Below are 57,062 nucleotides of genomic sequence, written 5' to 3'. Positions count from 1 at the left end.
TATCTATGGCGGTTGATGGGTAACAGTCGGAGGGAGCCTGCTCCCTCCTTTTTCATGCAGCAAGGAGAGACCCCATGTTGACCCTGATCGAGGGCGCGCAGATCCATAGTCCGGCCCCGCTCGGCCAGCAGGATTTGCTGGTGTCGGATGGCCGAATCGCCTGGATGGGCAAGGGACTGACGGTTCCGGCTGACTGGCCACTGAGGCGGGTGGACGCTGGCGGCCGCTATCTGGTGCCCGGACTGGTGGACCCGCTCGCCCATATCACGGGAGGGGGCGGCGAGGGAGGCTTCGGCTTTCGCACGCCGGAGCTCTCGGCAAGGGAAGCTTTGGCGGCGGGGGTTACCACGCTCGTGGCGGCGCTCGGCACCGACAGCCTGACCCGCAGCCCGGCCCAGGTGCTCGGCAAGGTACGCGAGTTTCGCGCCGCCGGGGTGAGCGCCTTCATGTACACCGGCTCCTACCACCTGCCGGTCAAGACCCTCACCGGCACGGTGGAGTCGGACATCATGCTGATCCCCGAGGTGCTGGGGGTGGGGGAGGTGGCCATCAGCGATCACAGGTCCAGCGCCCCCACCCACGACGAGCTGGCGCGGCTGGCGAGCGAGGCGCGGGTGGCCGGGCTGTTGTCCGGCAAAAGTGGCGTCAGCTTCTTTCACCTGGGGGATGGCCGCGGGGCGCTGGCGCCCCTGCGGGCCCTGCGGGACGGCACCGACATCCCGCAACGCCAGCTCTACCCCACCCACTGCAACCGCAATCCCTGGCTCTTTGCCGAGGCCATCGAGTGGGGTCGGGCAGGCGGCTGGGTCGACCTCACCACGTCGAGCTTCCCGGATCTGCTGGATGACGGGGAGCGGCTCGCGGCCGACGCCCTGGTGGCGTTGCTGGCGGCGGGCGTGCCCGTGGATCGCATCAGCTTCAGCTCGGATGCCAACGCCAGTCTGCCGCGCTTTGACAGCGAGGGGCGGCTCATCGAGCTGCGCTGCGGCCAGATAGGGAGCCTGTGGCAGGAGGTGGTGGCGGCCTGCGGCAAGGGGGTGGCGCTGGAGACGGCACTGGCGGTAGTGACGGCCAATCCGGCCAGGGCGCTGGGGCTTGCGAGCAAGGGTACCCTGGGGGTAGGGCAGGATGCGGATCTGCTGCTGATCGATCCTGATACGTTCGCCATCGAGCGGGTGATGAGTGGGGGGCGGTGGCGCACCTGAATACCGGCGCCTGTCATCCAGCCCGCTCAGTTCATCAACAAAAAGCCCGGCAGCAGTGCCGGGCTTTGTCGTGCCATGGGGTTCAGATGGCGAGAAACCCCAGTATCAGAATGGGGCCGAGCAGGCTCAGGATAAAGCCGGAGACGATGGCCACCGGCACCACCTGGATGCCGCCGGATTTCTGGATGACAGGCAGGGTGAAGTCCAGCGCCGTGGCGCCGCCGTAGCCGATGGCGGCGCTGGGGTGGCGGCGCATCAGCACCGGGATGATGAGGATGGCGATAAGCTCGCGCCCCAGATCGTTGATGAAGGCGGCGGAGCCCAGCACCGGGCCCAGCTTGTCCGCTACCAGAATGCCGGAGAGCGAATACCAGCCAAAACTGGAGCTCATCGCGAGGCCATGGGCAGAGGGCATGCCGAGCAGCTGGGCGGCCAGCAGGCTGCCGAGCCAGCTGCTGAGGATGACGGTGAGCGCGATCTTCATGCCCCAGGGATTGAGCAGGATCTGGCGCAGGCGCATGCCGGAGTTGCGCATCTGGATGCCGATGAGCAAGAGCAGCAGCATCAGGGCCCACTCGCTCAACTTGTCGATGGGCAGGGCACGCAGGTCCACCACCAGCCCCAGCAAGACGCCCCCCAGCACCACGAAACAGAGCTGGAGGGATTCCCATAACAGGTGCAGCTTGCTCGGCATCTTGCCGTCGCTGGCCTCGTGGGTGGGGGGGCTGCGTTTGTCCAGCCACCACAGGGCCAGCAGGTTGCAGAGGGTAATGGCTGCGAGCATCACCCCTGCCACCTTGAAGATCACTGCCAGGTTGCTGCCCAGGTTCTCCACATAGGCCAGCCCCAGCCCCATCAGGAACAGGATGAGGTAGACCATCTTGCCCAGGGACTGGTTGACCAGCTTGATCAGACGGGCGGAAGAGAGGGGAACCAGATAGCCGATCACGAGCGGCAGCAGGATCAGCAACACATTGAGCAACATCGGGGCCTCGATCACAAAACGTGGAAAAACGGCACCTTATCACGACTTGTTGCACCTGTGTCACGGATCTGTGCATCAGCATGGCCCATACGGGACTTTTTTATCATATTGTTGTGTTTTTTGATGACAGCCAGCTGTGCACGCAAACAGAGAAAGAGGGGCACATCACCTGAAAAATCAATTTCATCCCCATGAAATGACGAGAGAAGGGGAATCTGCCTGGGTGAATAAAGTCCTTTTAGATGACATCTGGCGGATATGGTGAAATATGCTTGCTACCAGTGCGCTGCGGGTATAAAAGAGCGGTAGGGAAGGTGCGACAAAAAATGGATTTTATGCAGACAAAGTGCTGAAAAATACTCAATAGGCCAATAAAAATACAGATAAAACACCAAATACCTCGGTTCTGTATTGTTTTTTCACTACCTCAATGATATTTTCGCTGAAGGTTGCCATCGGTTAACGTTTTGTTAAATGGACGATGGTGGAGTCACGCCGAAGCGGCGTCTAGGGACAGACAAGGTTGTAATGGATGAGCGACGTTGCCGCACTGGAAGTTCGTGATCTGCACAAGTATTTTGGCACCCACGAAGTGCTCAAGGGCATCGATATGACGGCCCACAAGGGGGATGTGATCTCCCTCATCGGCTCCTCGGGTTCGGGGAAGTCGACCTTTCTACGCTGTATCAATTTGCTTGAAACCCCCTCATCGGGCAGCGTTTCCCTCCATGGGGAGCTGATCCGGATGAAAACCAGCCGTTCCGGCGAACGCCTGCCGGAAGACATGCGCCAGGTGGAGCGTATCCGCAGCCGGTTGGCCATGGTGTTTCAAAGCTTCAATCTCTGGTCCCACATGACCATCATGCAGAACATCATCGAAGTGCCCATCCAGGTACTCAAGGTGCCCCGTGCCGAGGCCATCGCCAAGGCGGAGCACCTGCTCAACCGGGTGGGGCTGTGGGAGCGTCGCGACTATTATCCCGGTCACCTCTCCGGCGGTCAGCAGCAGCGGGCCGCCATCGCCCGGGCGCTGGCGGTGGAGCCCGAGGTGATGCTGTTTGACGAGCCTACTTCGGCCCTCGACCCTGAACTGGTGGGGGAGGTCCTTGGCCTGATGCGCGAGCTGGCGGAAGAGGGGCGTACCATGATGGTGGTGACCCACGAGATGTCCTTCGCCCGCGACGTGTCGAACAAGGTGATGTTCCTGCACCAGGGGCGCGTGGAGGAGGAGGGCAATCCCAAGGAGATCTTCGCCCATCCCAAGTCGGAGCGATTCAAGCAATTCATCTCGTCCATCTATTGATGGACGGGATTCAATTTCAACCATCCGTACTTTCAACGATCGACGTGTTTATCAAGGAGAGATACATGAACAAGCTGATGCTGGCGACTGCCGTGATGACGGCCCTGTGTTCCGGTAGCCTGATGGCCAAGGAGTGGAAAGAGGTCCGGATCGGGGTGGAAGGGGCCTATCCCCCCTTCTCCTGGACCGAGCCGAGCGGCGAGGTGAAAGGCTTCGACATCGACATCGCCAACGCCCTGTGCGAAGAGATGAAGGTGAAGTGCACCCTGATCAAGCAGGACTGGGACGGCATCATTCCGGCGCTGCTGTCGCGCAAGTATGACGCCATCATCGCCACCATGGACATCACCGAAGAGCGCAAGAAGAAGGTGGACTTCACCCAGAAGTACCAGCACATCCCGGCGCGCTTCGCCGCCAAGAAAGGGACCGAGATCCAGCTCGACAAGGCCTTCATGGACGGCAAGACCATCGCCGTGCAGCGTGCCACCTCCATGGACACCTACATCACCGACAACTTCCCCAACGCCACCATCAAGCGCTACGGCACTGCGGATGAAGCCTACCTCGATCTGAAATCCGGCCGTGTCGACTACGTGATGGCCGACTCCGCCGCCATCAGCGACGGCCTGCTGAAGAAGGAAGGGGGCGATGCCTTCGAGTTCATCGGCCCGAAACTGACCGATCCCAAGTGGTTTGGCGAGGGTGCCGGCATCGCGGTGCGCAAGGCCGACAAGGATCTGAAAGAGAAATTCAATGCCGCCATCCTGGCCCTGCGTGCCAATGGCAAGTACAAGGAAATCAACGACAAGTACTTCGACTTCGACGTGTACGGCGAGTAAGCCGACGTCAGGCGAACAACGACAGGTTGATCCCGTCAGTAGTCATCGGGCCCGTTGCCTTCCGCTGGGAGTGACGGGCCCGATTGCGATGGAGCTGCATTGCATATGTTTGATTTGAAAGGATACGAAACCTCTCTGCTGGAGGGGGCCTGGATCACCCTGGAGGTGGCGCTCGCCTCCCTGCTGCTGGCCCTGGTGCTCGGCATGCTGGGGGCCCTGGCCAAGCTCTCTCCCTACAAGTGGGCACGCGGCATCGCGGCGGCCTACACCACCGTCATTCGCGGCATCCCGGATCTGGTGCTGATGATGCTGCTCTTCTTCGGCGGCCAGGTGCTCATCAACGGGATCTGTACCTGGGTCAACGAGGCCTACAACAACCACCTGCTGGCGAGCAACCCGAACCAGGAGTGGGTCTCCCTGCTGCCCGATTACATCGACATCAGCCCGTTTGCGGCCGGGGTCGCCACCATCGGCTTCATCTTCGGTGCCTACATGACCGAGACCTTCCGCGGCGCCATCCTGGCGGTGGACAAGGGGGAGCTCGAGGCGGCCCGTGCCTTCGGCATGCGGGCAAGCCAGGTCTTTGTGCGGATCCTCTTTCCCCAGATGATGCGCCACGCCCTGCCCGGGTTTGGCAACAACTGGCTGGTGCTGCTGAAAACCACGGCCCTGGTCTCCATCATCGGGCTCGATGACATGGTGCGAAAGGCGTCGCTCGCGGCGGGCTCGACCCAGCAGCCTTTCACCTTCTACATGGCGGTGGCGCTGATCTTCCTGGTCTTCACCGCAGTCTCTACCTCGGCGCTCAAGTGGGCCGAGCGTCACTACGCCATCAAGACGAGGTAAGCCATGGATTTCTCGATCATTCTCAAGGAGTGGCCCACCTACTGGGAGGGTCTCTATACCACCATCTGGCTGGTGGCCGCCTCGCTCATGCTGGGGCTCATGCTGGCGGTGCCCATGGGCATACTGCGCAACAGCCGCAACTGGTTGATCAAGGGGCCAATCTGGGCCTATATCTACTTCTTTCGCGGCACCCCGCTCCTGGTGCAGCTCTTCATCATCTACTACGGTGCCGCCCAGTGGGAGTGGCTCAAGAACAGTGCGGCCTGGACCCTCTTCTCGGAAGCCTGGTTCTGTGCCCTGCTGGCGTTCACTCTGAACACCGGCGCCTACACCGCCGAGATAGTGCGCGGCGCCGTGATGAACATGCCCAAGGGGCAGATAGAAGCGGCAAGCGCCTTTGGCATGACCCGCTGGCAGACCCTCACCCGCATCATCCTGCCCAACTCGTTTCGCCGTGCGCTGCCGGCCTACAGCAACGAGGTGATCTTCATGCTGCAGGGGTCGGCGGTGGCGGGCATCATCACCATCGTCGATCTGACGGGGGCCGCGCGGATCATCAACTCCCGCTACTACAGCCCGTTCGAGGCGTTCCTGACCGCAGGTCTGCTCTACATGCTGCTCACCTTCGTCATCGTCTGGTTGTTCAAGAAGTGGGAAGCCCGCTGGCATGCCCACCTGCGCCCGCGCAGCGTCTGACTGCCAGCAGAGAAAAAGCCCGCAACTGCGGGCTTTTTTTATGGACTACGGGCAGGTTCAGCGACCCAGGTACTCCCTGTCGAAGAAGGTGTTGACCCAGTGGGGGCGATAGACGGCGAGCAGGGTCATGGTCATGCCGTTGAGGAGCGCCTCGGGGAAGAGCAGCAGCGGCCAGATGGAGAGGTAGTCGGCGCTGATGGTGTGCCAGGAGTAGGTGCCGCTCACCCCCATCAGCAGGGCGCTGGCGATCACCTTGGCCGAGATGCTCAGCGCCCCCCCGAGAAATGCCGCCACGAACAGGTAGACGAAGAGGTGGCGAGGCAGCCAGGCCCAGCTCCCCAGAAACAGCAGCCAGCTGGTGGCCACCGGCAGGGCAACGCCGATGAGGGCCTGCCAGCCGATGTCGGCCAGGGGGATGACCCCGAAGTAAGCGAGGAGCAGCAGGGTGAGGCAGGGGGCGAGCAGGGCGAGGCGCCAGCCCAGCAACAGGGTCAGGCTGGTGAGGCCGAGAAAGTGGATCTCGAGCCCCTCGTGCAACCCGGCCCGCAAGGTCCACAGCGGTACCAGCACGATGGCGCCGCCGAGGCAAAGATGCTGATAGAGCGGGTGGGCGCCAAGGGTGCGCAGCAGGGAGGCGTTCAGACTGAAGGCGAGCAGCACCAGCCAGAGCAGGAGGGCGGCGACTTGTCCTTCACTCATGAGCGGTTCCCCCGGATGCGGCTGTCGTTGATGGCGCCGTGGCGAATGCCGGCGCAATGAAAAGAGGCCGCCCTCTGCCGGGCGGCCTCCTGTCTCAATACTTCACGTTGGGGTGATACTTGCCAAGGATGCCCTGGACCCTGTCCATGGTCTCCTTGCTGGGGGGCTTGATGCCGACCAGATCGTAGGTATCTCCCAGCACGTCCCACTTGTGCTTGCCAAGTTCGTGGTAGGGCAGCAGCTCCACCTTCTCGACGCACTCCCCCAGCTCGGCGATGAACTGGCCGAGTCCTTCTGCGCTCTCGTCATCGTCGGACCAGGTGGGCACCACCACGTAGCGGATCCACATGGTCTGACCGCGGGAGGCCAGGTAGCGGGCGAACTCCAGGGTGTACTTGTTGCTGACGTGGGTGAGGGGAATGTGCTTCTCGTCGTTGATCTGCTTGATGTCGAGCAGCACCAGATCGGTGTTGTCCAGCACCCGGTCGAGCAGCTCGTCGTAGTGACGCACGAAACCGTTGGTGTCGAGGCAGGTGTGGATCCCCTGGGCCTTGCAGGCGGTGAACAGTTCGGCGATGAACTCCTGCTGCAGCATGGCCTCGCCGCCGGAGGCGGTCACGCCACCGCCGGAGGCATTCATGAAGTGGCGATAGCTGGTGAGATCCTTCATCAGCTCGGGCACGGTGACCTCGCGGCCGCCCTGGGTGTCCCAGGTGTCCCGGTTGTGACAATACTTGCAGCGCATCAGGCAGCCCTGCATGAACACGATGAAGCGGATGCCGGGGCCGTCGACGGTCCCGCAGGTCTCGACGGAATGGATCCGGCCAATGATGTCGGTAGTGCCGGTGTCGCTGGCTTCAACGGTCGGGATCCGCTGCGTGCTGGGGGTGGCAGGTCCCTTGGATTCAACGGCGGGGATCCGGTTAATGACTGACATAGACGACTCCAATGGTGCGGACAAGGTTCGAGCGGTCGTTATTTTATGACAGAAAGCCCTATAAATCCTACCAGTTTAGCCCGCAGGGGTGGCACCCAGCAGGCTCTCCAGTGCCTTGACGGGGAGCGGCCGGCTGGTGAGGAAGCCTTGATAATGCTGGCATCCCAGGGCCTTGAGCACGGCGAGCTGCTCCTCTTCCTCCACCCCTTCGGCGGTGACGGTGAAACGAAACACCCGGGCGAGATCCAGGATGGCCTTGACGATGGCCTTGTCCTGTTCGCTGTGGACCAGGGTCTGGATGAAGCTTCTGTCGAGCTTCACCTCGTCGGCGGGCAGATCCCGCAGATAGGCCAGGGACGAGTAGCCCGTGCCGAAGTCGTCGATGGAGATGAGCAGGCCGAGGGCCTTGAGCTGGCGGATCCTGGCGATACTCTCCAGCCGGTTTTCCAGCACCACGGACTCGGTGATCTCCAGCAGCAGGCGCGACGGGGGCACCCCGGTGTCCCGCAGAATGTACTCCACCTGCTGCACGAAACCGGCGGTGTGGAACTGGCGGGCGCTGACGTTGACCGACAGATGGGGGATGGCGAGACCGTTGTTGAGCCAGAAGCTGTACTGGGCACAGGCGGTCTTCATCACCCAGTAGCCTATCTCCTGGATCAGGGTGGTCTCCTCGGCGATGGGGATGAACTCCCCGGGTGGCACCATGGTGCCGTCGGCCTTCTGCCAGCGCAGCAGCGCCTCTATGCCCGAGAGCGTGCCGTTGTCGACCCGGTATTGGGGCTGGTAGTGCAGCACCAGCTCGTTGTTGCGCAGGGCATCGCGCAGCTGGTTGTTGAGAGAAAGCTTGCTCTTCTCTTTTTCCGCCATGGCTTCACTGAAGAAGATATGGTTGCCCTGGCCCGCGCGCTTGGCCATGTGGACGGCGGTATCGGCCTGCTGCATCAGGACAAGGTGATCCTTGTCGTCATCGCTGAACAGGCTGATCCCCACGGAGGCGCTGCAGTGCAGCTTGTGATCGCCGATGTCGAAGGGGGCACGGAAGATCCCCATCAGCTCCCGGGCAAAGTGCTCCGCCAGGATCTTGGCGGTGATATAGCCCTGGCCCAGTGCCGTGAAGAGCAGGGCAAATTCGTCACCCGAAGTGCGGGCGAGCACCAGGTTCTCCTGGGGCAGGGACTTGAGTCGCACCACCACGGCCTGGAGCAGCAGATCGCCGCAGGCGTGACCGAGGGAGTCGTTGATGGATTTGAAGTTGTCCAGATCCAGCAGCAGCAGGGCCCCCCACTGACCACTCGGGGCCTGCAGGGTGCGCTGCATGATGTCGGTCAGGCTGCGCCTGTTGTAGAGATCGCACAGGTCGTCGTAGTAGGCGAGGCGCTCGATGTGGCGGGCGGTCTCTTTCTCCTGGGTGATGTCGTGGAAGCTGCAGACGAAGTGGCTGATCTCCTCCTCCTCGTCCTTGACCCCGCTCACCATGAGCCGCACCGGGAAGAGGTGTCCTTCCCTGTGCAGGCATTGTTCCTCCCCGAGCCAGTATCCCTGCCGGTTGACCGCCGCGATCACCTCCTCCTTGAGGGTGTCGCCATAGTAGGTGGGCCTCAGGGCGTCGATGTGCAGGCCCAGCATCTCTTCGCTGGCAAAGCCGGTGATGCGGCTGAAGGAGGCATTGACCTTGAGGATGATGCCCCCGTGATCCATCACCAGCAGGCCGTCGTGGGTGTTGAAGGCCACTTCGGCCAGGCGCAGGGCATCGTCATTGGCCAGGCGCTGCAACTCGCTGGCGGCCCGCTCGCGCTGTTCGTAGAGGACGTCCAGCAGGGGCGCGGGATCGGCCAGGGGGGTGGCGAGCAGCAGGGTGAGCTGCCCCAGGGGGAGACCATTTGGCCCCGGGAAGGGGATGCCGACATAGGCCTTGGCGTCGAGGGCCAGCAGCTGGCTGGACTGGGGATAGCGCAGGGCCAGATCTTCCACGTAGAGGCTCTGCCCGTGCTGGAAGATCTCCCGGCCCGGGCCGATGTCCATGGGCATGGGTTTGACGACGGCGAAGGCATCCCCCTCCACCACGCAGCGGGGAATGAGCCAGAGATCCTGGCCGCGAGGCTGAAACTCGCCGATCCAGCCCCTGTGGGCACCGCTCAGGCCCATGGCCCAGCGCAGCAGGGCGCGGCAGTAATCGTTGCCGGTCAGGTTGGCAAGCCCCGGGGGAGGCGCGAGGTCCGGGGCGTCGGTCGCCACGGGGTCCGGCTGCCAGTGGCCGAGCAAACGGGCGCAATGACGCACCAGTTGCAGGGTGTCATCGCTGATGAGGGTGCTCTCGGCATACTCCAGGCTGAGCACGCCGATGAGCTTCTCCTGCTCCAGCAAGGCGCCGTCCAGGCGGGAGCAGACATTGGCATCGGCCAGATAGTAGTGCTGGCTCAACATGGGCTGGTGGGCCGCCTCCGAGAAGCTCAGGGCGCCCCGGGCGCGCAGGGCCCGGATGTAGCGGCTGTCTCCGCGAATGGCACCGAGCGCGTCCACCCCCAGGGTGAACACCGGGGTCAGCTGCTCGCCGCCAAGGGCGCCATGGGCCTGGTAGTGCCAGAGGATCAGGCGATCGGCCCCCAGGCACTCCTTGAGGCTCTCCAGCATGGCGTCATACTGCTGCTGGCTGGCCATCTGGCTCAGGCGCGGCAGTTGCAGGGACAGGCTGGCGGCGCTCTCCTGGGACTGGGTCTGCAGGCAGATGAGCCAGAAGGCGTCCTGCTCGTGGGAGAGGGAAATGTGCCAGAGGAGGGCGTCAAAGCGCAGCACCAGCTTGCCCCCCTTGCCGCTGGCCAGCCGCTGCTCGATGGGTTGGCGCAGGGCGTCCGGCAATTGGGCCGGCCAGGCACTGCGGGGCTCGTCGAGCCAGTGGAGCGGCGTCTGCATCACATCGGTCAGGGCGACCAGCCGTTGACTACGGGTATCCAGGCGGAAAAACAGGGGCGCCTGGCTGGCGGTCGGAAGATGGCTGAGCGCGGTAGACGACATGAACTGACACTATCCTGTTGAGCAATTGTCGGAGGGCAAGAATACTGCAAATCCGTGGCAAACAAAATTTCATTGAATTCTAAATTAGATAAGTCTAATTTATTGGCCATTTCCTGTTGAGTGGAGTCTTGCAGATGAAACGGATCCTGATTGTGGGTGGTGTGGCCGGGGGGGCGTCCGCCGCCGCCCGTGCCCGCCGTTTGAGCGAAGAGGCGGAGATTGTGATGTTCGAGCGGGGCGAGTTCGTGAGCTTCGCCAACTGCGGTCTGCCTTATCATATCGGGGGGGATATCCCGGATCGGGATGCCCTGCTGCTGCAAACACCGCAAAGCTTCAAGCGCCGGTTCAACGTGGATGTGCGGGTGTTTCACGACGTCATCGAGATAGACAGGGCCGGCAAGAGCCTGCTGGTGCGCAACCTGCTGAGCGGCGAAGAGCGGCGCGAAGCCTACGACGTGCTGCTGCTGAGCCCGGGTGCGGCCCCCATCCGGCCTCCGTTCCCCGGCATTGACAGCCCGGGTGTGCACACCTTGCGCAATATTCCCGACATGGACCGCATTCTGGCGGCGCTGGCGCACGATCAGCCGCGCCACGTCACCGTGGTGGGAGGCGGTTTCATCGGGCTTGAGATGATGGAGGCGTTGCACCAGCGCAAGCTGGACGTCACCTTGCTGGAGCTCTCCGATCAGGTGATGGCGCCGGTGGATAAAGAGATGGCCAACATGCTCCATGCCCGTATCCGGGAGGAGGGCATCGATCTGCGCCTGCGCACCGGCCTCTCGGCCATCGAGAGCCTGGATGTGCTGGCGGAAAAAACCGCTGCCGTGGCCACAGAACAAAGGGGTGGATTACGCCTGACCTTGAGTGATGGCACCCGGCTCGATACCGGGCTGCTGATCCTCGCCATCGGCGTCAAGCCCGAGACGCTGCTCGCCGCCAAGGCGGGGCTGGAGCTGGGACCGCGGGGCGGCATCAAGGTGGATGCGGGCATGCGCACCTCGGATCCCTGCATCTTCGCGGTGGGGGATGCGGTGGAGGAGATCGATTTTGTCACCGGCGAGTCCGTGCTGATCCCGCTGGCGGGCCCCGCCAACCGCCAGGGGCGCATCGCCGCCGACAACATGCTGGGGCGAAGCGAAACCTACAAGAAGACGCAAGGGACCGCCATCTGCAAGCTGTTCGATCTGGCGGTGGCGAGCACGGGGCTGAACGAGAGGCGGCTGGTGCAGCTGGGGCTGCCGTTCGAGAAGGTCTATGTCCACCCGGGCAGCCACGCCGGTTACTACCCCGGTGCCCACCCGGTCAGCCTCAAGCTGCTGTTTGCCCCCGATGGCAAGATTTACGGCGCCCAGGCCATCGGCAAGGACGGGGTAGACAAGCGCATCGACGTGCTGGCGGTGGCCCAGCGCGCCGGTCTCACCGTGTTTGATCTGCAGGATCTGGAGCTCACCTATGCACCGCCCTTCGGCTCGGCCAAGGATGTGATCAACATGGCGGGCTTTGTGGCAAGCAACCACTTGAAGGGGGATACCCTGCTCTGCCACGCAGCCGAGGTCGAGGCCCGTCACCCCAATCAGCAGGTGCTGGACGTGCGCAATGGCCCCGAACTCGACAAGCTTGGTCGCATCCCGGGCGCCTTGCACATCCCCCTCGATGAGCTGCGCGGCCGCCTCCATGAGCTGCCCAGGGATAAAGAGCTGCTCATCAGCTGCCAGGTGGGTTTGCGCGGTCACGTGGCCTGTCGCCTGCTGAGCCAGCACGGCTTCAAGGTGAAGAACCTCTCCGGCGGCTTCAAGACCTGGCAGATGGCGGTAATGGAGTAACTCGTCACAGCCACAAGCGAGCGCCGACCCCAGGGTCGGCGCTGTTGCATCTGGCGGAGGCTGCCGGCGTTTTAACTGCAATGAGTTTTGTGTCAAGCGAGCCTGATCCCTTATCCTGTTGGCTATTGCGCTGCACTGGCAGCGAGCCAATCAGGGATGACATTTTATGCGCCGCGTCGACTCTCACCCTCGCTTCTCTTGTTCCTCACCGCAACAGACGGCCGTCCCCGGGCGCCGCTGGTCGGCCCTGCTGCTGGCGGGGCTCACTGCGCTGCTGCTGGCCGGTTGTGGCCCCGACAAGCCTGCCAGCCAGGTACCGACCACCGAATCCACTGCCCGGCAGGAGGCAGGGGAGCCGAGTTCAGTCGTGCAAGCCAATGCACGCCAATACCGCGATGCCCCGGCGCTGGCCCTGGTCTTCTCCGGCCCCTTGGTGCCCAAGGCAAACTGGCAGAGCTGGCTTTCTGTGAGTGAAGGGGGCAAGCAGGTGCAGGGGGAGTGGATCCTCGCCGACGATGGTCGCACCCTCTATTTCCCGAACGTGCAACCCGACAAACGCTACGAGGTGAGCCTCAAGGCGGGGCTGGGCCCATCCCCCCAGAGCTGGACTCTCAAGACCCGGCCGCTGGAGGCGGGGGCGTCGTTTACCGCGAGCGGCATGGTATTGCCGCTGCGCGACGAGCTGCGCCTGCCCATCAGCGCGGTCAATGTGGATGAGGTCAATATCGACTTCTTCCGGGTCGATGCGGAGTATCTGCCCCGTTTCCTGGCCGAGTATCGCCCCGGTGCCGGCATGGGCAACTGGGAACTTGAACAGATCACCAAGCGGGCCAAGCGGGTGTTCAGCGGCCGCTATGCGCTGGAGCTCGATGCCAACCGGCGCGAGACCCGCCTCATCAATGTGAAGGAGCCGCAGCTGGCGGAGGCTGGCGTCTACTTTGCGGTAATGTCCCCCCTTGGCAACTACGACTGGCGCAAGGAGACCACCTACTTTGCGGTGAGCGACATGGGGCTCAGTGCCCGCCGTTACCGCGATGAGCTGGAGGTGTTCGTCAGCTCCCTGGCCAGCGCCGACCCCCTCAAGGATGTGCAGCTCTCCCTGCTCGACCAGAAGGGCAACCGGCTGCAGGTGCAAACCACCGACCCCCAAGGTCATCGCCGCTTCGATCAGGTGCAGGGGGCTCGCCTGCTGCTGGCCGAGCAGGGCAACCATCTGGCGGTGCTGCGCCTCGATGGGGCGGCCCTCGATCTCTCCACCTTCGATCTCGGCACCCAGCCCTGGCAGGCCCAACAGCTCTATCTGTTCAGCGGGCGCGATCTCTATCGCCCCGGCGAGCGGCTCGACAGCGAGATCCTGCTCAAGGGGCAGGATGGCCAGCTGCTGCCGGGCATGGCGGTGGAGCTGGAGGTGAAACAGCCGGACGGCCAGCTGCTCGAACAAAAGCGCCTGCTGCCGGACAATTTGGGCGCGGCCCACTACGGCCTGCATCTGCTGGAGGATGCGCCGCTCGGGCGCTGGACCATCAACCTCAAGACTGCCGCCGGTAGCCGCTTCGAGTGGCCTTTTCTGGTGGAGGAGTTTCTGCCGGAGCGGCTGAAACTGCAGCTTGGCAAGGGGCCGGATGGGGAAGTGACGAGTCTGGACGCCGCCCTCACTTTGCCGCTGCAAGGGGACTATCTCTACGGCGCACCAGCGAGCGCCACCAAGGCCAAGGCGGAGGTGAAGTTAAGCCGCGCCACCATGCCCTTTACCCAGTGGCAGGAGTTCACGCTGGGTGACGTGCTGCTCGCCGAGCAGGCCAAGGATCTCGAGCCTCTCAATCTCACCCTTGATGCGCAGGGGCAGGGGACTTTTTCGCTTGCTGATGAGCTCGATGGGGTGCGTGCCCTCGGGCCGCTGGAGGTGGCTTATAGGGTGTCGCTTTCCGAACCCGGCGGCCGCGCCGTCAATCGCAGCCGCACCCAGTATGGCTGGCCCGCCGGCAGCCAGTGGCCGGCACTCAAGGCCGATTTCGTGGCGGATCGGGTAGAAGGGGGCAAGCCGCTCCCCTTCCAGATCCTCAACCTCGATGAGCAAGGCCAGCCGGTGGCGGGGGCGGTGAAGGTGCGCCTTATCAACGAGTACCGCGACTACTACTGGCACTACGCCGATGGGGAGGGGTGGAAGTACGAGTTCAACAGCCAGCCCTATCTGGAGCAGGAGCAGACCCTGCAGCTGGATGGCAAGGGGCCGACCCTGCTCACGCTGCCACTGGCGGCGGGCTGGTATCGGTTGGAGGTGGAGAACAGTCAGGGCCATCAATCGAGCCTGCGGGTGGAGATCGGCAGCTACGCCTGGGGCGGCGGTGGCGAGCAGGCACGGCCCGACAAGATCGCCATCACTCTCGACAAGCGCGCCTATCAGGCCGGGGACAAGGCCAAAGTGACGCTGGTGGCCCCGCGCCCCGGCAAGGGGTTGCTGCTGGTGGAAGATGGTGACGGCCTGCGCTGGTGGCAGCGCATCGAGCTCAAGGGCGCCGATGGCGATGCCAAGGATGCCCGCGGCGAGTTCGAGATCCCGGTCAGCCCCGAGTGGCTGCGCCATGATCTGCATATCTCGGCCCAGATCGCCGCGCCAGACAGTGACTCAAAGCCGGTGAGCCAAAAGAGTGTGCAGAGCCTGCGATCGGTCGGTCTGGTGCCGCTCACCCTGGATCGGGAAGCGCGTCGTCTGCCGCTCACCCTGAGCGCGCCGGACAAAGCGGTGCCGCTCACCCGGCTGGAAGTGACCGCCACCTCCACCCCCAACAGTCAGGGCCGCGTGGTGCTGGCGGCGGTGGATCGGGGCGTGCTCAATATCAGCGACTACCGGCCACTCGACCCGTTCGAGATCTTCTTTGGTCGCAAGCGCTTCGCCCAAGACTTGTTCGACAACTACGGCCAGGTGATCCCGCCGCAAGATGGCAAGCTGGCTCGCCTCAACTACGGGGGTGACCGGGCGCCGCTGAAAAAGGGCGGCGCGCTGGAGAGCCGGGTCGAGATCGCCGCGCTCTGGAGCGGCGAGGTGAGTTTTGATGAGAGCGGCAAGGCGGTGATCCCGCTCGATCTGCCCAACTTCAACGGCGAGCTGGCGCTGATGGCGCTGGCCTGGAACGAACAGCAGGTGGGCGAGGCCGAGCGCGCCGTCAAGGTGGTGGCGCCGCTGGTGGCAGAGATCGGCTGGCCGCGCTTTGGCGCCAGAGGGGATGAGACCCGGGCCCTGGTGCAGCTGCGCAATATGAGCGGTGAGGATCAGACCCTCTCCCTTGCCTGGACCCTCAACGGCGGGCTGAAAGCAAACGGCGAGCTGCCCGGCACCCTGGCCCTTAAAAACGGCGAAGAGCAGTGGCTGACCCTGCCGCTCACCGTGACCGGGGCGAGCGGTGTGGCAAGCCTGCAGTTGGCTGCCAGCGGCAAGGATTTTGCCATCAGCCGCGACTGGACTTTGCCGCTGCGTTCCCCCTGGCCTGCCGAGACTCGCCAGCGCTACCAGATGCTGGCTCCCGGCCAAGAGATGAGCTTTGCGCCAGCTGAGCTGGCCGGGCTGGATCGTGCCAATCTGCAGGGGCTGCTCAGCCTCTCCGGCACTCCCCCCTGGGATCCGGCAGCCCAGTGGCAGGCGCTGGCCGACTACCCCCATGCCTGTCTGGAGCAGACCTTGTCCCGTGCCTGGCCTTACTTGCTGACCACAGCCGATGAGCGGGCCGTCTGGCGCAAACCCGCAGAGGGCAAGAAAGCGGCGAGTGAGGCGGATGTGCAACGCGCCCTGCTGCAACGGCTGCAGCGGTTGCAACTGCCAAGCGGCGGTTTTGGCCTGTGGGATGGTCGCTCCGACGAGGAGCAGTGGCTCACCGCCTATGCCGCCGACTATCTGCTGGCGCGCAAGGAGGCGGGCGACGCCGTGCCGGAGGCGATGCTCAATCAGGCGCTGAACCGGTTGCAGAGCTATCTTACCGACAGTCAGTATGGTGAGCGCTGGAGCAGTGCCCCCGAGCACAGCCGGCTGGCCTATCAGGCCTACAGTGCCTATGTGCTGGCCCGGGTGGGCAAGGCGCCGCTCGCTACCCTGCGCCTTGTCTGGGAGCAGCAGGCCGATCACGCCCGCTCGGGTTTGCCGCTCTTGCACCTCTCGCTGGCCCTCTCGGCCATGGGGGATGAGCAGAACGCCGCCAAGGCCCTCAGCCGGGCATTGGCGACCGAGCGCGGGGACGATTATCTGGGGGATTACGGCTCGCCGCTGCGCGACCAAGCCCTTGAGCTCTCCCTGCTGCGCCAGCACAAGCTGGCTGCGGAGCGTTGGCCGGCCCTCAGTGGCAAAGTGGCCGACACCCTGGCTCACCGTCAGTGGCTCAGCACCCAGGAGCGGCTCGCCCTGCTGCGACTCGCCCGCTTCGATCCGGCCGTCGACTGGCAGGCCAGGGTAACCTCCTCTCTTGGCAGTGGATCCCTGAGCGGTTCGGTTCCGCTGCAGCAGGGTGCCCCCGAGGCACTGGCGGCGAGCTCTGTCACCAACGAGGGCAAGGGCTCGCTCTATGTGCAGCGCACCCTGGTCGGTTACCCCGAGCAGGCGCCGGCACGGATCAGCAAGGGAATGAGCGTGACCCGCAGCTGGTTCAACAGCGACGGTCAGCGTTTTGACCCGACCAAGGTGAAGGTCGGCGATCTGGTGGTGGTGCGGCTCAATGTCAGCAGTGAATCGGCGGTGCCCGATGCCCTGCTGGTGGAGATGGTGCCCGCCGGCTTCGAGCTGGAGAACCCGGCCCTTGGCAACAGCATCAAGCTCGAAGAGCTCTCCATCGAGGGGAAACCGGCGTGGCAGAGCGAGTGGAACGACTACCTCAAGCATCAGGAGTTTCGCGATGACCGCTACACGGCGGCGCTGGATCTGAGCGAGGGGAGCAACCAGCAACTGGTCTACCTGATGCGGGCGGTGACGCCGGGTCGCTATCAGGTGCCGCCGACCCAGGTGGAGGATATGTACCGACCCGAGATCCGGGCTGTGGGTGAGGATATCCACGAGGTGCGTATCTCTGAGTAACAAACCCTCCCTTGAGCGGGTTCGCCCGCTCACTTTCTGGCAGCGTGGCTGGCTGAGCCTGGGTCGCACTGGCCGCGCTTGCTTGCATTGGCTTGGTGGCCTGCCACGTTGGCTGCGCTTTTCGGTGCTGGGCGTTGTAGTACTGCTCCTGTCATTGCTGGCGCTGGATCGACTATGTCCGCCGCCGCCACTCGATCCTGCCTACGCGCGGGTGGTGCTCGACATGAAGGGGCGACCGCTGCGCGCCTTTGCCGATACCAGCGGCGTGTGGCGCTACCCCGTGACCCTGGAGCAGGTCTCCCCCCGCTATATCGAGGCGCTGCTGGGCTACGAGGATCGCTACTTCTGGCGTCATCCCGGGGTCAATCCGGTGGCCATGGTGCGCGGGATCTGGCAGTGGCTGCATTACGGACGCGCTGTGTCGGGGGGCTCGACCCTCACCATGCAGGTGGCGCGCCTTATCGAGCCCTACCACAGGAGCGTGCCCGGCAAGCTGCGCCAGATGGCCCGTGCGCTGCAGCTGGAGTGGCACTATGACAAGCGCACCTTGCTTACCGTCTACCTCAACCGGGCACCGTTTGGCGGCAATCTGGAGGGGGTGCAGGCGGCAAGTTTTGCCTATCTCGGCAAGAGTGCAGCCAAGCTGACCTATGCCGAGGCGGCGCTCTTGGCGGTGCTGCCGCAGGCTCCCAGCCGCAACCGGCCGGACCGGCATCCCGAGCGGGCCCGCACCGCCCGCGACAAGGTGATGCAGCGGCTGGTTGCACAGGGCGTTTGGCCCGAACAGGTATGGTTGGAGGGACGCATCGAGCCGGTGCTGGCCCGCGGTCACTTCACGCCGATGGAGGCGCCGCTGTTTGCCCGCCTCGCCGCCGACCATCAGGCCGGGGCCCTGGTGCACACCACCATAGACGGGGATCTGCAGCGCTGGCTGGAGGGGCGGGTGGCGAGCTATATCCGTCGCTTCCCCGAACAGACCTCAGCGGCGTTGCTCCTGGTCGACAACAAAACCATGGCGGTGCGCGCCTATGTGGGCAGCGCCGAGTATGGCAATTTGCGTCGCCACGGTTACCTCGACATGGTGCAGGCGATCCGCTCTCCCGGCTCTACGCTGAAGCCCTTCATCTACGGTCTGGCGATGGACGAGGGGCTGGTGCACTCGGCCTCTCTGCTCTCCGATGCGCCAAGGCTGGGCTCGGACTATCGCCCCGCCAACTTCTCCGGTGCCTTTCAGGGACCGGTGACCCTGGCCCAAGCGCTGCAGCAATCCCTCAACGTGCCGGCGGTGCAGGTGCTGGAGGCGCTGGGGCCGGACAAACTGGTCAGCCGTCTCGACAACGCCGGGGTGAGGCTGGCCCTTTCCGACAAGCCTAATCCGGCCATCGCGCTGGGGGCAGCGGGCATTCGACTCGAGCAGCTGGTGGCGCTCTACAGCGCACTGACCCGGCAGGGGCAGGTGGCGATGCCGGTCTGGCTGGCGGGGCAGCAGGCGGTGTCACGCCCCTTGCTGAGCCCGGGGGCCGCCTGGATCATCTGGCAGATATTGAGCGCCCAGGGGCGCGCGGATCAGCCCTTTGCCAGTGAGGCGACCGGCCGGGTCAACCGGCTGGCCTGGAAGACCGGCACCAGCTATGGCTATCGCGACAGCTGGGCCATGGGGGTCTCCGGTCGCTGGACCATCGGCGTCTGGCTTGGTCGCCCCGATGGCACCCCCATGCCCGGCTTTTATGGACAGAGCGCGGCAGTGCCACTGCTGCTTTCTGTCTATTCGCGGCTCTCGGACAACAGCCCCCTGCCGGCACAACCCAACACGGTGAGCGAAGCGGAGATCTGCTGGCCCTTGGGGCGCAAGGGGAGCGCGACCCTGCCTGAGGCCTGTTTGCAGCATCAGAGCGCCTGGTTGCTGGAAGGGCGCGACCCTCCCACCTTGCCGGATCCCATGGATTGGCCCTCGCCGCTGCGCCAGGTCGCACTGACCGCCGCGGGCAAGCCGACTCTGACCCGTTGCCCCGATGCAGCGCAATCTGGTTTTCGGGCCCTCTGGCCCTTGTCGCTGGAGCCTTGGCGAACACCCGGCGAGCGGCGTCAGGCGCTGCTTGCCAGGGGCTGCGCGGGGGAGGGGCAGAGCGCCGAGCAGCAGGCCCCCATCCGCATCCTGGCACTGGGGGAGGGCAACCTTATCCGCAGTCAGCGCTATCGGTTGCAGCCCAGGGTGCTGGGCGGTGTCGGCAAGCCGGCATGGTTTCTCAACGGCCAGCGGCTGCGCTGGGACGGGGATCAAGTAGTGAGCAAGGTGGGCCGCTATCAGCTGGTGGTGGTGGATGAGGCGGGAAACAGCGATCGCATCGAGTTTCGGCTGGAAAACCCCTCCTGAGGGCGTGGTGAGCGCCAGAATATTGACGGCATCGGTGATGGTCCCGATGCCGTCAGTTGATTGTCGATTCCCCGGCAGAGGCGGGGAGTCAGGGCTTGACCTGCCCCAGCCGGGTGAAGAAATGCCGGCTCTTGCGCTGGTGGAAGTGGCTCTTCTTGATGGGATGAAACACCAGGTCGCTCTGTGGGTGACTCCCCTTGAGGTGGTGGATCATCGCCATGGCCGGTAAGCCAGTACTGACGAGCGTGGTGAGCGGCAGGGTGACGGTCTCGGGTCCCAGCAAGGGTGTGAACCCCTGCTGGGCCTGCTCGAAGCGGGTCAACACGGCGGGTTCGGCGTAGCCGCTGCCCAGCATGGCGAGCAGGGCATCGAGCGCCTGATTAAACTCGGCCAGCTGCTGGCGAAAGCCGCTGCGGCTGCGCAGGGCGATCAGCTCTGCAAACGGGATGTCGCTCAAGTGAGTGGGCACTTGCAGCGGGATCTCCAGATGGAAGCAATCCTGACCACCGCGGTTGTGATAGCGGGATTCAAGCAGGTGGAGCAGCCGGTCCAGATAGTCGTGATCGGTAATCAGCGCCCCGTCATTGGCGAGAGCCCACTCACGGGCGAGGCGCATGGAGAGCAGGTTGGCAAAGCGGCGCGCCATTCTGATCCCCCCTTCATCCTGCGTCGCAAAGCCGTGGGTCAGACAAAACCCGTGCAGCCGTTCCAGTCCCGCCTGAGCCGGGCAGAAGCAGTCGTGGTTGGGGGCTGAACGCCAGCGGGCGATGAGCTCCCTGTTGCCAAACACCTTGTGGCGGACAAAATCGGGGGCGACCAGGCCAGCAATCTGGCTCTCCACCTGGGGCGTGATATGGGCGAAGAAGGCGGGTTGTGGCGGCTCGGCCAGCAGGTCGGTTTGCTGGCGCAGGGTCTCCAGCAGGGCGGTGAGACCGCTCTTATCACTGACGGTGAAGACGAAGGCGAGCCGCTCCAGATAGAGCAGGGCAAACTTGAGCCAGAGCTCGTCGCGTACCTCCATGCCGGGGTAGTAGATATGGGTATTCATGGATGCTGTGTTGCCAGGATGCAGGGGTGGGAATATACGCATGATTGCCCGGATGCGGCAAACTTTGCGTGGGGGAATGTGAGCGGCCGCTCATGCAGTAGGCGCTGGTCACAAAGTTCTGATATAATTCGCGCCCTTAAATCAAGGCCACCCGAGTCATTACCATGAAGTTCATTATCAAGCTGTTCCCTGAAATCACCATCAAGAGCAAGTCGGTTCGCCAGCGCTTCATCAAGATCCTGCAGGGCAATATCCGCAATGTCCTGCGCCGCTTCGACGACGATGCCCGGGTGCGGATGGATTGGGACAAGCTGATCGTGAGCTCCCGCAATGACCAGTTCCGCGAGCAGGCCATCGAAGCCCTGGCCTGCATCCCCGGCATTCAGGCCTTCCTCGAGGTGCAGGCCAGCAAGTTTACCGACCTGCACGACATCTTCGAGCAGGTGAAAGCCGTCTGGGGTGATCAGCTCGAGGGCAAGACCTTCTGCGTGCGTGCCAAGCGCCACGGCAAGCACGAATTCTCCTCGCTGGAGATTGAACGCTACGTGGGCGGCGGTCTCAACCAGCACTGCGTGAGCAACGGTGTGCGCCTCAAGAACCCGGATGTGAAGATCAACCTCGAGATCGATGGCGAGGAGCTCTTCATCGTCAGCGCCATCCACCAGGGGCTGAGCGGCATGCCCATCGCCACCCAGGAAGATGTGCTGAGCTTGCTCTCCGGCGGGTTTGACTCGGGTGTCGCCTCCTTCCAGTTCATCAAGCGCGGCTGCCGGGTGCACTACTGCTTCTTCAATCTGGGTGGGGCGGCTCACGAGATTGGCGTCAAGCAGGTGGCCTATCACCTGTGGAACCGTTTCGGCTCCTCCCACCGGGTGCGCTTCACCGCGGTGGATTTCGAGCCCGTGGTGGCCGAGATCCTCGAGAAGATCGACAACGGCCAGATGGGGGTGGTGCTCAAGCGGATGATGATGCGTGCCGCTGCCAAGGTGGCCGACGAGTTCCAGATCCCGGCCCTGGTGACCGGCGAGTGCGTTGGTCAGGTTTCCAGCCAGACCCTCACCAACCTGAACGTCATCGACCGGGTGACCGACAAGGTGATCCTGCGCCCGCTCATCACCTGGGACAAGCCGGACATCATCAGCGAAGCCCGCCGCATCGGCACCCTGGAGTTCGCGGAGACCATGCCGGAGTATTGCGGCGTGATTTCCAAGAAGCCGACCGTGAAGGCCGAGCTCTCCCGCATCGAGGCGGAAGAGGAGAACTTCGACTTTGCCATTCTGGACAAGGTGGTGGCCGAGGCCCGTTACCTCGACATTCGTCGCATCGGTGAAGAGACCGCTGCCGAGGTGCAGGAGGTGGAGACCACCGCCGAGAGCGGTGACGACGAGGTGATCCTGGACATTCGCTCCATGGAGGAGCATGACGACAAGCCGCTGGTGGTGGAAGGGCGCGAGATCATGCATATCCCCTTCTTCAAGCTGGCCACCGCCTTTGGTGACTTGCCGAAAGAGAAGACCTACCTGCTCTATTGCGATCGTGGCGTGATGAGCAAACTGCAGGCGCTTTACCTGAAAGAGAAGGGCTTTGCCAACGTCAAGGTCTACCGTCCGTGATGTGACGGCAAGACGCGTATAAAAAATCCGGCCAAGGCGCCGGATTTTTTATTTCACTCGGATGAAGGTAGACGCTCAGGGGCAGGGGACCGGGGTGAAGGTTTCCTGACCCTGACAGCGCCAGCCCATCTCGGCCTGACGCATCTGCCACAGGTTGTTGCTGCGAAACAGGGTCAGGATGTAGAGCATGTCGCTACGCTGGCCATCAAGGGCCACCGAGAGCACCAGATCGTTGTCCAGCTGTTGAGCATGGATACGGGTGGGTACATCTTCATGGCCCACGAAGCGGCGAGCCACTTCGCGATAGTCGTTGACCCAGCCTTGCTGACTGCTGCTCGCCTGACGGATCTGCTGGTTGAACTGCTGCACCGGGGTGGATGCCAGACGCCCGAACAGGGCCTGTGCCCCCGCATGAGCCGCTGCCACCATCATCAGAACAAGTGTGGTAATGAGCCCAAGTTTTTGCATGAGGTTTTCCGGCTTGAAACGACCCCTGTATGACAACAGAAAAGCCGGCTTGGTTCAATCTTGTCCCTGCCGGGATGGGATCTCGCCCACTCTGAAGCTTCTCAGTTGCGCTGCAGCGAGAAGGTGGGCAGGGAGAGGTGCCAGTAGATGGCCGCCACCCGCAGACCAAACACCCCGAGCATGCTGATGAGCATGGCGCTGACCCTCTCTACCCCGACCTCCAGCGACAGGGTATAGAGGATGCCGCCCAGAATGCAGGCGGTGGCGTAGATCTCCTTTTGCAGCACCATGGGCACCTCCCGGGCCAGCACGTCACGGATCATGCCGCCCGCAACCCCCGTCATGGTGCCCATGATCACCGCAATGAGCCCGGGTGTGCCGAAATTGAGGGCCTTCTGGGCACCGATCACGGTAAAGAGCGCCAACCCAAAGGCGTCTGCCACCGGCAGCACATACCAGGGCATGCGACGGGGCAGTTTGACCATCCACATGCCGATGAGCGCCGTGGCAATGACCACCCAGATATAGAGGGGGTCGCGCACCCAGAAGACGGGGGTTGCCCCCAGGATCATGTCGCGGATGGTGCCACCCCCGATGGCGGTGACCGCCGCCAGCACCATGACACCGAAACCGTCCATCCTGAGGCGGCCCGCCACCAGTACGCCCGAAAACGCGAATACCGCAGTACCAAACATGTCGCTGATGTAAACGATCTGCTCAACCAGAGTCTGCATGGAGAACAACTCACGTCCAATAGATGATGGGGCGGCGATTTTAGGGGCAAGGTGTGGGGATGAGCAATGCTGGCGTGCAAAAGTGGGAGCCAGCGCCGGTTTCTGGGAGACGGGTGGAGAGTGACCACAACGCCATGTCTGGTGCGGGGCCCGGGCCTCTGCTCGTGGGTGTGCAGCGCACCATGGCAAAAAACTCCGATTTTTTTCTCAAGAGTGGGGGATAGAGGCCGATATATAGGTTAGGCGGCAATTACTGCCATAAAGGCAGAAAAAAGAAATTAAAGTCTTACTAAAAGACGCCGTTAACTAAACATATCAGGCACAAAACAAAATAAAGCCTGAGTGAATTAAAGTTAAATTTTAATAGCTTAGGAGAAGAATCATGAGTCTGTATATCAATACCAACGTTTCATCGCTCAACGCTCAGCGTAACATGATGAACAGCACCAAATCCCTGGATACCTCCTACACCCGTCTGGCCTCTGGCCTGCGCATCAACAGCGCCAAGGACGATGCGGCAGGTCTGCAGATCTCCAACCGTCTGACCTCCCAGATCAACGGTCTGGACCAGGGCAACCGCAACGCCAACGACGGCATCTCCCTTGCTCAGACTGCTGAAGGGGCGATGGATGAAGTGACCGGTATGCTGCAACGCATGCGTACCCTGGCTCAACAATCCGCCAACGGTTCCAACTCCGCCAAGGATCGTGAAGCCCTGCAAAAAGAAGTGGATCAGCTGGGGGCCGAGATCAACCGTATCTCCACTGCAACCACCTTCGCAGGGACCAAGCTGCTTGATGGTTCATTTAGCGGTACTTTCCAAGTAGGTGCTGATGCCAACCAGACCATCAGCTTCAGCCTGAGTCAGGCCAACGGTTTCAGTATCTCTGGAATCGCAGCGGCAGCGAACACCACGGTAACGGCAGCAAGTGGTGGTACCCTTGCGGTCGATGCCATTTTCACTAACGGAGCTGCAGCTGGCGGTATCAGCATCAGTACCCAGACCAACGCCCAAAACGTGCTGGCGGCGGTTGATTCCATGCTGACCGTGGTCGACAGCAAGCGTGCCGAACTGGGTGCGGTGCAAAACCGTCTGGACTCCACCATTCGCAACCAGGCTAATATCTCGGAAAACGTCTCTGCCGCTCGATCCCGTATCCGCGATGCAGACTTTGCGACCGAGACCGCCAACATGACCAAGCAGAACATCCTGCAACAGGCGGCTTCCAGCATCCTGGCCCAGGCCAACCAGCGTCCCCAGTCTGCACTCTCCCTGCTGCAGAACTAAGGTCCTGATGCCGAGAAAAAGAAAAGGGCGGTTGTTCAGGCCGCCCTGGTAAACAAGATGGAACAATGGGGTGTTCGGATTTACGCCTTGTTCTATCGAAAGAGAAGTTCTCTTATTGGTATACCCCTCGAGTGTTGCGCAGATCGTTCACTCTGTCACCCTCGAGGTTGTTCTCCTGAGCGTAAGCTCTTCTTTGGCCGACATTGTCGGCCTTTTTTATGGGCGCCGAAAAAATGGCGACACAGAAAACACTGCACAACCCATGCCAATTTATGGCATCAGATATGAAAAAGGCGGGAGAGGATCAAGGGAGGGGGAAATGAAGTGGCCGATGGGCTACCAAGGCTCCGCTTTCTCACTTTAGTGACCTGGTATGCATAAATTGTTTTAAAGGTTCTGAGAGGCAGGCCGTTACAGAAGATGAAGCAAATCGAGGGGTGTTCGGAAAACCAACATTTGCGCAACTGCGGGTCCGATGTCCGTTCAAACAGAGGGCCCGCCAGATGAGACAGACCGTTCAATCTGTCCATCTGAACGGTGGGAACCTGATTGTGTATGACACAACACACAGGGCCCGCAGTTCCTTGTTCATCAGGAGAGACCTTTTATGGCCATGTTTATCAACACCAACACTTCATCACTGAACGCCCAGCGTAACTTGATGAACACCACCAAGTCGTTGGATACCTCTTACACCCGTCTGGCCTCCGGCCTGCGCATCAACAGCGCCAAGGATGATGCGGCGGGTCTGCAGATCTCCAACCGTCTGACCTCCCAGGTAAACGGCCTGGACCAGGGCAACCGCAACGCCAACGATGGCATCTCTCTGGCGCAGACCGCTGAAGGGGCCATGGACGAAGTGACAGGCATGTTGCAACGCATGCGTACTCTGGCACAACAATCTGCCAACGGCTCCAACTCCGCCAAGGATCGCGAAGCTCTGCAGAAGGAAGTGGATCAGCTGGGCTCCGAGATCAACCGCATCTCCACCGATACCACCTTCGCTGGCACCAAGCTGCTGGATGGAAACTATAATGGCAGCTTCCAGGTAGGGGCGGATGCCAACCAGACCATCAGCTTCAGCCTTTCTCAAGCTGGGGGTTTTAGCATTTCCGGTATTTCTGCTGCAGCGAACACTACTGTGACGGCAGCGAGTGGTGGCACTCTTGCCGTGAGCACCATCTTCTTGAGTGGTAGTGCGGGTGGCATCAGTATCAGTACTCAGACTAATGCGCAAAACGTACTGGCCGCCGTCGATTCCATGTTGGGTATCGTGGACAGCAAGCGTGCCGAGCTGGGTGCGGTGCAGAACCGGCTGGATTCGACCATTCGCAACCAGTCCAATATCTCGGAAAACGTCTCTGCCGCTCGCTCCCGTATCCGTGATGCAGACTTCGCCACCGAGACTGCCAATATGACCAAGCAGAACATCCTGCAACAGGCGGCTTCCAGCATCCTGGCTCAGGCCAATCAGCGTCCGCAGTCGGCCCTGTCGCTTCTGGGCTGATGACATATGACAGGGCGGCAGTCCATGCCGCACTGCTCTAAAAAGGAAGCATTTTATGCTTCCTTTTTTATTGAACCCCTGTCTTTCTGCTTGCGATAGGCAGTTGTGGCGTTTGCCACAGCTCAAGTGATGAACATCGGTAAGGTAGTCTGCACGATGACATTCTCCTGGACCGATACCTCGCGATAGTCCCGGTCCGTCTTGCCTCATGATGACTCACAACCAGCCACGACTAACCCGCAGCATCGAATGTGACGTTATCTTTCCACTCCGCTCATGGTTGTCTGATTGCCAGACTCACCACGGCAATATTCTCTCCGGCTATTTCTGCATCAAGGGAGGAGGTACTTTGCCACCTGGGTCGCCAAAAGCGGCAAGTATTTTCCTAAAGCTTCCGGCAGGGCTGCCGTTACAGATGATGAAGCAAATTGAAGGGTGTTCGGAAATCCAACATTTGCGCGACTGCGGGTTCGACGTCCGTTCAAACAGAGGGCCCGCCAGATGAGACAGACCGTTCAATCTGTCCATCTGAACGGTGGGATTCTGACTCGCTTGATGCAAGCAGGACCCGCAGTTTCTTGTTCATCAGGAGAAATCTTTTATGGCCATGTTTATCAACACCAACACTTCATCACTGAACGCCCAGCGTAACTTGATGAACACCACCAAGTCGTTGGATACCTCTTACACCCGTCTGGCCTCCGGCCTGCGCATCAACAGCGCCAAGGATGATGCGGCGGGTCTGCAGATCTCCAACCGTCTGACCTCCCAGGTAAACGGCCTGGACCAGGGCAACCGCAACGCCAACGATGGCATCTCTCTGGCGCAGACCGCTGAAGGGGCCATGGACGAAGTGACAGGTATGCTGCAACGCATGCGTACCCTGGCGCAACAATCTGCCAACGGCTCCAACTCCGCCAAAGATCGTGAAGCTCTGCAGAAGGAAGTGGATCAGCTGGGGGCGGAGATCAACCGTATCTCCAAAGACACCACCTTTGCCGGTACCAAATTGCTGGATGGCAACTACAGCGGCAGCTTCCAGGTCGGTGCGGATGCCAACCAAACCATCGGTTTCAGCCTCTCCCAGGCTGACGGTTTCAGCATCTCCGGCATTGCGGCTGCAGCCAACACGACGGTGGATGTAGGTACTGTCATTGGTACCGCCATCAACGTTACCGCCATCTTTGCTGCCGGTAGCTCTATCAGCATTAGCACTCAGAGTGGTGCTCAACAGGTTCTGGCTGCTGCTGATGCCATGTTGGGAGTAGTGGACAGCAAGCGTGCAGAGCTGGGTGCGGTGCAGAACCGTCTGGACTCCACCATTCGTAACCAGGCCAATATCTCGGAAAACGTGAGCGCAGCACGTTCCCGTATCCGCGATGCAGACTTTGCGACAGAAACCGCCAACATGACCAAGCAGAACATTCTGCAACAGGCGGCTTCCAGCATCCTGGCCCAGGCCAACCAGCGTCCGCAGTCTGCACTGCAACTGCTGGGTTAAGCGGGCCGTAACGTCAACATCATTGATATGAGGAGCAGCAGATGGGCAATGAATCGATAGCCATGCCTTCTGTTTCTTCGACGCTAACTCAACATGGCGGCCCTCAGGCCGCCATGCCTGCTTCTTCATCCGTTGCGGGTGGACATGATGTGGCCGAACAGAAAGGCGTCGAGTCGGCAGCCAAGGCATCGCAGGAGCCTCCGACACACATCAAGACAGTCAAGCCGAGCATTGACAAGGTCTATATAGAAAAACAGGCCCAAGAATTGCAGGAGCGCTTGGACAACTTGAGCAAGATGAAGGGATGGACAATCAACTTCAGTCTGGTTCCCGAGCTGGAGCAGCCGGTCATCAAGGTCATTGATGTGGATACCAAACAGGTTATCCGACAGATCCCGAGTGAAGAAATGCTCTTGATGAACAAGAGGTTGCAGGCCATGGAGCAGGCAGGGAACACCCTGCCAAGTCTCTCCGGGCTGTTGTTCGATGGCCAGGTGTGACCTGATATTTTAAGTCGATAGACAGGAGGATGTGATGGCAATTACTTCAGCAGGGGCGGGGTCTGGACTCGATCTTGAAAGTGTGATCTCGGCGAGTGTTGCAGCGAAAAAAGCTCAATTGCAACAGCCGATCATTACCAAGCAAAACAGTACCCAGATCTCCTTGTCCGGTATCGGTCAGCTGAAATCCTCCATCTCTGCCTTTACCGACATTCTGGATAAACTGAGTGCGCCAGGTGCGTTCAACAAACGTGCCATCAACATCACCCAGAGCAAAGATGACCCCATTTTGAAGGTGGAGAGCAAGTCTGGTGCTTCCAACGGTCAATACAACATCATCGTCAATAAGTTGGCGGAAACGAGCCGCCAGGAGGGGATCTTCGACAGTTCGACCACCCCTCTGGCGACTCAGAATGGGCAACTGACCTTCAAGGCGGGTGACAAGACGTTCAAGGTTGATGTGAAGGCTGGGGACACCCTGCAAGATATCCGTAAAAGCATCAACAGCAATGGCGATAACTTCGGCCTGAGTGTCAACATCGTAAACACGGCTGATGGCAAGGCCAAGCTGGTGATCGACTCCGGTATCTCGGGAGACGGCAAGGATTTGACCATCACCGGCGATAACGCCGAGCTAGGGGTCTTCGAAGCCGGTGGCGGTGTGATGAGCCAGACCCGTGCAGCCAGCAGTGCCGAGATTAACGTGGATGGCAACGTCCTCAAGAGTGATACCAACACCTTTGATGATTCCATTCAGGATCTCAAGGTGACGGTACTTCGCGTGTCGGATAAAGACAGTGCGGGGGATCTCAAGGCAAACAAGGTCGATATCACGACCGATAAGACCTCCATTCAGGAGCTTGTCCAGCAGTTCGTGGATGGTTACAACACTCTGCAAGACAAGATGAATTCCCTGGGCAAACGCAACACCTTCGTGGGTGGTGTGAAGCAGGACGATGGCGGTGCCCTGGCCGGTGATTCCACCACCCGAGCGATCGAGTCTTTCATGAGCAACCTGCTGGTCAGCCCTTCTCAGAACAGCGGTACTTATTCCACCGTCTTTGAGATTGGCATCAAGATGGACAACAAGGGAAAACTGTCCCTCGACAAGACGAAGTTCGGGGAAGCTGTCGACAAGAACTTCGATCAGGTGGTGGCCCTGTTTGGGGGAGAGAAGGGGCTGGCATCTACCTTGAATTCTGGCCTGAAAGAATATACCAAGAGCGGCGGCATGCTTGCGCAACGAGAAGATGTCCTGAATTCGGATTTGCGTGCGCTGACCCAAAAAACGTCGACGGCCAATGCCCAGTTGACGAAGTATGAAGCGGCATTGCGCGCCCAGTACGGCAGTCTGGATGCCTTGTTGGTCAAGATGAACAGTTCTGCTTCTGCATTGGCAACATTGCAGACGAGTTATCAGAAGTCTTGATAGATCGAGAGTGTTGAATTATGTACAAGCGCAATATCAAAGCATATACAGCGGGTAATTTGGCGGCCGATCTGGCCACTGCAGACCCTCACCGTGTCATCCAGTTGATGATGCAGGGCTGCCTGGAGCGACTGGCTCAAGCCAAGGGAGCCATTGAGCGCAATGACATGGAGGCCAAAGCCACTGCCGTCTCCAAGGCACAAGGATTGCTTCACGGGTTGCAGGATGCGCTGGACATGAGCCAGGGGCGCATGGCGGAGGATCTGTATGGGCTTTACGCCTATATGGATGAACGGGTATGGGATGCCAGTCTGAACCGGGATACGGCGCCTCTTGATGAAGTGATGACTCTGATGCTGACCATCAAGTCAGGCTGGGATCAACTGCCTGAATCCGAAAAACACCAAGGTTATCAGATGAGACAGCAGTTGGGTGAGCTGTGAGCTCCAGGCTTGCCGTGCTCGAAGAGGCACTGGACGAGAATGCCCGCCTCCTGGAGACGCTGTTGCGGCAGCAGCAATATGATGATGCCTTGCAATGCATGGATGACAGGCTTGTCTTGATCGATAAGCTGGTCACGCTGGCCAGCGGCGAAGCGGCAGAGCAACAGGCGGTAGCCGCTCTGGCCGTCAGATTGTCCGTTCAGGAAGAGGCCATGAAAAACCTGGCCGCCACTCATCATCATGCCATTTTTGAACAGTTGACCCTGTTCGGAAGAGCCAGCAAGGCCGGTCAGGCCTATCGTGTGAACAGCAAGGAGTTCTGATGTCGCTCAATGTCGATTCCGCCCTGATGCAAGCTGAGCAGGATGCACTGCGACTCCAGCAGCAGGCAGAACAGGAAGCCGCCATGGCAGTGGCGTTGCCGCTGAGATTTGAACAGAATATGGCGGCATTCCGTCGATATATTCCCCATATCGCCGATACCTATGAGCGTTACCAACCCGCTCGCCCGTTCAGGTTCTTCTGCAACGAGAATGGTCAACCCAATCTTGAATGGCTAGACGATGGCGTTGCCGTCTACGGCAACGAACCTTACCTCATCTGTGAGACCCTGGTCACCGAGTTCATGGAGAAAGGGGGCCTGTCCAAGTTCTCCTTCAGCCAGGAGGCAAATCCCCTTGGCTTTATGCATGTCGAGTATCTCAACAAGCTGAATGCTTACCTTGACGATATTTCTGAGACGGAGACCCAGCTCGAACATGTCCCCAATGAGGTCCCCAGCGCCCTGGTGTTTGGCGTCGGTCTCGGATACCACCTTGGCTATCTTTATGAAAGGTGCAAGATCGGCACTCTGTTCCTCTTCGAGCCGGACCTGGATCTCTTTTACGCCTCCTTGTACTGCTTCGACTGGGCGCCTTTGCTCGATTACCTGCATCAGGAGAACCTGGGGATGCAGATCCTGCTGGGACAGGATGAAGAGAGCATCGTCAAGGATTTCTCCTCTGCCATTCACAGCCGTGGCTCCTTCCTGATTGCCAATGCATTCATCATGTGGGGCTATCAGAATGAAAAGATCAAAAAGCTGATCGAAAAGGTGCAGCAAGAATATTTCTTGCTGGTGATGGGGTGGGGGTTCTTTGACGACAATCTGATCGCCCTGTCTCACACCATCAATAACATCGAACGCGGAGTCCCGTTCCTGCAAAAAGATCGACGGGTCTCGCCCCAGTATCAACGAACCCCTGTTTTCATCGTCGCCAATGGCCCGTCTCTGGATGATGCCATTGCTGTCATAGAACAGAACAAAGACAAAGCCATCATCATTTCGTGTGGCAGCGCCATTTCTGCCTTGCACAAAGTGGGCATCAAACCGGATATTCACGTCGAGACGGAAAGAACCAAGATCGTTTATGATTTCCTGGTGAACCTGGATGATCCTGAATATCTGCGCGATGTGCTGTTCCTGAGTACCGATGTCATTCATCCTGACTGCGCGACGTTGTTCAATACCTCGGCACTCGCATTCAAACTCAGTGAACCTGGCGTCGTGCTTTATCGCAATTATTTCCCCGGTTTACAACCTTGTGCGGCCCTGGGGGGGGTGAACCCCCTGGTCGGCAACATCGGTGTCAGTGCTCCCATCCACCTTGGCTTCAAGCATCTTTATCTCTTCGGTCTGGACAATGGGTACAAGCACAAGGGGCATCACCATTCCCGGCTCAGCTCTTACTACAACAATGAAGAGAGTGCCGGAACCCTGGGTGAGATGATGTATGGCGACAGCCAATGGCGGCGAGAAGGGAATTTTGGCGGTATGGTCATCAGCAACGCCATGTTTGATACCTCCCGCCATGTCATGGAGCAAGCACTGGCGGCCAATCCCGATGTACAGTGTTTCAACTGTAGCGATGGCGCCAAAATAACCCATACCAGAGCCTTGCCCAGTGTTGAAATCAGCTTCTCCCAGCGCGTTGACAAGACGGCGTTGCTGGGAGAAATCGCATCGTTGTGCGCCCCTATTCCACTGTCCAAAGAAGACTTTTCTTCTCTGCTCGATGTCGAGTTCTTCAATATCTTTATCGACAAGATGATGGAGGAATGGCAGCAGCCGTTCACGTCGCGCAACGAAGTGAACCAGTTGATGTTGCGCAACTTTGGTTACCTCGCCCAGATTGCAGCCACACGGCAGCAGCATATTACCCAGACCATGGTCGGCTCAATGAACTATGTGTTTACGCTGTTGAGCTCCGTTCTCTATTCGTTCGAAGGTGAAGAAAAAACCCTGCAACTGATGAAGCCAGCCATCGCGTTGTGGCTGGAGTTCCTCGGGAAGGTGAAGGCGATGTATCCAAGAGCACTCGACAGTGTGGACATGATAGATAACGAAGTGATGGCATTGTTCAGAAAAAAAGCGGGTAGCAAGGTGTGAATCTCCCCTGGAAGGGGTTATACAAGCCATGAGCCTTGCACGAAGAAAATACCGACCCAGGGGTCGGTATTTTTTATCTTTTTGGATAGGGGTTCTGCGCTGCGAGCAACCTTGCATCCTTTCGCAAGATTTGCACGGAGATTAGGGCATCCGGTTCCATTTCTGCGCTACCGTCGTGATGCTGTACATGTTCAAACAGACGGTGGTAACCCGGATGCCAACCAAACAGCTCCCCATAGTTCATCTTGTAGCTGAATAAATGGGCATGATGCTGATAGTCGTTGCGATAATGTCCTGCCGGCGGGTTGAAATCCAGTATGGTCATCAGGCCCCGATCGGCCAGTAGCGCATCGCTGCCAGCGGCAATCTTGAACAAGTCTTGGGGATCGCACAGATAGAGGCAGAAGCCGAAGATGATGAGATCGACAGGTTCTATATCGGGCAGACTGTCGGCCGTTCCGACTGCAAGGCGCAACCCGGGATAGCGTGTGCTCCCGTCTTCAATGGCGCTGGCCGAAGGGTCCACCCCATAGCATCGGGCACCGTAGTGCTCGGCCAGCTGCGCCAGCCGCCAGCCGTTGGCACAGCCTATCTCCAGGATCCTGGCAGGTTTGCAGCCCAGATACGCCAGCGCCTTGAAGATAGGGTCGCGGTCCAGGGACTTGGCGAGGATGGCGGCCTTGTTGCGTTCGTACCACTCGTTCCCTTCCCGGGACATGAAGACCTTCTTCTGATGCATATGCCCTCCCATTATTTAAAAACGTCGTTGTTTACCGGCGTGTTTGCCAATATAGGTTGAGTAACAGTTTTTCCTATCACATCAGGAAGATATTTGGGCGCCAATCCAAAGCCAGGACGTACACTGCGCACCGCATCTGCCGTGATGGTTTCTCCCACCTGCAGGTCTTTGACAAAATAGAGCGATCGCCGGAATTTTACATTCTCTACTTCGCTGGATTTTCGACTGTAATCCACTTGGCCCAGTGCAGACCATGCTGTTTTGGCGCCAGTACACAACTGCTTCAACTCTGCCGGTTCCAGCGAAAAAGTATCATCAGGCCCCCCGCCATTTCGATCCAGAGTAAAGTGTTTCTCGATGATCGATGCCCCGAGGGCAATACTGGCAATGGCCGTGGTATTGTCGAGCGTATGGTCTGACAACCCGGTCACCAGCCCGAAGCGTTGTTGCATATCCAGCAGGGTGCGAAGATTGTAATCCTCTGCTGGGGCTGGGTAGCCGCTGACACAGTGCAATATGGCCAATTCTTTGCAACCACCTGCTCGGGCAGCGTCGATAGCCTCTGCAATCTCTTCGGCATTCGCCATGCCTGTCGATATAATCATGGGTTTGCCTGTGCCGGCGACATAGCGGATCAACGGCAAATCGATTGCCTCAAAGGAGGCGATCTTGTAAGCCGGAGCATTTAAATCTTCAAGAAGATCCACTGCGGTGGGATCAAAGGGAGAGCTGAAAATAGTGATGCCGACTCGACGAGCATGTTCAAATAATGGGGTGTGCCATTCCCAAGGAGTATGGGCCCATTCGTATAGTTCATATAATGTTCGACCTGACCATAACCCATCTTTTATTTGAAAATCAGGTAGATTGCTATCCAGTGTGATTGTATCGGGACGATAGGTCTGTATTTTTAGCGCATCGGCACCAGCTTTCTTAGCCTGCTCAATGATGTTGAACGCGGCCTGAAGATTACCATTGTGATTCGCTGACATTTCGGCGATCACATAAGGTGAGAAGGTCGGCCCAATCTTTCTGTCCGCGATGGTTATGTATTTATTCATCTTTTACTCTCTCTAGCGTTAGCTTGTATTTGTGGCCATGAAGCGTGAAAAACGCAGGGAAACGCTCAGGGTCACACACTCTTATCAGTCCAAATTGGCTTGCAATAGATAGCTGAGGATCTACCTCGCTATCTTCCGCATTTCGACGTGGATAATATGTTTCCTCAATCAAGGCCGACTGCTTTTGAGGTTGAATGACATGGAAATTAGTCACAGCGTAATCCATCAGTTCCGATTCTGCTGCAAAAAGCAACTCATTGATTTCATCATAAAGACTATGACTCGGAATATGGACGTGGCATTTGTTCCATATATCACCACTATCAATCCTATCTTCAGCTTCTAACAAGCTCACTGTGATATTCGTAGCACCACCAATGATCTCCCATATGTGTGGGCTCCAGCCCCGTCCTCGAGGAAGATCACTGGCATGAATAACCAACGTTTTTTTAAATCGACTCCGCTCAGACGCAGTAATTATTTCGGAGCAGGAGATCAGAAATAATAAGTCACCTTCTGACAACTCACTTTTCCTACGGACAAGTTGAATCGTATGTCGTGTACTGTTTCTCTGAACCCAGTCATTGAGCATCTTATTGACTGGGTGATTTTCTGAGGTACAAAGAATGGTGATATTCATGTTATTGCATCCGCACTATGACGTCATGGCAGCCATTACCATCGGTCAGCATGGCACCGTTCAAACACATTTTGCTTAGCTGTTGTCGGTCAGATTGCAATATCAACATTGCATCGTGGAACTTGGCCTCAAAATGAGGATCCGCAGGTGAACCGAGCAAGATTGCCCCTCCCTGGTGATGCAACGCATTCCCTATCGAGATCTGGTTTTGCGCCAGAGTGACCATCAGGGTGGGGACTCCCAGGCAGCAACGCTCCCAGGACGTACTTCCTGCTGCCCCAATGGCGAGGTCACATCGAGCCATGCGTTGCGCCATGTCATTGACACCGACCAGGATGTCGGTCGTCCACGGCATGGTGGATGCGGTGTGTCTGACCTGTTCCAGCCAGGGGGCGTTAGCCCCCATCACGACGCAGATCCGGCAATCATCAGGTAGCGTACATTGCTTCAACATGTCGAGGATGTCCCCGGTCGCATTGGGCAGATCGACCCCTCCCATGGAAATCAGCAATTCGCGCAGACGAGGTGCTTTCCGGCGATCTAGGCTGTATGCCCTCAGCCGGGCGAACTCAGGACGAAGCAGTGCGTAGCGGGGACCCATCAGGAGTGTGCAATCGAGGGGAATGCGGTCTCGATAGTCATCGGCCTGGCGGCCCAGATTCTGATCGAGCAGCAGGTCACAGTCGTGCGAGCGGTCGGCAAGGTCATCAATCACCATGATATGGTCGACATGGGCCCGCAGCATGCCCTCCCAGTGGGCGTCGAGGGCATAGTGATCCACGACCAACCAGTTCGGACGTCGTCCGGCCAGAATGGCCTGGGTCTGTATTGCATCCCGCGTCTGGTCGCATCCTAGCCAACCGGCGTGAGCGAGTAAGGATCCCCCCGCAGCGTCTTGCTCTGAGTCAGGCACAACATCAAGTAGATGACAGTGGTGGCCACGGGTACGGATAAGGTCAGCAAGGTGTCCCGGATGGGCACGACAGACAAACCAGCACTCGGCCCCCAGTTCACTCAGTGCATCGGCCAGGGTCAGGCAGCGCATCACATGGCCAGTCCCTGCCTCCAGCGATGCATCGACTCGAAACACGATATGCTTGTCGGCCAGCGTCATGCCGGCAGACTTGGCTGCTGGAGTATCTGGCAGCACTCAGCGCACCTTGAACACCGGCTGGATAGGCTCGCCATTCAGGGCCTGATGAATGGCTTTGTCCGCATCCAGCCGTATAAGCGCCGGCAGGACCTCGGCATAGACGGCCAGCAGGGTCTGTACATCCTGCTCGCTGTGGGCAAGGTTCAGGTTGTGGCTGCCGAGGCTCAGGATGCCCCGCTTGCACAGCTCCTGGATGAAATAGCTCTTGAGCAGCCAGCTGGAGTGGTTGGCCGAGTCGCCGATGAGCAGGAAGCTCCAGCTCGGATGGCCGGCGCTTTGCAGCCAGCTCGGGGCATCCAACTTTTGCAGCAAGGCATCGAGCCCGCTCAGCAGCTGCTGGCCGCGATCGGCCAGCCGTGCAGGCACGTCGAGCCGGCGCATCTTGCCGATCACGGCGTTGGCCGCCGCCAGGGCGATGGCATCGCCGCCGAAGGTGCCGGAGAAGAAGATGTCCTCCATGCGGCGCATGTACTGGCGGCGACCCACCACGGCGGAGATGGGGAAGCCGTTGGCCATGCCCTTGCCGAAGGCGGCCAGATCCGGGGTCACCCCGAACAGGGTCTGGGCGCCGCCGAGGTGGAAGCGAAAACCGGTGATGGTCTCATCGAAGATGAGCAGGGCGCCGTGCTCGTCGCACAGCTGGCGCAGGCCGGGCAGGAAGTCCGGAGCGGGCCAGGCGACGTTCATGGGTTCCAGGATCACGGCGGCAAACTCGCCGGGATGGGCTTCCAGCTGGGCCTTGAGGGAGGCCAGATCGTTGTAGTCGAAGCGATGGGTGAGCTCGCGCACGCACTCGGGCACCCCCAGGTGGCGGGTGGTGGAGCCTATGTACCAGTCCTGCCAGCCGTGGTAGCCGCAGACCGCGACCCGCTCTTGCCCTGTGACGGCGCGAGAGAGGCGGATGCAGGCGGAGGTGGCATCGGTGCCGTTCTTGCCAAAGCGAACCATCTCGGCGCAAGGGATGAGCGTGATCAGCTGTTCCGCCACCTCGGTTTCCAGCCGATGGGGAAGGGAGAAGATGGAGCCCAGGTTGAGCTGCTCCAGCACGGCCTGGTTCACCTCCGGATCGCAGTAACCCAGGCTGATGGCGAGCAGGCCGCTGGCAAAGTCGAGATACTCGTTGCCATCCACGTCCCACACTCTGGCACCTTGGCCGCGCTCGATAAAGAGCGGGGCGGCGCCGTAGGGGAAGCAGAGGCGGCTCTTGGAGAAGGTCTGGGACCCTAAGGGAATGCTCTGCTCGGCCCGGGCTGAGAGGGTCAGTGAATGCTGATACCGTGAGGTCATGAGTGGTTCTCCTTGGCCAGCGATCGCGCCAGCCCCTCATTGCGTTGATGTTGAGTGTTCAGGGTCGCCAACTGCGGCTCACGAGCCAGCAGGGCGAGAATGTCGTCGGTGGCAAAGGCCGGGTTTGACGGGTAGAGGCGCTGATATATCTGCTCAACCAGGGCGAAGTCGGCGGGCTCGTCCACCGTCCAGCGCAGGTGGGCCAGGCTGGGGGTGCGGCTAAGTGCCCCTATCTTGAACTGATCCGCATGCTGGCGGATGTAGTAGGTGACGTGCTCGCGCTGGGTCGGGGTGTGGGCGTACTCGGCCAGCAGCGCCAGGGTGGCGACGCTCATGATCTCCGCGTCCAGCCCATCAGGGTAGCTGGGATCCCAGCAGTTGCTGCTGTAGTCGTAGCCGCCGGCCAGATGCAGCTCGATCAGCTCGTCGATGAGGGCGGGATCCGCGAGGGGGCAGTCGCCGGTGAGCCTGACAATCTGGCTGGGGTCAAAGGGTTGCGCCGCCAGATGAAAGCGTTGCAGCACGTCGTCCAGGGGGCCGCGAAAACAGGGAACATCCAGTTCTGCGCAGAGCGCCGCTATGGCCAGATCGTCGGCCTGGTCACTGGTGGCAACCACCAGCTGATCCAGCCTGGTCGAGCGTTGGAGTCGCTCTATCTGGCGGGCGAGCATGGGGGCGCCGAGCAGAGGCTTGAGCACCTTGCCAGGCAGCCGGCTGGAGCCGGCTCTGGCCTGCAGGATACCGAGGATCATGATCTACTCCACATGGCTGGGTTGATGAGACCGGGCTCGTCGCAGGCGAGGGCGGCCAGCTCGTCGTCATGGCACGGATGCAGATGGGCATAGGTCGAAGCGATGGCCGCCAGCTCATGGGCATGACAGACCCCCACCACGAAGCGGCTGACCTGGGGCAGGGCCGGGATCAGGGAGAGCGCCTTGTGGAGCGGGGAGAGATGGGGATGCCACTCATCCAGCCGCGCCAGTGGTTCACCGAAGGTGTCGAAATACGCGGGACGAAGCTCCGGTTGCATCAGCAGCAGGCCTTGCAAGAAGAGGGAGCGCACGTGGATCTCACACCCCTGAGCCTGCAGCCGGTCGAGCCAGCCTGAGCGCAGGAAGCGCTGATCGAGCAGGTTGGCGGGGAGCTGCACCAGCTCCAGGGGATAACCCTGCGCCAGCCAGAGTGCCAGCTCCTCGGGGGAGTAGACGGAGACCCCCACTTTGCCCACCTTGCCCTGTCGCTGCAGCTCTGCCAACTGCTCGAACAGGGCAGGGCTGGCATCCTGGCTGCGGTGCAGCAGCAGGCCGTCCAGCCTGGTGCGTGCCAGCCGTTGCAGGCTGCCTGCCACCGAGGTGGCGATCTCTACGGCCTGGATGCCGGGGGCCAGCTTGTTGATCAGCTGGAAGTCGGCGGTATTGTACATCCCGAGCCTCGCCTCGGCCTTGCCGTAGGCCTGGGCCGTGTCCAGGGTATCCACCCCCAGTTTGCGGGCCAGAGCCAGAATGGCGTCGAGCTCCTGATCCTGCACTTCGCCTGCGCGGTTGCTGATGCCGTAATCGAGCCCGAACTGGACCGTACCCAGTGCTAGGCGCATAGCACCGACTCCAGGGTCTGAACGACCTGATCCTGCTCGGCCAGGGAGAGGCCGGGGAACAGGGGGAGGCTGATGGCTTGTCGATAATAGGCCTGGGCACCGGGATAGTTGGCGGGGTCGTGGCCGAGATCACGGTAATAGGGTTGGGCCGGGATGGGCATGTAGTGGACGTTGACGCCGATCCCCGCCTCCCTTAGCCGGGCAAATACCCGATCCCGGTCGGTGACCCGGATCACATAGAGGTGATAACCACTGCGCCTGTCATCCATTTGGCGCAGGGGTTGTACCGGCAGCCGGGTTAGCAGCTTGTCGTAGCGGGCGGCCAACTGCTGGCGCCGGTCGATAAACAGGGGCAGGCGAGCGAGCTGGCTTAACCCCAGCGCCGCCTGGATATCGGTCAGGCGGTAGTTGAAGCCCAGCACCTGCTGCTCGTAGTACCAGTCACCCGGACTGGCAACGCTCAGTTGCTCTGGGTCCCGGGTGATGCCATGGCTGCGATAGAGGCGAAGCCTCGCGGCCAGCTCGGCACTGCGAGTCGTGACGGCGCCCCCTTCCCCGGTCGTGATGGGCTTGACCGGATGGAAGCTGAAGACGGTCATGTCGCTGTGGGCACAACTGCCGATGGGCTCTCCCTGATAACAGGCTCCCAGGGCATGGCAGGCATCTTCGATGAGGGACACGCCATATTCTCGGCACAGGGCGCCTATCTCGGCGAGATCGCAGGGCTGGCCCGCGAGATGCACGGCGACCAGGGCTTTCGGCTGACGAGCGCTGCCCTGAACCCGTTGCAGCTTCTCGCGCAGCGCCGTCACGCAGAGGTTGCCGGTTGCGGAGTCCACGTCGACGAAATCTACCTGGGCGCCGCAATAGCGGGCACAGTTGGCGGAGGCGACGAAACTGATGGCGGATACCCAGACCCAATCCTGTTCGCCCAGCGCCAGCGCGGCGCAGGCAAGGTGCAGGGCCGTGGTGCCGTTGCTGCAGGCGATCACGTGGGGAGCCTGGCAGTAGTCGGCCAATCCCTGTTCGAAGGCGGGGACCGCCTCACCCTGGGTGAGGTAGTCCGACTTCAGCACGGCGACGACGGCTTCGATATCTTCATCTGTGATGGATTGGCGTCCATAGGGGATCATTCGGCGAGCACCTGCTGATTCATGACTTTCAATTCCTCTATCGACAGGAAGTGGCGATTATTGAGGGAATTGTATTCAAAGCCGTGCTCGACCCGCACCGCGGTGTCACCCAGGGCATTGACGGCGAAGTCATTGTTTCGGCTGGTGAAGGTGATGCTGGGAGCGATGACGTAATAGTCGTCAAATTCATAGGTGTGGTAGGAGTCGTCAGCCGGACACATCACCTCGTGCAACTTCTCGCCCGGACGGATGCCGATGATCTCCTGGGGCAAGTCCGGCGCCATGGCGCTGGCGAGATCCGTGATGCGTACCGACGGGATCTTCGGAACGAACACTTCCCCCCCTTTCATGCGGGCAAAGTTGGTCAGCACGAACTCGACCCCCTGTTGCAGGGTGAGCCAGAAACGGGTCATCTCGGCATGGGTAATGGGCAAGCTGCTGGCCCCTTCCTTGATCAGGCGATCGAAGAAGGGCACCACAGAGCCCCGGGAGCCGACCACATTGCCATAACGTACCACGGAGAAAATGGTGGGGTGCTTGCCCGCCATATTATTGGCGGCGACGAACAGCTTGTCGGAGCAGAGTTTGGTGGCGCCATACAGGTTGACCGGATTGGCCGCCTTGTCGGTGGAGAGGGCGATCACCTTCTCGACCCCGTTGTTGAGGGCCGCCTTGATGACGTTTTCCGCACCATGGATGTTGGTCTTGATGCACTCCATGGGGTTGTATTCGGCGGCAGGCACCTGCTTGAGGGCGGCGGCATGAACCACGAAGTCCACGCCGTGCATGGCCATGTCCAGGCGCTCGGCATCCCGTACGTCACCGATGAAATAGCGCATGCAGGGGTGATTGAAACGCTGCTGCATCTCGAACTGCTTGAGTTCATCACGGGAGTAGACGATCAATCGGCTCGGCGTGTAGAGGGAGAGGACAGCCTCGATGAACTTCTTGCCAAAGGAGCCGGTTCCCCCGGTGATCAGGATCGTTTTGCCGTTGAACATGTCATGGTCCCGTTATGAAGTGAGTGTTTGTTAGATTAAAAAGCATATTTTATGCCATAACCAGCGATATGGGAGAGAGCATCGCCGTGACGAAGGCGGTATCAAGGAGTTGGCGCGCTGCTCCCGGCGATCGCCTCGCATATCTGCTCCACCGCGTTGAGGGCGCGGGGGGTGAAGCGGTGCAGTTCATCGGCGTTGATGAGGGCGAGCCGCTGGTGTTTGACGGCGTCCAGCATGGGCCACTGCCGCCAGTGATCCAGCACGGAAGGATCCCGGCCGCCAGCCAGGATAAGCCCGGGATTGGCCTTGATCACCTGCTCCAGCCCGACCTGGGGGTAGGCTGCTCCCGTCGTCGCCATGATGTTGCGTCCGCCGCAGAGGGTGATGGCCTGCCCCGGCCAGGTCGAATTATTGACGCTGGTGAGCGGCGGGTACCAGAGCTGATAGAAGACAGACAGGGGCTTGGGCTCGCCGTAGCGCGCCGCCAGGGCGTCGAGCCGGGTCAGATAGGCGCGGGCTTGCTCGTCGGCTCTGGGCGTGAGCCCGAGAAGGTGCCCCAGGCTGCGCATCTCGGTAGCCAGGGAGGCAAAGTCGGTGGGCTCCGAGTAGAAGACGGGAATGCCGAGGCGCTCGACCGGGCCCAGCATGCGGGCCTGGGCGGAGCGCCAGGCCACTACCAGATCCGGCTTCTGGGCCAGCAGCGCCTCGAGGTTGATGCTGCGATAGTTGGCCACCCTGGGGAGGTTGGCCACCTCGGCGGGGTAATCGGAGGCATCGTCGGTGGCGACCACGCGATCCCCGGCGCCGATATCGAACAGCAGTTCCGTCAGATGGGGAGTGAGGCTCACGATGCGCTGCGGCGGGGTGGCCATGGCGCACAGTGAGGTGCCCAGCAGGCAGACAAACAGGCCCAGGGCACGAAGGGAAACGCGATCAGCCATGATTGAGCTCCATCAATGTCAGGAGCAGCGAGAGCCCGAGCCAGCCCCAGCCGGTCAGTTGCAGACGCTGCAGCAGGCGCAGGGGCAGGTTGGCATCGGGTTCGCTCCCTTCATTAAATACCGGAAAGCGCACCAGCTGGCCCTGATAGTAGCGGGGGCCGCCGAGTCGGCTGCCCGTCGCCCGGGCCAGCAGCGCGAGCAGGACCCCCATGGCGGGATGGGGCCAATGCAGCGCAGGCCGCACTCTGTTGCCCAGCCCGCGCATCTGGGTCAGGCACAGGGGGAGCGCCAGCAACAGGATGGCGGGGGCGCAGAAACCCTGATAGAGCGCCGCAGCCGGGCGGCCGAAGTGGACGAACGCGCTTTGCTTGGGGTTCCACGCCAGATGGGTCAACTGGGCGAGCCGCACCAGCAGGGCACCCTGTACCCCGGCCAGGGCGAAGCCCAGCAGGGGGGCGCCCCACTGACCGACGAGGCGCAGTACACAGGTCTCGCTCACCGCCTTGTTTAACCCCATCACCGAGAGCTTGCCGGTTTCCCGCTTGAGCCAGGGGGCGACCTGCAGCCTCGCCACGACCAGCGTCTCCTGGGTCGCCAGGGCGCAGCTACCTCGGGCGAGTTCCCGCAAGGGGCGGGATTCGAGCATCAGCAGCAGGAACAGGAGGTCGAACAGGGGCTCGGACAGGGAGAGATTGCGCACCGCCCAGAGACCGGCAGCGCAGGGCACCCAGACCACCAGCAGGGCAAGGAGCCCGGCCTGGCTCTGCTGGCGCGGTGTGCCGTCGGGGCGATAGACCTTCTGGCCGAGGCGGGTGAGCAGAGGCACGGCTGCGCCGGGTCGAAAGCGTACGGGCCAGGGCAGCAGGGCCTCCAGCAGGGCGGCCCCCACCATGATGGCCGCCGTCGTGGAGGCGAGGGCGGTCATCAGAGCATCCCAGGAGGGGGCGTCGATCACAGCTTGCCGAGCAGCGCGATGATCACTTCGGCGGAGTGTTGACCCGCCACCTCGATGAAGGCATCGAAGGATTCCACCTGATCCTTGCCGGCGATGTCCGACATGGCCCGTACCACCAGATAGGGCACCTTGAACATGTGGCACACCTGGCCGATGGCGGCCCCTTCCATCTCCACCGCCAGCATCTGCGGGAAGTCGGCACGGGCTTTCGCGATGGCGTCCGGCTTGCACATGAACTGATCGCCGGTGCAGATGAGCCCGACCTTGGTCTGGTGCTTGCCTTGCTCGGCAATGCAGGCTTGTGCCAGGGCGATGAGTTTTTCGTCGCAAGGGAAGGCGGCGGGCTGCTGGGCCATCTGGCCCATTTCGTAACCGAAGGCGGTCACGTCCACGTCGTGGAAGCGCATCTCGCTCGCGATGACCACGTCACCGATGTGCAGATCCTGGGCGAAGCCGCCGGCAGAACCGGTGTTGATGACGCAATCGGGAGCGAACTTCTCCAGCAGCAGGCTGGTGGCGACGCTGGCGGCGACCTTGCCGATGCCGGAGCGGGTCAGGATCACCTCTTTACCGGCCAGCTTGCCCTGATAGAACTCGCAGCCGCCCAGTTGCAGGGTGGTGGGCTCGCTCAGCTGGCTGCGCAGGAGGGCCACTTCCTGCTCCATGGCGCCGATAATACCTACTTTCATCATCTACCTCGTCTCGATGGCCGCTGGGCCGAAAAAGTTGGCGTGGATGATAGCAAAACTTGGCGGTGGCGCCGAGCATTGCGATGGTGTGGATGGGGGGTCAGAGATGGCGCTCGACCAGAGCCGCCAACTCGCCCTTTTCCGCCAGCCGTTGCAGGGGGCGGGTGAACAGGGCCAGCGGCTCGGAGAACGCTTCGTGTGAGAACAAGGCGTGCACGGGGGCTGACGTGTTATCCCAGCGCGGTATCCAGCGTCATCATCAGGGCGAAGCCGACCATGAGGCCCAGAGTGGCGTGGGTCTGATGGCCATTGCGGTGGGTTTCGGGGATCACCTCGTGGGAGACTACGAACAGCATGGCGCCGGCGGCGAGCCCGAGCCCCACGGGGTAGGCGATGGCCATGCCGCTGGCGAGTCCGACCCCGAGCAGGGCGCCGAGCGGTTCCAGCAGGCCGCTGCCGATGGCGACCAGCACGGCCACCGGCGGGCGAAAACCGGCTGCGCACATGGCCAGCGCCACCGCCAGCCCTTCGGGAATGTCCTGCAGGGCAATGGCGGTCGTGAGGGGCAGTCCCACCGTCATGTCTCCCTGGGAGAAGCTGACCCCGATGGCCATGCCTTCGGGCAGGTTGTGCAGGGCGATGGCGAAGACGAACAGCCAGACCCGTGAGCAGCTCTCATGGCCGGGACCACAGGGGCCGGTCTTGTCGTGTTCGTGAGGGGTGAATTGATCCAGTCCCAGCATCAGCAGCACCCCGAGGGTCATGCCGGCCACCACCACGGCGGCGGCGAGGAAGCCGTCACCCGTGATCCCCTCGGCGGCCTCGAGCCCCGGCAGCAGCAGGGAGAAGGCACTCGCCGCCAGCATCATGCCGGCGGCGAACCCCAGCATGGCATCCTCCACCCGTTGGGGTACGGCGCGCAGGAACAGGGCAGGCAGGGCGCCCAGCGCCGTGGCGGCAAACCCCGCAGCGCCGCCGATGAGGCCATAGCGTACCCCGGGCGTGATCTCCCCTGCTGCCAGCATGACGAGACTCTGCACCAGGAGCAGCAGGACGGCGACCAGGGCGAGCAGCAGCCCCAGGGCGATGAGGGGGCGATCCGCTATCTGCTCGCGCAGTTGGACAGACCAGGAAGGGGAGAGGGTCGATACGTTGTCCATGGGGCCTCTGAAGACAGGAATGGGGAGAGACGAGCGGCCATTACATAACCTGGCCCCTGCTTTGTCCATGACGGCGGACCGATTGTGGCAATCGGCTCAAGTTTTGCGTCGAGCTGGTCGCTCCTGTGCTGGCAGCCTCGTGGCGGGCACAAGGCCCGGCGTGGGGCGAGCGGGAAGCAAGGGATCCCCTCTCTTCGCTCCCATCGTCATTTCCCGTCAGGAGTCTCGGGTCACCGCTTACACGGATGTGATCATTGTGTCACTGCACATCTGCAGTCGAGGATCACCAGCCAACATGTCTTACAAGCATCTCTCCATCGGCAAGAAGATTGCCGCCGTCTTTGCGGTCATTGCCGTCATCAACGCAGTCTTCGGCCTGTTTCTCGCCACCGAACTGCGGGACATTCGGGATCGGGTATTGAACTTCACCGACTCCACCCTGCCAAGCGTGCTCTCGGTGGACAACCTGCTCTATGACGTCTCCTATGTGCGCCGTGCCCAGTTTGCCCTGCTGATGGTGGAAGATGCCGTCGACAGGCAGGTTCGCCGCGCCCGCATCCAGGAGAGCCTGGGCAAGGTGCAGCAGGTCATGGATGCCTACGAGGCAACCGTGGGGGCCGAGCATGAACGCCAGGCCTTCAACCGCGTCAAGCAGCAGTGGCTGCAATATCTGGGGGCCGTCAACCAGGTGGATGCCCTGTTGTTCCAGGGCAGCAGGGATGAGGCCAGGGAGGCGCTGTTTCGCTCGAACGGACTCTACACCGAGCTGGAGCTGGCGGTGCGTGCCCTGGTGAAGGTGAATCTTGGCTTTGTGGAAGAGAACCGTGGCAGTCTGCTTGGCAGCGTCACCATGGTGATGACCTTTGCCGTGGTGAGCATCGCGACCCTGCTGATCTTCATGGGGGTCATGACCTGGTTCCTCACCCGCCAGATCTGCCTGCCCCTGCAAGCCGTGGTGGCCCAGGCCAATGCCATCGCCCTGGGAGATCTGACCCATCGGCTGGATCGCCAGCACATCGGGCAGGACGAACTGGGGATGCTGGCCAGCGCCTCCCTCAAGATGCAGGACAACCTGCGTGGGCTCATCGAGGAGGTGGCCGCCGCCGTGACCCAGCTGGGGGCCGCCATCGAGGAGGTGAGCGCGGTCTCCGAGCAATCATCCCAGGGGATCCTGAGCCAGCAGCAGGAGATAGCCCAGGTCGCCACCGCCATGGCCCAGATGAAGGCGACGGTAGCGGATGTGGCGGGCAACACCGAGGTGGCCTCGGAGTCGGCAAGCTCCGCCAATGCCCTGGCTCGTCGCGGCAGTCAGGATGTGCAGGGGGCCCTGGATGCCATCACCCGGGTGGCCGGTGAGATGGAGCAGGCGGGCAACCTGGTGAGTGAACTGGAGAAAGAGTCCGCCCAGATCAACCTGGTGGTGGATGTCATTCGCGGCATTGCCGACCAGACCAACCTGCTGGCACTCAATGCCGCCATCGAGGCGGCCCGTGCCGGTGAGCAGGGGCGCGGCTTTGCGGTGGTGGCCGACGAGGTGCGCACCCTGGCGGGGCGTACCCAGGCCTCCACCGGCGAAATCGTCGCCATCATCGAGACCCTGCAGGCCCGTGCCAACCGGGCGAAGTCGGTGACCGGCCAGAGTTGCGAGATGATCCGCCAGTGCGTGAGCCAGAGCGAACGCACCAGTGCGGGCATTCGTCAGATTGAAGAGGCGGTGGCCCAGATAGCCGACATGGCGATCCAGATTGCCAGTGCCTGTGGCGAGCAGGATGCGGTCTCCGATGAGCTGGGCCGCAACGTGGCGCGCATCAACGACTCCTCCAACGAGGTCGCGACCGGCGCGGATCACACCGCCAAAGCCTGTCTGGAGCTGAGCCAGCTGGCGGCGGGTCTGCGCCAGAGCATGGGGCGCTTCCGTCTGGCCTGACGGTGGCCGCAGCCAATGAAAACGGGGCCCTGGGCCCCGTTGTTTTTCTCACCGCCAGGCGGCGTGGGCTCAGGCGCCCAGGCCGGTACCGGCGTCTTTCTTGGCAATCAGCTCAATCTTGTAACCGTCCGGATCTTCCACGAAGGCGATCACGGTGGTGCCGCCCTTGACCGGGCCCGGCTCGCGGGTGATCTTGGCGCCGGCGGCGCGCAGCGCCTCGCAGGTGGCGTAGATGTCGTCCGCTTCCAGGGCGATGTGGCCATAGGCGGAACCGATCTCGTACTCGCTCACCCCCCAGTTGTAGGTGAGCTCGATGACGGCTTCATCCTTCTCGTCGCCGTAGCCGACGAAGGCCAGGGTGTACTTGTATTCGCTGTTCTCGCTCTTGCGCAGCAGTGTCATGCCCAGCACTCGGGTGTAGAAGTCGATGGAACGTTGCAGATCGCCGACGCGCAACATGGTATGCAGAATTCTCATTGCTCAATTCTCCGGGTTGGTGGATTGGTACTGCCTTGAATCCATGGCCCGAGACCGGATCCGCAGAGGCCTGCAGATCAACTCTCGGGATAGACCTTCTCTTTGTATTCGCACAAATCTTCGATGATGCAGGAGCCGCAGCGGGGCTTGCGGGCGAGACAGGTGTAGCGCCCGTGCAGGATGAGCCAGTGGTGCACGTCCAGCTTGAACTCGGCGGGGACCACCTTGAGCAGCTTCTCCTCCACCTGATCGACGTTCTTGCCCACGGCAAAGCCGGTGCGGTTGGAGACCCGGAAGATATGGGTGTCGACGGCGATGGTGGGCCAGCCGAAGGCGGTGTTGAGCACCACGTTGGCCGTCTTGCGGCCGACGCCGGGCAGGGCCTCGAGGGCCTCGCGATTCTCCGGCACCTCGCCGCCGTGGCGCTCCAGCAAAATGGCGCAGGTCTTGATGACGTTTTCGGCCTTGGTGTTGAACAGGCCGATGGTCTTGATGTACTCCTTGACCCCGTCCACCCCCAGATCCAGCATGGCCTGGGGGGTGTTGGCCACCGGATAGAGCTTGTCGGTGGCCTTGTTGACGCTGACATCGGTGGCCTGGGCCGAGAGCAGCACGGCGATGAGCAGCTCGAAGGGCGTGGTGAAGTTGAGCTCTGTGGTGGGATGGGGGTTGCCATCGCGCAACCGCTCCAGGATCAGCCTGCGTTTCTGGTTGTTCATGGCTCTCTCTTGTCTCAGAGCTGGGTCGTGCGGGCGCCCGCCGCCGGCACGGTGCAGTGGGCCTTCTCGGCACTCTGCTTGCGGCCCATCCAGTCGTTGATGGCGTTTTTGCCGGCGATCATCAAACCGAGGCCGATGAAGCCGCCGGGGGGCAGGATCGCCAGCAGCAGGCTGGCGTCGGCGTGGAACAGCTCGACGCGCAATGACTTGGCCCAGTCACCCAGCAGCAGCTCGGCACCGTCAAACAGGGTGCCCATGCCGATGATCTCGCGAAGGCCCCCCAGTACCAGCAGCACCAGGGTAAAGCCCAGCCCCATCATGAAGCCGTCGAGGGCGGCAAGCAGGGGCGGGTTCTTGGAGGCATAGGCTTCGGCACGGCCGATGATGACGCAGTTGGTGACGATGAGGGCGATGAAGATGCCGAGCGCCTGATAGAGGCCGTAGGTGTAGGCGTTCATCAACAGCTGCACGCTGGTCACCAGGGCCGCGATGATCATCACGTAGACCGGGATGCGGATATCCTTGGGCACCCAGTTGCGGACCAGGGAGACGGCGAGGTTGGAGCAGACCAGTACCACCATGGTGGCAAGGCCGAGCCCCAGCGCATTGGTAAAGGTGGAGGAGACCGCCAGGGTGGGGCAGAGCCCCAGCACCTGCACCAGAGAGGGGTTGTTCTTCCACAGCCCCTGCAGCATCAGCTCCTTGAGCTCTTCGCGGCGGCCACTTTCCCCGGCGGGTTGGCTGGCCGTGTCAATCACGTCGACTTGTTCCATTGCGTGTGCTCCGGCGTTAGGGGTTGGTATGGCAGGAGGGGGCATCGTGCAGCAGTTCGGGGTGCTCCTGTTGCAGCCTCAGCAAATTTTTCACCGCCTTGACCACGGCCCGCGGGGTGATGGTGGCTCCGGTGAAGGCGTCGAATTCGCCGCCATCCTTCTTCACCGCCCAGGTGGCGTCGTTGTCGGCCGTGAGGGACTTGCCGGTGAAGCTTTCGATCCAGCTGGATTTCTTCAGCTCTATCTTGTCACCAAGCCCCGGGGTTTCCTTGTGGGCCAGCACCCTGACCGCGCTGACGGCCCCCTTTGCATCGGTGCCGACCACCAGACGAATGGCTCCACTGTAACCATCGGGGGCCACGGTTTCCAGCGCGTAGCCGGTGTGCACCCCCTTGAGGGTGGCGGTATAGAGGGGCATGGGCTCATCGCTGCCCAGGTATTCCCGGCTGCTGACCAGCTTGCAACTGGCCACCAGATCGTTGTCATAACTCCCCTCGGGCAGCAGGGCCTGCAGGGTGCGCAGCTTCTCCAGCTCTTGCTGGTGGGCGATGCGATCCCGGGTCAGTTCGTTGGTCAGCACCACCATGGCGGTGCAGCCGAGGGCAAAGAGGGCCAGGGTCAGGCCATTCTTGCGCATGCTTTTCAACATGGGAGGCTCCCTGTCTCGCGTCTGCGGCAATTCAGATGTGGGTTCATTTGCGACGGGCTCCATAGACCTTGGGGCGGGTCAGACTGTCAATCAGGGGAACGCACAGGTTGGCCAGCAACACGGCGAAGGCGAAGGCATCCGGATAGCCGCCAAAACGGCGGATGACATAGACCAGCACGCCGATGAGCACACCGTAGACGAGGCGCCCCTTTGCGGTGGTGCTGGCACTCACCGGATCGGTGGCGATGAAGAAGGCCCCGAGCATGGTGGCACCGCTGAACAGGTGCAGCATGGGGGTGGCGGTGGCATCCGGGGTGGCCAGATAGCCCAGGGTGGCAGCGAGCAGCAATGCGCCCAGCACGGCAGTCGGAATGCGCCAGTTGATCACTTTCTGCTGGAGCAGGAAGAGGCCTCCCAGCAGGTAGCCGAGGTTGACCCAGCTCCAGCCGATGCCACCCCAGCCCTCGAAGACCTTGTGGGTCATCACTTCGGTGGCGGTCAGCCCCTGGGTCAGCCCGGTCTTTAAGGTATCCAGCGGCGTGGCCATGGTCAGGCCATCCACCCCCTGCTTGAGCTGCAGCATGCTGTAGCCGTCGAGGCTGAAGCCGGTGAAGATCACCGAGGCCGCATCGGCGAAGCCGATGTCGTAGGCGGCGATGCTTGAAGGGGGCAGCCAGCTGGTCATCTGGACCGGGAAGGAGACCAGCAGCAGCACATAGGCCACCATGGCAGGATTGAACAGGTTCTGACCGAGCCCGCCATAGAGATGCTTGGCGATGATGATGGCGAACGCCGTGCCCAGCACCAGCATCCACCAGGGCAGCAGGGGGGGCAGGGAGAGACCGATGAGCACGGCGGTCAGGGCCGCGCTGCCATCCAGCAGGGCCGGTTTGACGGGCCGGCCGCGCAGGCGAAGGACCAGGGCCTCCGAACCCAGGGCCGTGACCAGCGCCAGCAGGATCTGGATCAGGGTCCCCCAGCCGAAGAACCAGGTCTGCGCCAGGAAGCCGGGCAGGCAGGCCAGGATCACCAGCACCATCAGGGTCTGGGTCTGTTTGCGGTTGTGGGCAAAGGGCGCACTCGCGATATTGAACATGGATCAGTGGCTCTTGTCGGTCGAAGGGGAGGAGGCAGCCTCGGCCGCCAGCTTCTTGGCTTTGGCCCGGGCGATGGCGGCGGCAATGGCCGCCTTCTTGGGGTCCACCTCGGCGGCGGGTCCGGATGCGGCGGCAGGGGCCTCGGCGGTGGCGGTATCGCTTGTGTTTGCGGAGATGCCACCTGCGTCCAGCGGTGCGTCACCTTGCGCCTGGGCGGCTTTCTTGGCCTTGGCCCGGGCGATGGCGGCGGCGATGGCCGCCTTCTTGGGGTCCACCTCGGCGGCGGGCTCGGATGCGGCGGCCGGGGCCTCAACGGCGTGTTCGCTTGTGTTCACGGATGTCTTATCCGCGTCCGGCGGTGCGTCACCTTGGGCCTGGGCGGCTTTCTTGGCCTTGGCCCGGGCGATGGCGGCGGCAATGGCCGCCTTCTTGGGATCCACCTCGGCGGCGGGCACGGATGCGGCGGCCAGGGCCTCAACGGCGTGTTCGCTTGTGTTCACAGATGTCTCACCCGCGGCCACCGGCCCATCACCTTGCGCCTGGGCGGCTTTCTTGGCCTTGGCCCGGGCGATGGCGGCGGCAATGGCCGCCTTCTTGGGGTCCACCTCGGCGGCGGGCTCGGATGCGGCGGCAGGGGCCTCAACGGCGTGTTCGCTTGTGTTCACGGATGTCTCGCCCGCGACCACAGGCCCATCACCTTGCGCCTGAGCAGCCTTCTTGGCCTTGGCCCGGGCGATGGCGGCGGCAATGGCCGCCTTCTTGGGATCCACCTCGGCGGCGGGCTCGGATGCGGCGGCCGGGGCCTCAACGGCGTGTTCGGTTGTGTTCACAGATGTCTCACCTGCGACCACCGGCCCGTCACCTTGCGCCTGGGCGGCTTTCTTGGCCTTGGCCCGTGCCAGGGCGGCGGCGATGGCGGCCTTCTTGGGATCCAGCTCTGCCTTGGAATGTTGCTCCCCTGGTGCCGGGGTGTCAGCCAGCCCATTGCCCTCGCCATTGGCGGCCTTGGCGGCACGACGGGCGATGGCCTCCTGCTTGCGCGCCTCACGGGCGGCAATCATGGCCTCGTTGTCCGGTGCGGGTTCACTCACGGCCACCTGGGCCGTCTCCTGTTTGGCCTTGATGCGGGCCAGGGCGGCGGCGACCGGATCTTCGCCCCCGGCCGTCGTCATGGCCTGGCGACGCTGGGCTGCGGCCTCGGCGTGGCGGGCTTCGCGGGCCGCCTTCTCACGCTCGAAGCGAGCCTGCTTGGCCTCGAAGCGCTGCTTGGCGCGCTCGGCCTTCTCGGCCTCGGCACGGGCCTCGCGGATGTCATCCTTGGCGATCTTGTAGTACTGCACCAGGGGGATTTCGCTCGGGCAGACCCAGGCACAGGCGCCGCACTCGATACAGTCAAAGAGGTTGAGCTTCTCGGCCTTGTCGTACTCCTTGACCCGGCTGTACCAGTAAAGCTCCTGGGGCAGCAGGGTGGCGGGGCAGGCATCGGCGCAGGCACTGCAACGGATGCAGGCTTGTTCCGGGCCGGGGGGCGGCAGTTCGGCGCGGGTGGGGGAGAGCAGGCAGTTGGTGGCCTTGACCACGGGGACCATGGCGTGGGGCAGGGTGAAGCCCATCATGGGGCCCCCCATGATCACCCGCTGATCCGCCTCCGGTTGCAGCTCGAAACGCTGGAGCAGCCAGCGTACCGGCGTGCCCAGACGCACCCAGGCATTGCCGGGTTTCTTGAAGGCGTCGCCGGTGAGGGTGACGATGCGCTCGATGAGCGGCTCCCCATCGATGATGGCGCGCTTGATGGCAAAGACGGTGGCGACGTTGAGCACCATGATGCCCATGTCCACCGCCCGGCCTCCCTTGGGCACCTGGCGTCCGGTGAGCAGCTCTATGGTCTGTTTGGCGCCGCCGGAGGGGTACTTGGTCGGTACCGACTTGACCAGTACGTCGGCGTCGCTGGCATGGCGGGTCAGGGCCTCGATGGCCGCCGGTTTGTTGTCTTCCACTCCGATCAGAGTGAGCTTGGGCTTGAGCAGGTGCTTGAGTACCCGGATGCCGTCCATGATCTCGTCGGCGTACTCCTGCATCAACCTGTCATCCGTGGTGATGTAGGGTTCGCACTCCAGCCCGTTGACGATGAGGATCTCGGTGAGCTGGCCACGGCCGTCGAGCTTGCTGTGGGTCGGGAAGACGGCGCCGCCGAGCCCGGCGATGCCGGCCTGCTGGATGCGCTCGAGCAACTCCCCCCGCTCCAGGTTCCAGTAGTCAGGCTGGGGTGTGCGCTCGCCCCAGGCATCGTCTCCGTCCGGGGTGAGGAGGATGCAGAGATCGTCAAGACCGGAGGGGTGCGCCACCGTGTGCTGCTCGATGGCGGTGATGGTGCCCGAGGTGGAAGCGTGCACCGGCACGATGCGTCCCTTGTCAAAACGGGTGAGGGGTTGCCCCTTCTTGACCTTGTCCCCCACCCGCACCAGCAGTTCGCCGGCCGGACCCGCGTGCTGGCGCACCGGAATGATGAGCTGGGGGGGAAGGCCCGCGTCAACGACGGGGGTCAGGCTGGACTGGTGCTTGTTCTCGGGGGGATGGATGCCGCCGTGAAAATCCCACAGAGTGCCGGCTTTGATGCGTTCGAGCAGATGCTGCATGGTTACTCCGCTGTTTATTCCACTATCTTGACCGGAATGGCGACCTTGGCCAGATCCCATTTCCAGTTGTCGACCGTGGTCGGCACCGGGATCATTTCGATACAGTCGGTCGGGCAGGGGTCGACGCAGAGGTCGCACCCGGTGCACTCGGCCGCGATGACGGTGTGCATCGCCTTGGTGGCACCCAGGATGGCGTCGACCGGACAGGCCTGGATGCACTTGGTGCAACCGATGCACATGTCTTCGTGAATGAAGGCCACCTTCTTGACGGGGATTGCCGCGTCTTCACCGCCGTCCAGAGACTGGGGCTCGACCCCCATCAGGTCGGCAATCTTGCGCATGGTGGCGTCGCCACCGGGCACGCACTTGTTGATCTTGTCGCCATTGGCCAGGGCTTCTGCGTAGGGTTTGCAGCCCGGGTAACCGCACTGGCCGCACTGGGTCTGGGGCAACAGAGCATCGAGCTGATCGACGATGGGATCGGCCTGCACATGAAACTTGACGGCGGCAAAGCCGAGAATGATGCCGAAGGCCAGGGCAAGCAGGGCCAGCACCAGAATGGCAAAGAGTATGTGAATCATAGCGTTATATCTTGATGAGGCCGGTAAAGCCCATGAAGGCCAGCGACATCAGGCCAGCGGTGACCATGGCGATGGAGACGCCACGAAACGGTGCCGGCACGTCGGCGGCCACCAGCCGCTCACGCATGGCGGCAAACAGGATCAGCACCAGGGAGAAGCCGACGGCGGCCCCGAAGCCGTAGATGATGCTCTGGATGAAGTTGTGGCGCTCGTTGATGCTGAGCAGCGCCACGCCGAGCACGGCACAGTTGGTGGTGATGAGCGGCAGGAAGATGCCGAGCAGGCGATAGAGGGTCGGGCTGCTCTTGCGGATCACCATCTCGGTGAACTGGACCACCACGGCGATCACCAGAATGAAGCCCAGGGTGCGCAGGTAGGCGATCTCCAGCGGGATCAGGATGTAGTGCTCCATCAGATAGGAGCAGGCGCTGGCCAGCGTCATGACGAAGGTGGTGGCCAGACCCATGCCGATGGCGGTTTCCAGCTTGCCGGAGACACCCATGAAGGGGCAAAGGCCGAGGAACTTCACCAGCACGAAGTTGTTGATCAGCACGGTGCCGACCAGTAAAAGCAGGTACTCAGTCATTGAAGATGGGTTATCCGGTATGAAGGCGGCCGTATTATCTGATGTTAGGTGCCTTTAGACAACCGCAAGGCCGTATGGTTATTATTCGAATGCCCAATTCATGGAGGCATTGTGCGCCTTTTACCCGTCCTGACGCTGACCCTGGCCATGCTGCTCTGGTCCAGCTCCTTCATCGCCCTCAAACATGTGCTGGAGATCTGGTCCTTCGGTCAGGTGCTCTTTATGCGGATGGGGGTGGCGTCCTGTTGCTGGCTGCTTTGCTACCGCCAGCTTGGCCGCGTCACTTACCAGAAGGGGGATTGGCGCTGGTTGGCCCTGATGGGGGCGCTTGAGCCCTGCCTCTACTTCCTTCTTGAAGTCAACGCCCTGCGTTACACCAGTGCCGGCCAGGCCGGCATGGTCTGTGCCCTGCTTCCCCTGATGGTGGCCCTGGTGGCCTTCGTACTGCTTGGAGAGCGGGTGAGTCGCCGCCAACTGCTGGGCTTTGCCATCGCCATCGTTGGCATCGCCCTGCTGGGGTTGGGGGAGGGCGCCGACGAGTTCGCTCCCAACGCCCTGCTCGGCAACAGCCTGGAGATGGGCGCCATGCTCTGCGCCGCCACCTATTCCGTGGTATTCAAGAAGCTCTCCAGCCGCTACGGCGTGATGACACTGACGGCGTTGCAGGCCTTCGTCGGCACGCTCTTCTTCGCGCCCTTTGCCTTCAGTGCGCCCTGGCCCGCGAGCTGGGCCTGGCAGGACATGGGGGTCATCCTCTTCCTCGGTGCCTTCGTGACCCTGGGTGCCTACCTGCTCTACAACTGGTCGGTGACCCAGGTGAAGGTGACCCTGGCGGCTGCCTATGTGAACCTCATACCGGTCTTTACCCTGCTGCTCGCCTATCTGCTGCTGGGAGAGACGCTCACTGCCCTGCAATGGGTGGCCTGTGCCGCCGTGCTGGCCGGCATCGGGGTGGGCCAACTGCCGTCCGGCAGGAAGCGTGCGCAGGCAGTCGCCACCGGGGGATGAGTCGCCGTCATTGGGCTACAGTCTGGGTAGGGAAACACGCTGTCTAAGAAGGAGCCGACCGATGAGCGACATGCACTTGCTGGCCGCGGCCAAAAGCCTGTTGAGCCATCCCCCCTTTACCCTGGCCGATGCCAGAGCCCTGGAGGCGCTGGAAGAGGAAGCTGTGGAGGAGGAGGGGCTCTGCATCGCCGCGCTATGGGACATCGCCCTCGCGCTGGCGGACGAGGAAGCCAGACACTATCTCCTGGGGGATGGCTGAGCGGGTTTCGGGTGGGCGGACAGCAATGACAACGGGGGGCCTGGGCCCCCCGTTGTCATTGGCAGCTGTCGCTCAGATGGAGAGGCTCTTGACGGTGTCCGACACCGAGTTGGCGTCCTCGATGATCTCCTTGATGACGTCGGCGATGATGGTGGCCTGCTCCTGACCTGCCACCGCCTTGTCGGAGACGACGGAGACGGTCTGGGTGATCTGGGAGGTGATCTCCGAGTTGTGCTTGATGACGGTGACGATCTCGCTGGTGGAGCTGGAAGTGCGCGCCGCCAGTTGCCTCACCTCGTCGGCCACGACCGCGAATCCCCGTCCCTGTTCCCCGGCGCGGGCCGCCTCGATGGCCGCGTTGAGGGCCAGCAGATTGGTCTGATCCGCGATGCCGCTGATGGTGGAGATGATGGATTCGATGCTCCTGGATTGCTGGTTGAGCTGCTCTATCTGTTTGCTGACCGCATTGACCGAGGTGTTGATGTGAGAGGAGGTGTCGAGCACCCTGTCGATGACCTCCCGCCCCCTGGCGGCGCTCGCGACGGTTTCGCTGGCGATGGCACACGCCTTCTGGGCCGCTTCCCGGGTGGAGATGGATTTCTCCACCCGCTCGGTGATGTCGCTCGCCAGCTTGATGATTTTGACCACCTTGCCCTCGTGGTTGAAGATGGGGTTGTAGGTGGCCTCCAGCCATATCTTCTCCCCCCGGTGACCCAGACGCATGAAAAGCCCGGACTTGATGTCACCCGAGCCGAGATCCTGCCAGAAATGGGGGTTGTTCTGGTAGAACTCGGTGTCACAGAAGAGACGATGATGCTTGCCGACCACCTCTTCCAGCCGGTAACCAAAGCAGTTGAGGAAATTCTGGTTGGCGGTGATGACGGTGCCATCGGGTTGGAAATCGATGACCGCCAGGGACTTGTCCAGGGCTGCCAGCAGGGCCTGGGTGCGCTCCAGGGTGGATTGCTGCTGGGTCACGTCGGAGGCGACCTTGGCGATCCGCACCACCTTGCCGTCGATCACGATGGGGAAATAGGTCGCCTCCAGCCACACGGCCTTGCCGGATTTCGACTGGCGAATGAAGCGGCCGCTGCGGGAGACGCCGTGGCGCAGATCCTGCCACAAGGTCTCGTAATCCCGGGTATTGACGTCGTCGGGGAAGCAGAGGGTGCTGTGATGCTTGGGAAGGTGCGAACAAGTCCCTGATATGAGATCATGTTTGTCATCTGGAGCCATGGAACAGGGTTCATCATGAGTCAT

Annotated in this window: 51 protein-coding genes (1 of these 51 running past the window's edge); 22 read left to right on the top strand and 29 right to left on the bottom strand. The window is 61.6% G+C overall.

Translation table 11 applies throughout. From position 1 onward, the window contains the following. Both PG887_RS09100 and iadA read left to right on the top strand, forming a co-directional pair. A protein-coding gene (locus tag PG887_RS09100; protein ID WP_010674264.1) for an ABC transporter substrate-binding protein crosses the window boundary here: on the top strand, positions 1-16 show its 3' end. The gene continues 764 nt to the left of window position 1, outside the view; 16 of the gene's 780 nt are visible here — the last part of the coding sequence; the start codon falls outside the window, past its left edge; the stop codon is at positions 14-16. Positions 17-74: 58 nt separating this feature from the next. Beyond that, positions 75-1,205 carry a beta-aspartyl-peptidase gene (gene iadA / locus PG887_RS09095; protein WP_270821533.1) on the top strand — a complete coding sequence of 377 codons (1,131 nt, stop codon included), beginning with the start codon at positions 75-77 and terminating at the stop codon, positions 1,203-1,205. An 82-nt stretch (positions 1,206-1,287) separates the two neighbouring features. On the opposite strand, the gene PG887_RS09090 is transcribed toward iadA, so the two are convergent. Continuing rightward, on the bottom strand, positions 1,288-2,190 hold the full coding sequence (locus tag PG887_RS09090) for a lysine exporter LysO family protein (RefSeq protein ID WP_104456090.1): 903 nt from the start codon (positions 2,188-2,190) through the stop codon (positions 1,288-1,290). Between the two features lie 532 nt (positions 2,191-2,722). Between PG887_RS09090 and PG887_RS09085 the strand changes: the two genes are divergently transcribed. The 4 genes from PG887_RS09085 to PG887_RS09070 all read left to right on the top strand — a co-directional run bounded on the left by PG887_RS09085 (position 2,723) and on the right by PG887_RS09070 (position 5,874). Then, positions 2,723-3,493 carry an ABC transporter ATP-binding protein gene (locus tag PG887_RS09085; RefSeq protein ID WP_010674267.1) on the top strand — a complete coding sequence of 257 codons (771 nt, stop codon included), beginning with the start codon at positions 2,723-2,725 and terminating at the stop codon, positions 3,491-3,493. 65 nt (positions 3,494-3,558) lie between these two features. Continuing rightward, positions 3,559-4,332, top strand: a complete 774-nt coding sequence (locus PG887_RS09080; RefSeq protein ID WP_010674268.1) for an ABC transporter substrate-binding protein — start codon at positions 3,559-3,561, stop codon at positions 4,330-4,332. A gap of 105 nt (positions 4,333-4,437) precedes the next feature. Continuing rightward, positions 4,438-5,178 carry an ABC transporter permease gene (locus tag PG887_RS09075; RefSeq protein ID WP_010674269.1) on the top strand — a complete coding sequence of 247 codons (741 nt, stop codon included), beginning with the start codon at positions 4,438-4,440 and terminating at the stop codon, positions 5,176-5,178. A 3-nt stretch (positions 5,179-5,181) separates the two neighbouring features. Beyond that, positions 5,182-5,874: an ABC transporter permease gene (locus PG887_RS09070; RefSeq protein WP_043156313.1), complete on the top strand. Its 693-nt coding sequence runs from the start codon at positions 5,182-5,184 to the stop codon at positions 5,872-5,874. A 57-nt stretch (positions 5,875-5,931) separates the two neighbouring features. On the opposite strand, the gene PG887_RS09065 is transcribed toward PG887_RS09070, so the two are convergent. The 3 genes from PG887_RS09065 to PG887_RS09055 all read right to left on the bottom strand — a co-directional run bounded on the left by PG887_RS09065 (position 5,932) and on the right by PG887_RS09055 (position 10,525). After that, the gene (locus PG887_RS09065) at positions 5,932-6,573 is read right to left on the bottom strand and encodes an energy-coupling factor ABC transporter permease (RefSeq protein ID WP_041215455.1); all 642 of its coding nucleotides are present in this window, start codon (positions 6,571-6,573) and stop codon (positions 5,932-5,934) included. Positions 6,574-6,667: 94 nt separating this feature from the next. Next, positions 6,668-7,510: a pyruvate formate lyase 1-activating protein gene (gene pflA / locus PG887_RS09060; protein WP_270821531.1), complete on the bottom strand. Its 843-nt coding sequence runs from the start codon at positions 7,508-7,510 to the stop codon at positions 6,668-6,670. A gap of 75 nt (positions 7,511-7,585) precedes the next feature. Further along, on the bottom strand, positions 7,586-10,525 hold the full coding sequence (locus tag PG887_RS09055) for a sensor domain-containing phosphodiesterase (protein WP_069652719.1): 2,940 nt from the start codon (positions 10,523-10,525) through the stop codon (positions 7,586-7,588). 134 nt (positions 10,526-10,659) lie between these two features. On the opposite strand from PG887_RS09055, the gene PG887_RS09050 reads away from it, so the two are divergent. From PG887_RS09050 to pbpC, 3 genes are all read left to right on the top strand, one after another. Next, a complete protein-coding gene (locus PG887_RS09050; protein WP_104455698.1) occupies positions 10,660-12,348 on the top strand; it encodes an FAD-dependent oxidoreductase in 1,689 nt (562 codons plus the stop codon). 166 nt (positions 12,349-12,514) lie between these two features. Beyond that, on the top strand, positions 12,515-17,404 hold the full coding sequence (locus tag PG887_RS09045) for an alpha-2-macroglobulin family protein (protein WP_270821529.1): 4,890 nt from the start codon (positions 12,515-12,517) through the stop codon (positions 17,402-17,404). Next, the gene (pbpC, locus tag PG887_RS09040) at positions 17,370-19,778 is read left to right on the top strand and encodes a penicillin-binding protein 1C (RefSeq protein ID WP_199769620.1); all 2,409 of its coding nucleotides are present in this window, start codon (positions 17,370-17,372) and stop codon (positions 19,776-19,778) included. Before PG887_RS09045 ends, pbpC begins: the two co-directional genes overlap by 35 nt. An 88-nt stretch (positions 19,779-19,866) precedes the next feature. Here pbpC and PG887_RS09035 read toward each other — a convergent pair whose 3' ends face one another. Then, positions 19,867-20,826, bottom strand: a complete 960-nt coding sequence (locus PG887_RS09035) for a hypothetical protein (protein ID WP_104455700.1) — start codon at positions 20,824-20,826, stop codon at positions 19,867-19,869. 164 nt (positions 20,827-20,990) lie between these two features. Between PG887_RS09035 and thiI the strand changes: the two genes are divergently transcribed. Continuing rightward, a complete protein-coding gene (thiI, locus tag PG887_RS09030; protein WP_039038656.1) occupies positions 20,991-22,439 on the top strand; it encodes a tRNA uracil 4-sulfurtransferase ThiI in 1,449 nt (482 codons plus the stop codon). Positions 22,440-22,514: 75 nt separating this feature from the next. Here thiI and PG887_RS09025 read toward each other — a convergent pair whose 3' ends face one another. Then, positions 22,515-22,907, bottom strand: coding sequence for a hypothetical protein (locus tag PG887_RS09025; RefSeq protein WP_041212809.1), 393 nt, complete (start codon positions 22,905-22,907; stop codon positions 22,515-22,517). 101 nt (positions 22,908-23,008) lie between these two features. Further along, entirely contained in the window at positions 23,009-23,641 is a 633-nt protein-coding gene (locus PG887_RS09020) for a trimeric intracellular cation channel family protein (protein WP_043156357.1), read from the bottom strand. Positions 23,642-24,023: 382 nt separating this feature from the next. Between PG887_RS09020 and PG887_RS09015 the strand changes: the two genes are divergently transcribed. The 8 genes from PG887_RS09015 to PG887_RS08980 all read left to right on the top strand — a co-directional run bounded on the left by PG887_RS09015 (position 24,024) and on the right by PG887_RS08980 (position 32,737). Beyond that, complete coding sequence (locus tag PG887_RS09015) at positions 24,024-24,929, top strand: flagellin N-terminal helical domain-containing protein (RefSeq protein ID WP_042015961.1); 906 nt, start codon at positions 24,024-24,026, stop codon at positions 24,927-24,929. A 607-nt stretch (positions 24,930-25,536) separates the two neighbouring features. Beyond that, complete coding sequence (locus PG887_RS09010) at positions 25,537-26,436, top strand: flagellin N-terminal helical domain-containing protein (RefSeq protein ID WP_042015962.1); 900 nt, start codon at positions 25,537-25,539, stop codon at positions 26,434-26,436. A gap of 601 nt (positions 26,437-27,037) precedes the next feature. Beyond that, positions 27,038-27,937, top strand: a complete 900-nt coding sequence (locus PG887_RS09005) for a flagellin N-terminal helical domain-containing protein (protein ID WP_104455701.1) — start codon at positions 27,038-27,040, stop codon at positions 27,935-27,937. Positions 27,938-27,978: 41 nt separating this feature from the next. Continuing rightward, positions 27,979-28,437: a flagellar protein FlaG gene (locus PG887_RS09000; protein ID WP_233759670.1), complete on the top strand. Its 459-nt coding sequence runs from the start codon at positions 27,979-27,981 to the stop codon at positions 28,435-28,437. A gap of 34 nt (positions 28,438-28,471) precedes the next feature. Beyond that, entirely contained in the window at positions 28,472-29,866 is a 1,395-nt protein-coding gene (fliD, locus tag PG887_RS08995; RefSeq protein ID WP_442866335.1) for a flagellar filament capping protein FliD, read from the top strand. Positions 29,867-29,886: 20 nt separating this feature from the next. Beyond that, a complete protein-coding gene (gene fliS / locus PG887_RS08990) occupies positions 29,887-30,309 on the top strand; it encodes a flagellar export chaperone FliS (protein WP_042015966.1) in 423 nt (140 codons plus the stop codon). A 14-nt stretch (positions 30,310-30,323) separates the two neighbouring features. Continuing rightward, on the top strand, positions 30,324-30,632 hold the full coding sequence (locus PG887_RS08985) for a hypothetical protein (RefSeq protein WP_233759671.1): 309 nt from the start codon (positions 30,324-30,326) through the stop codon (positions 30,630-30,632). Further along, positions 30,632-32,737, top strand: a complete 2,106-nt coding sequence (locus tag PG887_RS08980; protein WP_104455702.1) for a motility associated factor glycosyltransferase family protein — start codon at positions 30,632-30,634, stop codon at positions 32,735-32,737. The genes PG887_RS08985 and PG887_RS08980 overlap by 1 nt, the downstream gene beginning before the upstream one ends. Positions 32,738-32,810: 73 nt before the next feature. Here PG887_RS08980 and PG887_RS08975 read toward each other — a convergent pair whose 3' ends face one another. From PG887_RS08975 to mtnN, 12 genes are all read right to left on the bottom strand, one after another. Next, positions 32,811-33,476, bottom strand: a complete 666-nt coding sequence (locus tag PG887_RS08975) for a class I SAM-dependent methyltransferase (RefSeq protein WP_104455703.1) — start codon at positions 33,474-33,476, stop codon at positions 32,811-32,813. An 11-nt stretch (positions 33,477-33,487) separates the two neighbouring features. Beyond that, positions 33,488-34,525, bottom strand: coding sequence for a pseudaminic acid synthase (gene pseI / locus PG887_RS08970; RefSeq protein WP_199769727.1), 1,038 nt, complete (start codon positions 34,523-34,525; stop codon positions 33,488-33,490). Between the two features lie 4 nt (positions 34,526-34,529). Continuing rightward, positions 34,530-35,177, bottom strand: coding sequence for a formyltransferase family protein (locus tag PG887_RS08965; RefSeq protein ID WP_104455705.1), 648 nt, complete (start codon positions 35,175-35,177; stop codon positions 34,530-34,532). Position 35,178: 1 nt separating this feature from the next. Next, a complete protein-coding gene (gene pseG / locus PG887_RS08960; RefSeq protein WP_104456094.1) occupies positions 35,179-36,291 on the bottom strand; it encodes a UDP-2,4-diacetamido-2,4,6-trideoxy-beta-L-altropyranose hydrolase in 1,113 nt (370 codons plus the stop codon). A 36-nt stretch (positions 36,292-36,327) separates the two neighbouring features. Further along, positions 36,328-37,617 carry an aminotransferase class III-fold pyridoxal phosphate-dependent enzyme gene (locus PG887_RS08955; RefSeq protein WP_104455706.1) on the bottom strand — a complete coding sequence of 430 codons (1,290 nt, stop codon included), beginning with the start codon at positions 37,615-37,617 and terminating at the stop codon, positions 36,328-36,330. Continuing rightward, a complete protein-coding gene (locus PG887_RS08950; RefSeq protein ID WP_104455707.1) occupies positions 37,614-38,369 on the bottom strand; it encodes a cytidylyltransferase domain-containing protein in 756 nt (251 codons plus the stop codon). Before PG887_RS08950 ends, PG887_RS08955 begins: the two co-directional genes overlap by 4 nt. Then, on the bottom strand, positions 38,366-39,211 hold the full coding sequence (locus tag PG887_RS08945; RefSeq protein ID WP_128271884.1) for an aldo/keto reductase: 846 nt from the start codon (positions 39,209-39,211) through the stop codon (positions 38,366-38,368). The genes PG887_RS08950 and PG887_RS08945 overlap by 4 nt, the downstream gene beginning before the upstream one ends. Beyond that, positions 39,202-40,344 carry a UDP-4-amino-4,6-dideoxy-N-acetyl-beta-L-altrosamine transaminase gene (gene pseC / locus PG887_RS08940; RefSeq protein ID WP_124245083.1) on the bottom strand — a complete coding sequence of 381 codons (1,143 nt, stop codon included), beginning with the start codon at positions 40,342-40,344 and terminating at the stop codon, positions 39,202-39,204. The genes PG887_RS08945 and pseC overlap by 10 nt, the downstream gene beginning before the upstream one ends. Beyond that, the gene (gene pseB, locus PG887_RS08935) at positions 40,341-41,345 is read right to left on the bottom strand and encodes a UDP-N-acetylglucosamine 4,6-dehydratase (inverting) (RefSeq protein WP_010674303.1); all 1,005 of its coding nucleotides are present in this window, start codon (positions 41,343-41,345) and stop codon (positions 40,341-40,343) included. Before pseB ends, pseC begins: the two co-directional genes overlap by 4 nt. A gap of 101 nt (positions 41,346-41,446) precedes the next feature. Continuing rightward, complete coding sequence (locus tag PG887_RS08930) at positions 41,447-42,286, bottom strand: cobalamin-binding protein (protein WP_128271880.1); 840 nt, start codon at positions 42,284-42,286, stop codon at positions 41,447-41,449. After that, a complete protein-coding gene (locus PG887_RS08925) occupies positions 42,279-43,211 on the bottom strand; it encodes a cobalamin biosynthesis protein CobD/CbiB (protein ID WP_223954958.1) in 933 nt (310 codons plus the stop codon). The genes PG887_RS08930 and PG887_RS08925 overlap by 8 nt, the downstream gene beginning before the upstream one ends. Before the next feature lie 26 nt (positions 43,212-43,237). Beyond that, positions 43,238-43,930: a 5'-methylthioadenosine/S-adenosylhomocysteine nucleosidase gene (gene mtnN / locus PG887_RS08920; protein ID WP_223954959.1), complete on the bottom strand. Its 693-nt coding sequence runs from the start codon at positions 43,928-43,930 to the stop codon at positions 43,238-43,240. 46 nt (positions 43,931-43,976) lie between these two features. Between mtnN and PG887_RS08915 the strand changes: the two genes are divergently transcribed. Then, positions 43,977-44,132: a hypothetical protein gene (locus PG887_RS08915; protein ID WP_223954960.1), complete on the top strand. Its 156-nt coding sequence runs from the start codon at positions 43,977-43,979 to the stop codon at positions 44,130-44,132. A 28-nt stretch (positions 44,133-44,160) separates the two neighbouring features. On the opposite strand, the gene PG887_RS08910 is transcribed toward PG887_RS08915, so the two are convergent. Next, positions 44,161-45,090 carry a ZIP family metal transporter gene (locus PG887_RS08910; RefSeq protein WP_270821515.1) on the bottom strand — a complete coding sequence of 310 codons (930 nt, stop codon included), beginning with the start codon at positions 45,088-45,090 and terminating at the stop codon, positions 44,161-44,163. A 295-nt stretch (positions 45,091-45,385) separates the two neighbouring features. On the opposite strand from PG887_RS08910, the gene PG887_RS08905 reads away from it, so the two are divergent. After that, on the top strand, positions 45,386-47,017 hold the full coding sequence (locus PG887_RS08905; protein WP_042879119.1) for a methyl-accepting chemotaxis protein: 1,632 nt from the start codon (positions 45,386-45,388) through the stop codon (positions 47,015-47,017). 69 nt (positions 47,018-47,086) lie between these two features. On the opposite strand, the gene gloA is transcribed toward PG887_RS08905, so the two are convergent. The 8 genes from gloA to rsxA all read right to left on the bottom strand — a co-directional run bounded on the left by gloA (position 47,087) and on the right by rsxA (position 54,535). Beyond that, positions 47,087-47,494, bottom strand: coding sequence for a lactoylglutathione lyase (gene gloA, locus PG887_RS08900; protein WP_128313719.1), 408 nt, complete (start codon positions 47,492-47,494; stop codon positions 47,087-47,089). Positions 47,495-47,571: 77 nt separating this feature from the next. Further along, positions 47,572-48,213, bottom strand: a complete 642-nt coding sequence (nth, locus tag PG887_RS08895; RefSeq protein WP_270821511.1) for an endonuclease III — start codon at positions 48,211-48,213, stop codon at positions 47,572-47,574. Positions 48,214-48,227: 14 nt separating this feature from the next. Further along, positions 48,228-48,986, bottom strand: a complete 759-nt coding sequence (locus PG887_RS08890; protein ID WP_010674312.1) for an electron transport complex subunit E — start codon at positions 48,984-48,986, stop codon at positions 48,228-48,230. Positions 48,987-49,002: 16 nt separating this feature from the next. After that, positions 49,003-49,635 carry an electron transport complex subunit RsxG gene (gene rsxG / locus PG887_RS08885; RefSeq protein WP_270821509.1) on the bottom strand — a complete coding sequence of 211 codons (633 nt, stop codon included), beginning with the start codon at positions 49,633-49,635 and terminating at the stop codon, positions 49,003-49,005. 43 nt (positions 49,636-49,678) lie between these two features. Next, positions 49,679-50,731: an electron transport complex subunit RsxD gene (gene rsxD / locus PG887_RS08880; protein ID WP_010674314.1), complete on the bottom strand. Its 1,053-nt coding sequence runs from the start codon at positions 50,729-50,731 to the stop codon at positions 49,679-49,681. A 3-nt stretch (positions 50,732-50,734) separates the two neighbouring features. Further along, positions 50,735-53,368, bottom strand: a complete 2,634-nt coding sequence (rsxC, locus tag PG887_RS08875; protein WP_270821508.1) for an electron transport complex subunit RsxC — start codon at positions 53,366-53,368, stop codon at positions 50,735-50,737. Positions 53,369-53,382: 14 nt separating this feature from the next. After that, positions 53,383-53,949 (bottom strand): electron transport complex subunit RsxB, encoded by a 567-nt coding sequence (gene rsxB, locus PG887_RS08870; protein ID WP_042017194.1) that lies wholly within the window; start codon positions 53,947-53,949, stop codon positions 53,383-53,385. A gap of 4 nt (positions 53,950-53,953) precedes the next feature. Next, positions 53,954-54,535, bottom strand: a complete 582-nt coding sequence (gene rsxA / locus PG887_RS08865; protein ID WP_039038677.1) for an electron transport complex subunit RsxA — start codon at positions 54,533-54,535, stop codon at positions 53,954-53,956. 111 nt (positions 54,536-54,646) lie between these two features. Here rsxA and PG887_RS08860 point away from each other — a divergent pair, with 111 nt between their 5' ends. Then, positions 54,647-55,543 (top strand): DMT family transporter, encoded by an 897-nt coding sequence (locus PG887_RS08860; protein ID WP_270821507.1) that lies wholly within the window; start codon positions 54,647-54,649, stop codon positions 55,541-55,543. A 61-nt stretch (positions 55,544-55,604) separates the two neighbouring features. After that, positions 55,605-55,802 carry a hypothetical protein gene (locus PG887_RS08855; RefSeq protein WP_104455715.1) on the top strand — a complete coding sequence of 66 codons (198 nt, stop codon included), beginning with the start codon at positions 55,605-55,607 and terminating at the stop codon, positions 55,800-55,802. Positions 55,803-55,874: 72 nt separating this feature from the next. On the opposite strand, the gene PG887_RS08850 is transcribed toward PG887_RS08855, so the two are convergent. Next, the coding region (locus PG887_RS08850) for a methyl-accepting chemotaxis protein (RefSeq protein ID WP_270821505.1) at positions 55,875-57,062 on the bottom strand (1,188 nt) is incomplete at its 5' end.

Origin of the sequence: Aeromonas sp. QDB14, assembly GCF_027707845.1 — a bacterium.
Classification (GTDB): domain Bacteria; phylum Pseudomonadota; class Gammaproteobacteria; order Enterobacterales; family Aeromonadaceae; genus Aeromonas; species Aeromonas caviae.
This window is presented reverse-complemented; position numbering and strand designations above follow the sequence as displayed.

Coding starts and splice junctions, on each gene's coding strand:
- PG887_RS09055 (WP_069652719.1), bottom strand. CDS start 10,525: ATGTCGTCTACCGCGCTCAGCCATCTTCCGACCGCCAGCCAGGCGCCC.
- PG887_RS09010 (WP_042015962.1), top strand. CDS start 25,537: ATGGCCATGTTTATCAACACCAACACTTCATCACTGAACGCCCAGCGT.
- nth (WP_270821511.1), bottom strand. CDS start 48,213: ATGAACAACCAGAAACGCAGGCTGATCCTGGAGCGGTTGCGCGATGGC.
- PG887_RS09000 (WP_233759670.1), top strand. CDS start 27,979: ATGGGCAATGAATCGATAGCCATGCCTTCTGTTTCTTCGACGCTAACT.
- PG887_RS09015 (WP_042015961.1), top strand. CDS start 24,024: ATGAGTCTGTATATCAATACCAACGTTTCATCGCTCAACGCTCAGCGT.
- PG887_RS09020 (WP_043156357.1), bottom strand. CDS start 23,641: ATGCAGACTCTGGTTGAGCAGATCGTTTACATCAGCGACATGTTTGGT.
- gloA (WP_128313719.1), bottom strand. CDS start 47,494: ATGAGAATTCTGCATACCATGTTGCGCGTCGGCGATCTGCAACGTTCC.
- PG887_RS08965 (WP_104455705.1), bottom strand. CDS start 35,177: ATGAATATCACCATTCTTTGTACCTCAGAAAATCACCCAGTCAATAAG.
- PG887_RS08915 (WP_223954960.1), top strand. CDS start 43,977: ATGATAGCAAAACTTGGCGGTGGCGCCGAGCATTGCGATGGTGTGGAT.
- PG887_RS09080 (WP_010674268.1), top strand. CDS start 3,559: ATGAACAAGCTGATGCTGGCGACTGCCGTGATGACGGCCCTGTGTTCC.
- PG887_RS09025 (WP_041212809.1), bottom strand. CDS start 22,907: ATGCAAAAACTTGGGCTCATTACCACACTTGTTCTGATGATGGTGGCA.
- iadA (WP_270821533.1), top strand. CDS start 75: ATGTTGACCCTGATCGAGGGCGCGCAGATCCATAGTCCGGCCCCGCTC.
- rsxD (WP_010674314.1), bottom strand. CDS start 50,731: ATGTTCAATATCGCGAGTGCGCCCTTTGCCCACAACCGCAAACAGACC.
- fliD (WP_442866335.1), top strand. CDS start 28,472: ATGGCAATTACTTCAGCAGGGGCGGGGTCTGGACTCGATCTTGAAAGT.
- fliS (WP_042015966.1), top strand. CDS start 29,887: ATGTACAAGCGCAATATCAAAGCATATACAGCGGGTAATTTGGCGGCC.
- rsxG (WP_270821509.1), bottom strand. CDS start 49,635: ATGTTGAAAAGCATGCGCAAGAATGGCCTGACCCTGGCCCTCTTTGCC.
- PG887_RS08890 (WP_010674312.1), bottom strand. CDS start 48,986: ATGGAACAAGTCGACGTGATTGACACGGCCAGCCAACCCGCCGGGGAA.
- PG887_RS08910 (WP_270821515.1), bottom strand. CDS start 45,090: ATGGACAACGTATCGACCCTCTCCCCTTCCTGGTCTGTCCAACTGCGC.
- PG887_RS08905 (WP_042879119.1), top strand. CDS start 45,386: ATGTCTTACAAGCATCTCTCCATCGGCAAGAAGATTGCCGCCGTCTTT.
- PG887_RS09085 (WP_010674267.1), top strand. CDS start 2,723: ATGAGCGACGTTGCCGCACTGGAAGTTCGTGATCTGCACAAGTATTTT.
- PG887_RS08925 (WP_223954958.1), bottom strand. CDS start 43,211: ATGACCGCCCTCGCCTCCACGACGGCGGCCATCATGGTGGGGGCCGCC.
- thiI (WP_039038656.1), top strand. CDS start 20,991: ATGAAGTTCATTATCAAGCTGTTCCCTGAAATCACCATCAAGAGCAAG.
- pseG (WP_104456094.1), bottom strand. CDS start 36,291: ATGACGCTGGCCGACAAGCATATCGTGTTTCGAGTCGATGCATCGCTG.
- rsxB (WP_042017194.1), bottom strand. CDS start 53,949: ATGATTCACATACTCTTTGCCATTCTGGTGCTGGCCCTGCTTGCCCTG.
- PG887_RS08945 (WP_128271884.1), bottom strand. CDS start 39,211: ATGCGCCTAGCACTGGGTACGGTCCAGTTCGGGCTCGATTACGGCATC.
- rsxC (WP_270821508.1), bottom strand. CDS start 53,368: ATGCAGCATCTGCTCGAACGCATCAAAGCCGGCACTCTGTGGGATTTT.
- PG887_RS08955 (WP_104455706.1), bottom strand. CDS start 37,617: ATGACCTCACGGTATCAGCATTCACTGACCCTCTCAGCCCGGGCCGAG.
- rsxA (WP_039038677.1), bottom strand. CDS start 54,535: ATGACTGAGTACCTGCTTTTACTGGTCGGCACCGTGCTGATCAACAAC.
- pseB (WP_010674303.1), bottom strand. CDS start 41,345: ATGTTCAACGGCAAAACGATCCTGATCACCGGGGGAACCGGCTCCTTT.
- PG887_RS08930 (WP_128271880.1), bottom strand. CDS start 42,286: ATGGCTGATCGCGTTTCCCTTCGTGCCCTGGGCCTGTTTGTCTGCCTG.
- pflA (WP_270821531.1), bottom strand. CDS start 7,510: ATGTCAGTCATTAACCGGATCCCCGCCGTTGAATCCAAGGGACCTGCC.
- pseC (WP_124245083.1), bottom strand. CDS start 40,344: ATGATCCCCTATGGACGCCAATCCATCACAGATGAAGATATCGAAGCC.
- PG887_RS09005 (WP_104455701.1), top strand. CDS start 27,038: ATGGCCATGTTTATCAACACCAACACTTCATCACTGAACGCCCAGCGT.
- PG887_RS09045 (WP_270821529.1), top strand. CDS start 12,515: ATGCGCCGCGTCGACTCTCACCCTCGCTTCTCTTGTTCCTCACCGCAA.
- PG887_RS09065 (WP_041215455.1), bottom strand. CDS start 6,573: ATGAGTGAAGGACAAGTCGCCGCCCTCCTGCTCTGGCTGGTGCTGCTC.
- PG887_RS08980 (WP_104455702.1), top strand. CDS start 30,632: ATGTCGCTCAATGTCGATTCCGCCCTGATGCAAGCTGAGCAGGATGCA.
- PG887_RS09070 (WP_043156313.1), top strand. CDS start 5,182: ATGGATTTCTCGATCATTCTCAAGGAGTGGCCCACCTACTGGGAGGGT.
- PG887_RS09050 (WP_104455698.1), top strand. CDS start 10,660: ATGAAACGGATCCTGATTGTGGGTGGTGTGGCCGGGGGGGCGTCCGCC.
- PG887_RS09090 (WP_104456090.1), bottom strand. CDS start 2,190: ATGTTGCTCAATGTGTTGCTGATCCTGCTGCCGCTCGTGATCGGCTAT.
- mtnN (WP_223954959.1), bottom strand. CDS start 43,930: ATGAAAGTAGGTATTATCGGCGCCATGGAGCAGGAAGTGGCCCTCCTG.
- PG887_RS08975 (WP_104455703.1), bottom strand. CDS start 33,476: ATGCATCAGAAGAAGGTCTTCATGTCCCGGGAAGGGAACGAGTGGTAC.
- PG887_RS08855 (WP_104455715.1), top strand. CDS start 55,605: ATGAGCGACATGCACTTGCTGGCCGCGGCCAAAAGCCTGTTGAGCCAT.
- PG887_RS08950 (WP_104455707.1), bottom strand. CDS start 38,369: ATGATCCTCGGTATCCTGCAGGCCAGAGCCGGCTCCAGCCGGCTGCCT.
- PG887_RS09075 (WP_010674269.1), top strand. CDS start 4,438: ATGTTTGATTTGAAAGGATACGAAACCTCTCTGCTGGAGGGGGCCTGG.
- PG887_RS09035 (WP_104455700.1), bottom strand. CDS start 20,826: ATGAATACCCATATCTACTACCCCGGCATGGAGGTACGCGACGAGCTC.